This is a genomic window from Streptomyces sp. NPDC088732 (assembly GCF_044751205.1).
In the GTDB taxonomy this organism is placed as follows: Bacteria; Actinomycetota; Actinomycetes; order Streptomycetales; family Streptomycetaceae; genus Actinacidiphila.
In genome coordinates, this window is the sequence record NZ_JBIVLI010000013.1 from 113,097 (window position 1) to 170,767 (window position 57,671).

Consider the following 57,671-nt stretch of genomic DNA (forward strand, 5'->3'; position numbering starts at 1 on the left):
TGGCCGCGAAGGGCAGGTCGTCGCGGGGCTCGACCGGTTCCAGGCCCTGCCCGAGCCGGTACAGGGCGGTGAGCAGGGTCGGCACGGCGGCGCTCGCAATGAGGGCGTCGGCCAGGCGCCGTTCGGCGTCGATGTCGTACAGCGGGCGGAATCCCGCGGCGGCGCCCAGCAGTGAGAGCGCGGTGCGCAGCCCGGCGAGGGGCCCGCTGAGCGCGCCGGAGCGGGCGATGGCGGGCAGCGCGTCCCGGATGTCGCGTGGCAGCCGGCGCAGCGGCGCGACGCGGGCGGTGAAGGCGGCCCGTCCGGCGGCGTCGGGGAGCGTGCCCAGCAGCATCAGGTGCCAGACGTCCTCGAAGGTGCGGCCGCGGGCGAGTTCGACGGCCGAGTACTGCCGGTAGTGGTAGAAGCCCTCGGTGCCGCGGACGTCCCCGAGCGCGGTCTCGGTGACGACGACGCCCTTGAGTCCGCGGGGTACGCGGGGCACGTCGGGGGTGACGGGCATGACGGTCACGGTGGTGTCCTCCTTCGAACGTGACTCGACCATCTGTCATTGATTCAATGCACGTCAATATTGATTGAATCAATATGTGATGGGATGGAGTCATGACGACCGAGGAACGGCTCACCACCCGGCAGGCCGCCGAACGGCTCGGCGTGAAGCCCGAGACGGTGTACGCCTACGTCAGCCGCGGCCTGCTCGGCAGCCGCCGCGCACCGGACGGACGGGGCAGCACCTTCGACGCCCGGGAGGTCGACGCACTGGTCCGCCGCACCCGGCGCCCCGCACAGCAGCCGTCGGGCGACGACGCCGGGAACGGCATCGGCGTGGTGCGCACCGGCATCACGCTCATCGACGGCGACCGCTGCTACTACCGCGGCGTCGACGCCACCGCGCTCGCCGACCGCCACCGCTTCGAGGAGACGGCGGACTGGCTGTGGACGGGGGTGATGACCCCGGGCACGCGCTTCACCGCGCCGGCCGAGGCCTTGGCCGCCGCCCGCGCGGCGGTGGCCGCGCTGCCCGCGCACAGCGGAACGGCGGACCGGCTGCGGGTGGCCGCGATCGCCATGGCGGCCGCCGACCCGCTGCGGTTCGACCTCGCCCCCGAGGCGGTGGTCGGCGTGGGGCGCACGCTGATCCCCGTCCTGATCGACGCGCTTCCCGCGGCCGGGCAGGAGCATCGCGGCGAGGGACGGGCGGCGTGGCGGCTGTGGTCACGGCTGACCGCGCGACCTGCCGACGAGGCGTCACTCCGGGTGCTGGACGCGGCCCTCGTCCTGCTGATCGACCACGACCTGGCCGCCTCGACCCTCGCCGCGCGCGTCGCGGCCTCCGCCCGCGCGCACCCGTACGCCGTGGTCTCCGCCGGCCTCGGCGCGCTCGACGGCCCGCTGCACGGCGCCGCGAGCGGGCTGGCGCACCGCATGCTCGCGGAGGTGCTGGAGCGGGGCAGCGCGGCCGCCGTCGTCGCCGACCACCTGCGCGCCGGGCGGGGCGTCCCGGGGCTGGGCCACCGTCTCTACCCGCGCGAGGACCCGCGCGCGGTCATGCTCTTCCGCCTGCTCCAGGCGGTTCCCCACGCCGCCCCGGCTCTCGGCGCTGCCCGCGAGGTCGTCGCCACCGCGTCCCGCGACACGCCGCTGCACGCCAACGTCGACCTCGCCCTGGCCGTGCTCTCCCTCTCTTGCGGCATGCCGCCCGAGGCCGGCGAGACCGTGTTCTCGGTGGCCCGCACGGCCGGCTGGATCGCCCACGCCCTGGAGGAGTACGAGGAACCCCCCCTGCGCATGCGCCCCAGCGGCCACTACGTGGGCCCCCGGCCGCCGCGGCCGGTGCCGTAGCGGGTGACGTCCCGATGGCGGGAAGGGCCGGGCGCGTCCCTAGAAGCGCACCTCCACCCCCAGCGCGTCGCCGGAGGGCGGGGCGAGCTCCACCGAGCCCGCCCGTCCGGCCGCGCCGACCTCGTCGGCGACGAGCGCGAAGCGGGCCAGGGCGGCGGACGGTCCGGTCACGACGAGCCCCGCGACGTCGGCGCGCATCGACAGCCGGGCCTCGGACTTGGCCCGGCGGACGGCGGTGACAGCCGCACGCGCGGTGTCCAGGACGAGGGGGTCGCCGTCCGCGGCCGCCGCGTCGAGGGCGTCCGCGTCGGGCCAGGGGGCCCGGTGGACGGAGCCCTCCTGCCACCAGGACCAGACCTCCTCGGTGACGAAGGGCAGGAAGGGCGCGAAGAGCCGGAGCTGGACGGAGAGTGCCAGGTCGAGGGTGGCGAGCGCGGAGGCGTCACCCGCGTAGGCGCGGGCCTTGACGAGTTCGACGTAGTCGTCGCAGAAGTCCCAGAAGAAGGTCTCGGCGCATTCCAGGGCCCGGGCGTGGTCGAACTCCTCCATGGCGTCCGTCACCGCGCGGACGGTGTCGGCGAGCGCGGCCAGCAGAGCGCGGTCCAGCGGCGCGGTGACGGCGTCCGTGCCGCCGCCGGTGCTGTCAGCGGTACCGGAGCCGTCCGTCCCCGAAGTGAGCACGAACCGGCCGACGTTGAGGATCTTGATCGCCAGGCGGCGGCCGATCTTCATCTGGCCGGTGTCGAAGGCGGTGTCCGTGCCGGGGCGGGCGCTGGCCGCCCAGTAGCGGACGGCGTCGGAGCCGTACTGCTCCAGCAGGTCTCCCGGGGTGATCGCCTTGCCGCGGGACTTGGACATCTTCTTGCGGTCCGGGTCCAGGATCCATCCGGAGATCGCGGCGTGCCGCCACGGCAGGGTGCCGTGCTCGGTGTGGGCGCGCAGGACCGTGGCGAACAGCCAGGTGCGGATGATCTCGTGGGCCTGGGGGCGCAGGTCCATCGGGAAGACCTTGTTGAACAGCTCGTCGTCCGTCCCCCACCCCGCGGCGATCTGCGGGGTGAGCGAGGAGGTCGCCCAGGTGTCCATGACATCGGGGTCGCCGGCGAAGCCTCCGGGCATGCCGCGCTGTTCCTCGCGGTAGCCGGCGGGGACGTCGGTGCCGGGGTCGACGGGCAGTGCCGACTCGTCGGGGACGAGGGGCTTGTCGTGGACCGGCTCGCCCGCCGCGTCCAGCGGGTACCAGACGGGGACCGGGACGCCGAACCAGCGCTGGCGGCTGATCAGCCAGTCGCCGTTGAGGCCCTCGACCCAGCTCTCGTACCGGACGCGCATGTGCTCCGGGTGCCAGCTCAGTTCACGGCCGCGCTCCAGCAGGGCGGCCCGCACGGCCTCGTCGCGGCCGCCGTTGCGCAGGTACCACTGGCGGGTCGTGACGATCTCCAGCGGGCGGTCGCCCTTCTCGTAGAACTTGACGGCGTGGACGACCGGTTCGGGCTCGCCCTCCAGGTCGCCGCTCTCCCTCAGCAGTTCCAGCAGCCGTTCCCGTGCGGCGAAGGCGCCGGCACCGGCAAGTCCCGCGTACGCCGTGCGGGCCCGGCCCGAGTCCAGGCCGGGCGGGGGGTCCGGCAGGAAGCGCCCGTTGCGGCCGAGGACCGGGCGGGTGGGCAGCCGCAGTTCGCGCCACCAGGTGACGTCCGTGGTGTCGCCGAAGGTGCAGATCATGGCGATGCCGGTGCCCTTGTCCGGGTCGGCGAGCCGGTGGGCGTGGACGGGGACCTCGACGCCGAGGACGGGGGTGCGGACGGTCGTGCCGATCAGCTCGCGGTAGCGCGGGTCGTCGGGGTGGGCGACGAGCGCGACGCAGGCCGGCAGCAGTTCCGGCCGGGTGGTGGCGACGACGACCCGGCCGCCGTCCGGCCGGTGGAAGGCCAGCCGGTGGTAGGCGCCGGGCCGTTCGCGGTCCTCCAGTTCCGCCTGGGCGACCGCGGTGCGGAAGGTGGTGTCCCAGAGCGTGGGCGCCTCCGCGCTGTAGGCCTCGCCGCGGGCGAGGTTGCGCAGGAAGGCGCGCTGGGACGCGGCGCGTGCGCGGTCGCCGACGGTCCGGTAGGTGAGCGTCCAGTCGACGGACAGGCCGAGCCCGCGCCACAGTTCCTCGAAGGTCTGCTCGTCCTCGGCGGTGAGGCGTTCGCACAGTTCGATGAAGTTCCGCCGGGAGACCGGGATCCGGCCCGCGCCGGGCCGTTCCTGCGGGGTGAAGCCGGGGTCGTACGGGAGCGAGGGGTCGCAGGCGACGCCGTAGACGTTCTGGACGCGGCGCTCGGTGGGCAGGCCGTTGTCGTCCCACCCCATGGGGTAGAAGACCGTCTGCCCGCGCATGCGCCGGTAGCGCGCGACGGTGTCGGTGTGGGTGTACGAGAAGACATGACCGATGTGCAGGGTGCCGCTGGCCGTGGGCGGCGGGGTGTCGATGGAGAAGATCTCCTCGCGGGGCCGCGACCGGTCGAAGCGGTGTACGCCCGTCTCGTCCCAGCGCCGCGACCAGGTCGCTTCGAGCCCATCGAGAGAGGGCCGGGCAGGGACGTCGTGATGCCGACGGGGCGAGTGCGTCATGCCCGCTCATCGTAGGGACGTCCCTCCGCCGTGCCGAACGATTATTGGGACCGTGCGAGCGGGTCCCGTCCGTTGACGCGGGCTCAGCGCGCGGCGGAGTTCTGGCGGGTCGGGCCGCGTCGCCGCGCCTGGTCGGGGGACATTTGGCCACGACCAGGGACTCCGTGCGCCCTGTGCGCCGCGCGCGGCGGCCGCGCCAGTAGGCTCGGAACGTGAGCGACAAAGGGCCCTTCGAACGGGGCACCGACGGCCCGAAGGTGATCGTGGCCGGGGTGGACGGGAGCGAGTCGTCGTGGCGGGCGGCCGCGTACGCGGCCGGGCTGGCCCGGCGGCAGGGGTCGCTGCTGGCGATCGTCTACGTCCAGCCGGTCCTGGCCACGGGCGCGGCGTTCGGCGCGCCGGTCGCGGAGGCCACCGCCGGGATCGCCGAGGAGCTCAAGGCGGAGATAGAGAAGGCCGTGCAGAGGCTGCGCGGGGTCTTCGCCGTGCGGTGGGAGTTCCACACCTTCCAGGGGGACGCCTTCAGCGGTCTGTCCAAGGCGGCGGACGACCTCAAGGCCGACGCGGTCGTGGTCGGCGCCTCCGAGAAGGCGGGTCACCGGATCATCGGGTCGGTGGCGGTGCGCCTGGTCAAGGCCGGCCGCTGGCCGGTGACGGTCGTTCCCTGAGCTTCGCCCTTCCCGCTCGCGTCCGCCGCACGCCCCATGGGTTCGCCCGTGGTGACGGATGCCGTACGCACCGCCACCGGCGCGCGCCGGCGCGGGCCGCTGCACCTGCCGGGCCCGTGCGCGCGGCGGGGGCGGGCGCGTCGTACGGAATAGCGGCCTCACCGCTTCGGTTAGGGTCAGTGGGTTCCGACGGACGGTGCCCCGGAAGCAGGTAAGGGAAGCATGGCCACTGTTGAGCTGACCAAGGACAACTTCGACGAGGTCGTCTCCGCCAACGACTTCGTGCTGATCGACTTCTGGGCGTCCTGGTGCGGCCCGTGCCGGATGTTCGCCCCGGTCTACGAGGCCGCGGCGAAGGAGAACACCGACCTGGTCTTCGGCAAGGTCGACACGGAGGCCCAGCAGGAGCTGGCCGCCGCGTTCCAGATCCAGTCGATCCCGACCCTGATGATCATCCGCGACAAGGTGGCGGTCTTCGCCCAGCCGGGCGCACTGCCCGCCCCGGCTCTCGAGGACCTGATCAAGCAGGCCCGCGCGCTGGACATGGACGAGGTCCGCAAGTCCATCGCCGAGGGTGAATCCGCCCCGAAGTCCTGACACCTGACTGAATGTCAGCCATGGTCGCCCCACAGCGGGCGCGCCATGGCCGTGCAGCCGTGATCCCTTGGGCCGGCGACCGCTCCCCGCGGCCGCCGGCCCGGCCACGCTGCCGCGTTGTCCGTGCCCCGTGGGAACGTGGCCGGTTCTCGCCCCCGCCTTCCCGGGGGAAGAGCCCTCCGGCCACGGAAAACCGGGATCGGCCCCGTCAGGCGGGGCCCACCGTACCGATCACCGAGAGTGACCACGCGTGACCGCGCGGGCCGCCCCGGTGACCGGGACCGGTGGGGCCCGCTTCCTGCGGGCCGTCGCCGCGATCCCGAGCACACCGCTGTGACCTGCACGTATACCCGCTCCGGATGCGCGGACCGGGGGTGCGGTCCACCCTTGTTGATGACCGGGACACGGGAACGCCCACTGGCGCGGGCGAACCTTACGTATCTCGGACGTTCGACGGGGCGCTCTTGAGCGGTGTGCGCCGAACGGCTTAGGTGGTACGGACACGCGGTAGACGCGTGGTACACACCACCACCTTCGACGGGAGGTACAGGCCATGCCCGCCACCAGTCACCACCTGGGGACTTCCGAACCGATCACCGAAACGACGGCGGAGGACCACATCCAGGGCATCTGTTTCAAGACCGGCCCGCCTCGCCACATAGGCGTGGAACTGGAATGGTTCCTTCACGACCCCCTCGATCCGGCCCGACCGGTCGACCCCGCTCGGCTCACCGCCGCAGTGGACGGACTGCGGACCCTCTTCCTCCGTTCCCGGCTCACCACCGAGCCAGGCGGACAGCTGGAGCTCAGCTCGCTGCCCGCCACCTCGCTGACCGCGTGCGTGAACGCCGCGGCCGCGGATCTCGACTCCGTACGCCACCGGCTCCGCCAGGACGGCCTGGCCCTGGCCGGGCACGGCCACGACCCGTGGCGGCGGCCGCGCCGGCTGCTCGACGAGCCCCGGTACGCGGCCATGGAGGCCTACTTCGACCGCACCGGGCCCGCCGGCCGGTCCATGATGTGCTCCACCGCCTCGGTGCAGGTCTGCCTGGACTCGGGCACGGCGGAACCCGGGCCCTTCGGGCTCGGCAGACGCTGGCTGCTGTCGCATCTGCTGGGCGCCGTCCTGGTCGCCGCCTTCGCCAATTCGCCGCTCAGCGGCGGCCGTCCCACCGGGTGGAAGTCCACGCGGCAGGCGGTCTGGGGAGCGATCGACCCGGGCCGCACCCTGGCGCCCGCGCCGGGGCCCGACCCGCGGGCGGCGTGGACCGCGTACGCCCTCGACGCGCCGGTGCTGTGCATTCGCGGCGACGAGGGGCCGTGGACGGTGCCGGAGGATCTCACCTTCCGGCAGTGGATCCGCAGCGGCGCATACCGGCCGCCCACGACCGCGGACCTCGACTACCACCTGTCCACGCTGTTCCCGCCGGTGCGGCCGCGCGGCTACCTGGAACTGCGCATGATCGACGCGCAGTCCGGCCGGGACGGCTGGATCGTGCCGCTGGCCGTCGCGACGGCGCTCTTCGACGACGCCGCCGCCTCCGAGATCGCCTATCGCGCGGTCAAGCCGCTCGCCGACGCGGCCGGTCCCGGTCCCGCGCCGCGCAACCCGCTGTGGCAGCGCGCCGCCCGCCACGCGCTGGCCGACCCCGAACTCCACGCCACCGCCGTCACCTGCTTCGCCGCGGCCCGCGAGGCCCTGCCCCGGCTCGGGGCGAGCGACGCCGTGCAGGCCGTGGTGGCCGACTTCACCGAGCGTTTCGTCCTGCGCGGCCGATGTCCCGCCGACGATCTGCTCGACGCCTTCCGACGCAAGGAGTACCAGTCGTGACCGCACCCGCTCTCGACACCGAGGCGCTGCGACGCCGGGCGATCGACGCGCTCGTCACCGCCCGTGAGCGCACCCGCGGGCTGACCACCTGCGTCGACGAGCACGAGCTCACCGCGCAGCACTCCCCTCTGATGTCGCCGCTGGTGTGGGACCTGGCGCACATCGGCAACCAGGAGGAGCAGTGGCTGCTGCGCAACGTCGGCGGCCGTGAGGCGCTGCGCCCCGACATCGACCCCATCTACGACGCCTTCGAGCACCCGCGATCCGAACGGCCCACTCTGCCGCTGCTGCCGCCCGCGGAGGCGCACGCGTACGCCTCGGACGTACGCGGCCGGGTCCTGGAGATCCTGGAGCGCGCGCCGCTGCACGGCAGCCGGCTGACCGACGCGGCGTTCGTTTTCGGCATGATCGCCCAGCACGAGCAGCAGCACGACGAGACGATGCTCATCACCCACCAGCTGCGGCGCGGGCCCGTCGCGCTGACCTCTCCCCCGCCGGCCCCGGCGCCCGCGGACGCGGCGCTGCTGCCCGCGGAAGTCCTCGTCCCCGGCGGCCCCTTCACGATGGGCACCTCCGCCGAGCCCTGGGCGCTGGACAACGAGCGCCCCGCGCACACCCGGGACGTGCCGCCGTTCTTCATCGACACGGTGCCGGTGAGCAACGGCGCCTACACCGCCTTCATCGAGGACGGCGGCTACGACGACGAGCGCTGGTGGACCCCGGCCGGCTGGGCGCACGTACGCGAGCACGGCCTGTCCGCGCCGCTGTTCTGGCGCCGCGAGGGCGGGGTGTGGCTGCGCCGCCGCTTCGGGGCGACCGAGCCGGTGCCGGCCGCGGAGCCCGTGCTGCACGTGTGCTGGTACGAGGCGGACGCCTACGCCCGCTGGGCCGGACGCCGGCTGCCGACGGAGACCGAGTGGGAGAAGGCCGCCCGGCACGACCCCGCGACCGGCCGCTCGCGCCGCTACCCGTGGGGCGACGCGGATCCGTCGCCGGAACACGCCAACCTGGGCCAGCGCCACCTCCAGCCCGCCCCCGTGGGCAGCTACCCGGCCGGTGCCTCGCCGCTCGGCGTGCGGCAGATGATCGGCGACGTGTGGGAGTGGACGGCCAGCGACTTCCTGCCGTACCCGGGCTTCGCGCCGTTCCCGTACAAGGAGTACTCGGAGGTCTTCTTCGGCTCCGACCACAAGGTGCTGCGCGGCGGTTCGTTCGCCGTCGACAAGGTCGCCGTCCGGGGCACGTTCCGCAACTGGGACTACCCGATCCGCCGGCAGATCTTCTCGGGCTTCCGCACGGCCCGCGACGCGCGTCCGGAGACGGCATGACGGCCCCCGTCGAAGGGGCGGCCCGCTGATGTGCCGCCATCTCGCCTACATCGGGCCGCCGGTGGCGCTGCGGGACATCGTGATCGACCCCCCGCACTCGCTGTACCGGCAGTCGTGGGCGCCGCGCCGGCAGAAGTACGGCACCGTCAACGCCGACGGCTTCGGCCTCGGCTGGTACGCGCCGGACGACCCGGTCCCGGCGCGCTACCGGCGGTCCGGGCCGATCTGGGACGACCCGTCCTTCGCCGACGTGTGCCGGGTGACGCGCTCCGGCGCGCTGCTCGGCGCGGTCCGCGACATCACGGAGGGGTCGGCCGCCGACGAGTCCGCCGCCGCCCCGTACACGGCGGGCCCCTGGCTGTTCAGCCACAACGGCGCCCTGCGCGGCTGGCCGCAGTCGGTGGCCGAGGCCGCCCGGTCGCTGCCGGCCGAGGAGTTGCTGACCCTGGAGGCGCGCTGCGACTCGGCGCTGGCCTGGGCCCTCACCCTGCACCAGTTGAAGGCCGGCGCGCCCCCCGACGAGGCCCTGGCCGGAACCGTCGGCCGGCTCGCCGCCCTGACCCCCGAATCCCGGCTGAATTTCCTTCTCAGCGACGGCCGTTCCATCGCCGCCACCGCCTGGGGCGACACCCTCTGGTATCTGGCGGAACCCGGCCGCAGCGTCGTCGTGGCCTCAGAACCGTACGACGACAGTCCCCGCTGGACCGAGGTCCCCGACCGCCATCTGCTGTACGGCGATCCCACCGAGGTCCTGCTGATCCCGCTCAAGGAGCCGCACCTGTGAGCCCCTTCACTCTCACCCGCACCCTGCCCGCGGACGCCACGGCCGCAGCCCTGCGCTCCGACGTGGCCTACGGACTGAACCGCAGCCCCAAGCAGCTCCCGCCCAAGTGGTTCTACGACGCCCACGGCAGCGAGCTGTTCGAGCAGATCACCCAGCTGCCGGAGTACTACCCGACCCGTGCCGAACGGGAGATCCTGACCGCCAGAGCGGCCGAGATCGCCCGGGCGACCGGGGCCCGCACCCTGGTCGAGCTGGGTTCCGGCTCGTCGGAGAAGACCCGCCTGCTCATCGGCGCCCTGGGCACACCCCTGACCTACGTGCCCGTCGACGTCAGCGAGTCGGCGCTCCGCGGCGCCGGGGAGGCCCTGCTCGCCGACCATCCCGGCCTGAGCGTGCACGCCCTGGTCGCCGACTTCCAGCACGGCCTCGCGTTGCCGGAGTCCCCCGGGCCGCGCCTGGTGGCGTTCCTCGGCGGCACCATCGGCAACCTCCTGCCCGACGAGCGCGGCCGCTTCCTCGGCTCCGTCCGTGCCCTGCTCTCGCGCGGCGACGCGCTGCTGCTCGGCACGGACCTGGTCAAGGACGAGGCGACCCTCGTGGCCGCCTACGACGACGCCCAGGGCGTCACGGCGGCGTTCAACAAGAACGTGCTGTCGGTCGTCGACCGGGAGCTCGGCGCCGACTTCGACGTGGCCGACTTCGAGCACGTGGCGCTCTGGGACCGCGAGAACGAGTGGATCGAGATGCGGTTGCGGGCCCGCGGGAACGTCACCGTCAAGGTCCCGGCGCTCGACCTGACGGTCGACTTCGCGCGCGGCGAGGAGATGCGCACCGAGGTCTCCGCCAAGTTCCGCGAGGAAGGCGTACGCGCCGAACTCGCCGCCGCGGGTCTCGCCCTCCAGCACTGGTGGACCGACCCCGAGTCGCGCTTCGCCCTCTCCCTGGCCTTCCCGGCCTGATCCCCGCGACCCAAGGCGGCGGTCCGATGCCCCGAGCACCGGGCCGCCGCCTCGCGCATGCCCGCCCTCCGGGCAAGCGCAGCACTCAACAACCATGCGGCGAGGGGGAAGCGCGCTCGCCTGACCCACGCGTCGACACCGGAGTTTGGAGCGCGGTGACACAAAGCCGGTGGGGTGAGTTATTCCCGGACGCAGCCTTCTTCAAGGCTGCCGTCGCGGAGGGGCTACTGCATCGGGAGTACCGCGACCTCAAGGGACCAGCGTCCGCTGCAGATGGAGGCAACAGGCCGAACTCCCGGCCCGTGCGGTTGGGTCAGCAGCGACGGGTACATCTCGCCCTGGAACGATCGCGAACTGGTCCTCGGCCTCGCATACCTGACCCACCACTCGTCGCCACGTCCGGTCCTCACGGCCAAGGGCGCCACTCCACACCAGAAGTGGCGGTTCACCCCGTAGGACACACCCGGACCTCGCGTACAGCCCTTCGCCGTGCGGGGAGGGTCAGTCGTCCGGCGACTGCAGCCGACTCGTCGAGCGGTCGGAGGCGGCTGCGGCATGATCGAGGCCAGCCGATTACCTGGGGGCCGACGTGGCATGGTCTGAACACCTGGTGGTTCGAGACGGCGTCCGGCTTGCCTGCCGGGACTGGGGCGGGCCGGGACAGCCCATCGTGCTGCTGCACGGCCTGGCCGGCCACGCGGGTGAATGGGACGTGCTGGCCGAGAATTTGAGCTCCCGGTATCGAGTCGTCGCGGTGGACCAGCGCGGGCACGGCGCCAGCGAGCGCCACCCCCGGGACGTCTCCCGCGCCGCCTACGTCGCCGACGTCATCGCCGTCGTCGATCAGCTGGTGCTGCATCAGCCTGTCCTGGTCGGCCAGTCGCTGGGCGGGCACACGGCCATGCTCACCGCCGCCGCTCATCCCGGGCTCGTCCGCGCACTCGTGCTCGTCGAGGCCGGCTCCGGCGGCCCGAACCCGGACGGCCCTGCGGACATCGGTGGATGGCTCGACTCATGGCCGACACCGTTCCCCTCACGCGAAGCGGCAGCCGCGTTCCTCGGCGGCGGACCGGTCGGCGCAGGCTGGGCCGCCGGGCTGGAAGAACGCGAGGGCGGATGGTGGCCTCGCTTCGACCGGGACGTGATGGTCCGCTCGCTCGCGGAGAACGCCCGGCGTTCCTTCCGGCACGAGTGGGGGCAAGTCGCGTGCCCCACCCTGGCCGTCCTGGCCCAATCCAGCTTCATCCCCGTGCAAGAAGCCGACGAGATGTTCCGGCAGCGACCCGCCACCATGGCCATGAGCATCCCCGGCACCGGCCACGACCTGCACCTGGAACAGCCCGAGATCCTGCTCACCGCGCTCTCGGACTTCATCAAGGGCCTCGCCTGAAACTCCTGCGCGGTCACAAGACAACCCACAGTTGGGTTTGTTCATGAGAACGGGTTCTGGCTCAGCTTCCGTGCAGCGACCACTCTGAGTGACGTCCGGGCGTCTCTGGGACGGCTTCGGAAGTCGCCCGAAAATCGGCCGCCACGAGGGTGGTTGGGCTGAAAGTCCCGGCCGTGGAAGAGGTCGTGCTCCGGCTGAAGGAGCTGTTGTTCCCGGCGGTCGCGGACATCGAGGTGCTGTCGGTAGACGTGGATATCGACATAGTGCGCGTTGACGTGCAGTGCACTACGGTCGGTGCCGCCTGCCCAGGGTGCGGAGCCTGGTCGACCGGGTGCACAGCTCCTACCTGCGGTTTCCCGCTGACGCACCGAGCGCAGGACGAAGGGTCGTGCTCCGGTTACGGGTTCGGCGGTTCCGCTGCCGCGACACCGTGTGCGCTCGGCGGACCTTCGTGGAACAGGTACCCGGCCTCACCCGCAGGTACGGCCAGCGCACCGAGCGGCTGCGCTCCGCTCTGACCGCTGTCGGTCTTGCCCTGGCCGGACGGGCCGGCGCCCGGCTGGCCGCCGTCCTCGGCATGTCCGTCAGCCGGAGCACGGTCCTGCGCCTGGTCGACGCACTGCCCGAGCCGGAGGTGCCTGCGCCGCGGGTGGTCGGCGTCCATGAGTACGCCACCCGCAAGGGACGCCACTACGGCACCGTGCTGGTGGACGTCGAAACCCGCCGGCCGATCGATCTGCTCCCGGGCCGAGAGGCATCGAGTCCGGCCGCCTGGCTCGCCCAGCGACCCGGTGTCGAGGTCGTCTGCCGGGACCGCGCGCCGTTCTTCGCCGAAGGCACCGCTGCCGGAGCGCCGCAGGCGGTGCAGGTCGCCGACAGGTGGCATCTCTGGCACAACCTGAGCGAGGCCGCCGAGCGGAGTGTCGCCCAGCACCGCCGCTGCCTGCGTGTCCTGACACCCGCACCTACTCAGCCCGAACCCGAGACCGCCGCGGCCCCGGACCCGTCCGCGTCGCCATGGCCGACAGGCCACCGCTTCGCCGACCGGACCCGCGCCCGGCACGTAGCCGTCCACGCCTTGTTGGAGGCAGGCCACAGCCTGCGCTCGGTCCAGCGACAGCTCGGCATGGCCTGGCACACCGTCAGGCGGTTCGCCGATGCTGCGAAGCCGGAGGACCTGTTCACCGGCCAGTGGCAAAACCGGTCCTCGGTCCTCGACGACTACAAGCCGTACTTGGACGACCTCTGGAACGAGGGCTCCACCAATGCGTGGAAGCTGTGGGAGGAGATCGTGCCGCTCGGCTACAAAGGCAGCTACCAGCGCGTTCGCGCTTACCTGCGCGAGAAGCGGACCTCACCACGACCGGTGACCGCCCGGCCACCCTCACCCCGTGCCGTCGCCGGATGGATCCTCCGACACCCGGACACCCGGACACCCTCGCCGAGTCCGAGCAGCTCCAGCTCAAGGCCGTCCGGACGCACTGCCCCGAACTCGACGCTCTCACCCGCCACGTCCGCTTCTTCGCGGTCATGCTCACCGAGCGGCAGGGTGAGCGTCGCCCGGACTGGCTCGATGCTGTCCGGCAGGACGACCTGTCCAGCCTCCACACCCTCGCCGCCGGCATCGACCGAGACCGGGACGCCGTCATCGCCGTCCTCACCCTGCCCTGGAACTCAGGTGTCGTCGAAGGCCATGTCAACCGGATCAAGATGCTCAAGCGCCAGATGTTCGGCCGTGCAGGGTTCCAACTCCTCCACAAACGAGTCCTCCTGGTGTGACGGAGAGAAACAGCATCCAGAAACTGAACCGGAACCACCACCCAGGTTCTGAAACAACCTGTGCTTGCTGGGCGACCGTTGCTGAAATCAGAAGGCTGAGTCGGGGGGCGTGCACCTCGCTGCCTACAGGTTCCAGCGGTCAGCGCGATGCGTACTCGACATAGAGAGGGGTCGCCAGAATGCTGCCGAAGTCGTTGACTGCGAGGATCCGTGCAACTCCGGCGAGTCGTACTGGTGGTTTCCACCCTTCGAGATGCGGCGCGTCGACCTCGCACAAAAGTGTTACGGCAGATAGGGCATGGTCAGTGGAGCCGAGCGTTGAGAGGTCTCCGATCGCCGCGCGGTCGGGAAGTTCCTGCACAGCCTGGGCGTAGGCACGGATAGCTTCGATGTAAAGGTGACCGACTTGTTGGCTGTCCGAGTCCCCATCGCTCGTCGGTCGCCGACGGTCCAGAAGATGGGCCAACGATCCGACCAGCGCAAACGGTGGGTGCTGCGGGTATTGAGCGGCGGCGAAATAGACAAGCCCGTCGACCACTGGACGGTCACGGCCATCACCACTGCCAGGCCATGCGCTACCGAACCTGAATTCCTCCTCGAACTCAATCCAGCTGCCGACCGCTAATCCTTGGTCGGTTCTTTGCCGATGACCGTGCTTCCGCTCGATCATCTTCACCACCGCGTTCAACGCTCCGACGAGTGACGTCCGGCTATCACTGGACAATGATGCCTTCAGCGACAACACACCCGCATTGAGACCCGCTTCGAGACCGAGTCGCTCACGGACCCGCCCCGGGAGCTGAGGCACCAAGACCTCCATCTTCGACTCGGACAGATACAACAGGTCCCGCATTGCAGGGCGTGGACGGCGGAGCGGCATCGGTACTACCTCCTCGAACATGTATGACCAACGATTCCGGGCGGTGCCAGCAGCTTCTTCAGCCGGCGCACGACCCCTTCCACGTGCCCGAACTGTTGGCCCAACAACCCTGGCCACAGTTCGTGTTCGGGCAACCCCCCAAAGCACCCAGGAAACCACAGCTGTCACTCAGCATGCACGCGTCACGGAAGTTGAGCCAGAGCCCGAGAACGTACAGTGAATGCTCACCGCTTCGGGAGGCGGCGGAGTGCACTCGTGTTCGACCTTCTACAACTGCCGCCGATAGCGGTGAAATGAGTACTGATGCCTCACCCACCGGCCAATACCAAGGGGCAGAACCGCTGACGACCTCCGCCAGTTCATCTGCAGCCTCGGGCGTCAGGCTGTAGAACCCCTGAAGGCTCGCTCGGCAACGGCCGGTTCGAGGTGACCTTCGCAGACGGCCGGGTCCAGGAGGTGGACGGTACGGCAGCGACGGTCGCGATGATCCTGGACGGCCTGCCTGACGATGCCGTCCCGCGACCTCGGGGATCATGACACGCCGACCTCACGAGTTCCTGGCTGCCTCCTCGCGTCCCGGAGGCGATTCACGCGAGGCAGAACTCGTTTCCCTCGATGTCCTGCATCGTGATGCACGACTCGTTGACGCCGTCGGCGCGCTGCGTCAGCACGTGCTTCGCGCCGAGCGCCATCAGCCGTGCGCATTCGGCCTCGAGTGCGGCCAGTCGCTCATCCCCCACGAGCCCGGCGCCGACCCGCACATCAAGATGCACCCGGTTCTTGACGACCTTGCCCTCGGGAACTCGCTGGAAGAGCACCCGCGGGCCCACACCTGAGGGATCAGTGCACCCCAAATAGATCTCATCCTCAGGAGGCAGCGAGTGGTGGTACTCCTCCCACGTGGCAAAGCCCTCCGGGACTGTCGGCACGACGTACCCCAGCACCTCGCACCAAAAGGCAGCGAGGCGCGCAGGTTCCGCGCAGTCGAAGGTCACTTGGAACTGCTTGATCGTTGACATTGGCGCACGATAACAAGGGCCCCGCCCGTCTCCCCGGCTGGGTAGATCCACGCTGCCGCACAGGACAGCCCTCAGGTGCGGCGGATGACGAGGACGGCGACGTCGTCGAGGTGGTCCACGGCGACGACGGCGTCGAGGAGGAGATCCGCTGTCGCCTGGACGTCGAGCCCGTCGTGGAGGGCCTGGCCGGCGAGCGTTCCCGCTCGCTCCAGTCCGGCCTCCAGCGTCAGGCCCGGCCCCTCGACCAGGCCGTCGGTGACCATGACCAGCGCGGTGCCCTGTTCCAGGGTGAAGGTCTCCTCCCGGTAGTCGATGTCGGGCAGGACGCCCAGGACGGGCCCACCGGGTAGGGTGCGGATGCGGTGGCTGCCGTCGTCGCGGGCGTGGAGCAGGGGGACGTGGCCGGCGCTGGTGCCGATGACCCGACCGTCGCGCGGATCGACATGCAGCATGGTGCAACTGGCGAAGCGTGGTGCGTCCATCGCGGTGAGCAACTCGTTGGTGCGTGTCAGCACCGTTGCCGGCTCGGGCTCGTGGGCGGCGATCGCGCGCATGGACGAGCGCACCTGACCCATGAAGACCGCGGCGTCCACGTCGTGCCCCTGGGCGTCGCCGATCTCCAGCGCCACCGCACCGTCGGGCAGGAAGAACGCGTCGTACCAGTCGCCGCCGATGTCCAGCCCGTCGCGGCTGGGCTGGTAGCGGACGGCGACCTCGAGGCCCGGGAGGTGCTCGGGCAGCATGGGGAGCAAGCTCTGCTGGACCGCCGTGGACAGATCGACGTGGGCCTGCTGCAGACGAATGCGCCTCAGGGCCTGGCCCGCCAGGTCGGCCAGCGTGGTCATGAAGGCGAGCTTCTCCGGGGACGGGGGGTCCTCGCAGTCGTGCGTCACCGCCCAGGCGCCCAGGGGCCGGTCGCCCGGCGGGCCGAGAGGAGTGATCGACATCGCGACATCGGGGCCGGGCGGTGCCTGCGACCCAGCGGCGTCGCTCGGCCAGCACCGAGCGAATTCCTCCTGGTTGGCGATGAACTGCGGCTCACCGGTACGGATGGCACAAGGCAGCGGCCGGTCCTCCCCCAGCGACAGACCGAGCAGGGCGTCGGCCTGCCAGGTGGGAATCCCGGCGTCCGAGGAGACCCGCAGACGTCCGCCGTCGACGAGCGCGAAGAGGGCGCCGAAACCGCCGAACGCCGCGGCGAGCCGGGTCAGGACGACCTGCTGGAGATCCTGCTCGTCGGCGGCGGTGAACAGGGCTGAGGAGAACGCGGCGATCTCGTCGGCGCGCTGCCGCTCCGCACTCACCGCGGCCAGCATGGCCTCGCGGGGCGTGTCCGTCGCGGACTCGTCGCGGATCACCCCGAAGACCCGTTCGGGACCGCCGTACCCCAGCCTGACGCGGCGGGACTGGCCGGCCAGCGTGCGCCATCCGTCGTGCTCGGTGTGGAACCGCGCCCTGAACCACGGGGACTGGGCCACGGACGAGCGCACAAGCCGCTGCACGTCCTTCCGGTCCTCGGGGTGCACGCGCCGCATCACCATGGGCAGGGACATCGACGCCTGCGGGAAGAGCGTGGCCAGGGCGGGCTCGCCCCCCAGCCACTCGATCCGGTGCTCATCGGGTGAACACATGCAGAGGCCGAGGCCGGCGGCCTTGGCCGCCAGGTCGAACGGGATCAGCAGGGCGCCCAGGTCATGGCGGGCGTCCAAGGAATGCACCCACACAAGCCGCTCGCCACCCGCGGGGTCCGTCACCGGCCGCGCCTCGACCAGGCAGACCACGGACGCCTCGCCCGACCCGGGGAATTCCAGCACCCGCATGGCGAGCCGCTTCGTCGTGGCGCCGTGCGCCAGCAGGCTCCTCGCCGACCTGCGCTGGTCCTCGGACAGCAGATCACTGAAGCCGCGGCCCACGCACTGGTCCGCGGGCCTGCCCAGCGCCGTGGCCATGGCGGCGTTGAGACGGCGGACAACACCGTCCAGGGTCAGAAGAGCCGACGGTGTGTCCCGCTGCAGGAGTTCGTCCGAGGCGTCCATCTGCCGCTCCCTGACCGTCATCGAGCGCTATGACCCCGATAGACCTGACAATCCTATCCGCCGCGGAGCAGGTCGCGCCTTCCCCGTGAGGCTCCGGAACGGTGCACCCTCGACCCGGACTGGACCTTTTAGTCCTCTTAATCTAGGCTGCGACGCGCCGCGCACGAAGAACTGGAGGACCGGGATGTCCGACGTGCTGTATTCAGACACGGAATCGGCTGTGACAGTGAGCAACAATGAGAAAGAGCATCGCTACGAGATATCCGTAGCCGGTGAAACGGCCGGCCACATGGGGTACCGGGCAATCGGCACCCGACGCGTACTGATGCACACGGTCATCTACGACGCATACCGGGGGCGCGGTCTCTCCAATGTCCTCATCAAGGGCATCCTGGACTTTCTGTGCGTCCACGGAAACACCATTTCGAACTACTGCCCGGTGGTCGAGCGGTTCATGCGCAGGAATCCCGAGTACATCGGCCTGGTCGACGCCAAGCATTCGGGCACCTGGGTCTCGACTTCGAGCTGAGAATCCGGCTCAGTCCACGACGTAGGAGCGTACGTGGGCCAGCGCCATCTGCATGGAGACGCGCATCGGCTCGACGTCCTGGGCGGTCTGGGCCAGCAGATAGCCGCCCTGCAGGGCAGCCATGACGGCGGTGGCGAGCTGTTCCGGGTCCGCCTCCTCACGCAGCGAGCCGTTGGCCTGCATGCGCTTCAAGCCTGCCGAGATGAGTTGCTGCCACTCCGCGAACGTGTCGGCGAGCTTGTTCCTCGACGTGGGGTCCTGCGCCGCCCGCGCGCTGACGAGCGAGCCCAGTGCGCACCCGTAGGCACCGTTCTGCAAGGAGTTGAGCTGGATGAGCTTGTCGCTCCACCGTTCGAGCGCGCGGAGGGAATTCATCCGCTCCAGCATTTGCCGATCACGGTTCAGGACCTGACCGGTCCGCAACTCGATGACACTGTGGACCAGCTCGTCCTTGTCCGCGAAGTGGCGGTAGAGCTGGGATTTACTCGTCCCGCTCGTCGCTCGTACGTCGTCGAGTGAGACCGCGTTGACGCCCCTGACATGGAAAAGCTCGGCAGCGGCCTGAACAATTCGGTCGCGGGTGACAGCCCCGCGTGAGGTCAGGCGCCGCTCCTGCCTGGGAGCATCGTCGACGGACATGTGCCCGATATTACTACGGGCGATCACCGGTCCACGGAAGAGCCCGAGAGCGGTGCCGAGTGCCCGTCCGCCCTCCGGACTGGGGCGAGCCGCACGAGGTGCGACTCCTCGCGGGTGCGCGTGACATGCCTGCCGCGCGGACCACCTCCGCACATCGCTGGACGCGCAGCGGGGAACCCTCAAGCCTGGACGCGACTTCGCTGCGCGACGGCCGGTCCTTGCGGGCGCGGTGCGGACGCTGGACGACACCGTCCCTTCGGCGGCGCCAGGGGCGGAGCGCAGGAGCCTCAAGGTGCCCATCAAGGCCTGAGCCCGGAGACTGGTGCGTGTGGCGCGCTCGCGCCCCATCTGCGGCAAGTCGACCCCTGCAGGGTTCCCAGGAGGGTACCGGCCCCGGTGACCGGTCGCCCGCCCGCCGCGGGGTCCCGAGACGGATCGCAGCCCATCTGGAAACAGGACCATCTCGACCAGTCGTCGACTAAAGCGACCTGTTAGAGTGCAGGTCGGATCATAGTTGTGGACCTTTTAGTTCACTTCGGAGGACTTGCAGCCGACCGTGCGCGGCGCGCGGACGGCGACGGTTCCAGGGAGGTACCCGATGAAGGCGATAGTGGTGACCGATCAGGCCGCGGGGACGGCCGGAATGAGGTTGGCGGAGCGCCCCACGCCTGAGGCTGCGGGGAACGATGTGCTTGTTGAGGTTCACGCGTCCGGATTCACTCCGGGGGAGCTGACGTGGCCCTCGAACTGGACGGACCGCCTCGGCCGCGACCGCACGCCGTCGATCCCCGGCCATGAGCTCGCCGGAGTGGTCAGCGCCCTCGGCTACGGCACGACAGGCCTGTCCGTGGGACAGCGCGTCTTCGGCCTCACGGACTGGACGCGCGACGGCACGCTGGCGGAGTACGCGGCCGTCGAAGCACGCAACCTCGCGCCGCTGCCCGGCGATGTCGACTTCACGGTCGGCGCGAGCCTTCCGATCTCGGGCCTGACGGCGTGGCAGGGGCTGTTCCAGCACGGTCGGCTTCAGCCGGGGCAGAGCGTCCTCGTGCACGGCGCCGCCGGCGGGGTCGGATCGATGGTGACGCAGCTCGCACGCGAGGCGGGTGCCTACGTCATCGGCACCGGACGTGCCGCCGATCGCCGGACGGCGCTCGACTTCGGCGCGGCGGAGTTCGTCGACCTGGACAACGACACGCTGGAGGACGCCGGCGGAGTTGACCTGGTGTTCGACGTGATCGGCGGCGACATCGGGAAGCGGTCCACGGGCCTGATTCGCGCCGGAGGAACCCTGGTGACCATCGCCGGCCCGCCGGAGGCGCGACCCGCGGACGGTCTGGCCGTCGACTTCGTCGTCGAGTCCGATCGCGCCCAACTGCGCGAGGTGGTCCAGCGGGTGCGGGACGGACGGCTCCGCACGGCCATCGGCAATGTCGCGACGCTCGATGACGCCGTCGCGGCCTTCAATCCGGCCGAGCGGGTCAAGGGAAAGACCATCATCCGCGTCCGCTGAGGGCTCATCCACGTTCCCGGCCGAGCGATCCGCTCCGCCCGGTGATCGACAGGGGTGCCCCGTCATCCAGGCGGGGCCGGCACAGATACAGGAACGGCCATGACCAAGGTGCTGTGGACTGACACGAGCGGCTCGATCAGGGTCCTCAAGGACGAGGACAACAGGTTCTACGAGGTTCAAGAGGACGGCAACTACGCGGGCCTGCTCGCCTACGAGCGCAAGGGCACCCAGTACAGCCTGACGCACACCTACGTCCAGGACGGTTTCCGCGGCCGCGGTCTGGGGACCGCGTTGATCCGCGAAGCGCTGTTCGATCTGGTGCAGGAACAGGCGGCGGTCACCAACCGGTGCCCCGTCATCGACCGCTTCATCGAGAGGTACCCCCGGTTCCGCGAGGACCTCGACCTCGGCCCGCAGGCCGTCGACGACGCCCGCAACTGAGGCGAATCGTTCAGAAGGGCAGAGAATGGCGATCGCCGGCGAAGCCATGGCGCGTGCTCGCCTGGTCCAGGCCGCCGCAGACCTCTTTTACGTCAAGGGTGTCAACTCGGTGACCTTGGAGGACGTGCGGGCAGCGAGCGGGCTGACCGAGTCCCAGTTCAACCGCTTTTTCGCGGACAAGGACGAGCTTGTGCACAGTGTCATCGAGTTGCGTGCCCAGCAGATCCTCGAACGCGACCAGCAGCACCTGGAGCGGATGAGTTCCTTTGGCGCCCTGGAACACTGGAACGAGTCGATCATCCGCCTCAACTCGCTGCGGGACGGGGCCTACGGGTGCGCTCTGGGTGCACTCGTCGCATCCCGCGCGCCTCACGATCCCGCGGCCCGGAACCTGCTCGCCGAGAAGTTCGGCGAATGGCAGGAGTTGATCGCGGCCGGCCTGCGCCGGATGCAGGAGAACGGCTCGCTCAAGAAGCACGTCGATCCCGCGAAGCTCGCTGTGTCCGTGATGGCCGCGCTGCAAGGAAGTTACGTGCTGGCCCAGGTGGCACGTGACGTCGAACCGATGCGCGTCGCCATGGACATGGCCCTGGCACACGTGAAGACCTACACCGTGGACTGATACGCGGCGCACGAGGCCCGTGCGCGCCGCATCTCACGACCCCTACGGACAGCACACGCGCCGAACGGAAAACCGCGCGGCAGACCCCAAAGGAACAAGGACATGAGCGACAACGAAGAGCCCTACGACATGGTCGTTTTCGGGGCCGGCAGCGCCGGGTACGCGGCCGCATTGCGCGGGGCCCAACTCGGGCTCAGCGTCGCCCTGGTCGAACGCCACAAGCTCGGCGGCACATGCCTCCACAACGGCTGCATCCCCACCAAAGCCATGCTGCACGCGGCGGAACTGGCCGATCAGGCGCGCCATGGCCGTGACGTGGGAGTGCACTCGTCCTTTCGAGGCATCGACATGGAGGCCCTGCACGCCTACAAGGACGGCGTGGTCTCGAGCCTCTGCAAGGGGCTCACCGGCCTCGTCGACGCACGCGGCATCACCTACGTGGAGGGGGAGGGCCGGCTGTCGTCGGCGACCTCCGTCGATGTCGGCGGCCGACGGCTCACGGGCCGCCACGTCGTGCTCGCCACCGGGTCCGTTCCGAGGACCCTGCCCGGACTCGAGATCGACGGACGGCGCGTGATCTCGTCGGACCACGCTCTCGCCCTCGACTATGTCCCCGCGTCCGTGATCGTGCTCGGCGGCGGCGTCATCGGCGTCGAGTTCGCGTCCGCGTGGTCGTCGTTCGGAGCCCGGGTCGCGGTTGTCGAAGCCCTGCCGCACCTTGTCCCGGCGGAGGACGAGACCGTCTCCGGCCGCCTGGAGGCCGAGTTCCTCAAGCGCGGCATCACCCTTCACCTCGGTGTCCCCTTCGCCGGGAGCGAGTACACGGAGGACGGTATCCGCGTCCGGCTGGCCGACGGCAGGACGCTGGAAGCGGACCTCCTGCTCGTGGCCGTCGGACGAGGCCCGGTCTCCCAGGGCCTGGGATTCGAGGAGGCGGGCGTCGCCATGCACAGGGGACACGTGCTGGTGGACGAGTACATGCGCACCAGCGTCCCCACCATCTCGGCCATCGGAGACCTGGTCCCCACGCCGCAGCTCGCACACGTCGGCTTCGCCGAGGGCATCCTCGTCGCCGACCGCGTGGCCGGGCAGCGTGCCGTACCGATCGACTACGACGGCGTCCCGCGCGTCACGTTCTCCCGCCCCGAGATCGCGTCGGTCGGCCTGACGGAAGCCAAGGCCGAGCAGGTGCACGGGGCCGAGAACATCGACTCCGTCGTCTACGATCTCGCGACCAACGCCCGCAGCCGAACGCTGAGAACGGAAGGCCACGTCAAGGTCGTCCGGAGGAAGGACGGGGCAGTCGTCGGGGTGCACATGATCGGCGACCGGATCAGTGAGCAGATCGGCGAAGCGCAGCTCATCTACAACTGGGAAGCGCGTCCTCAGGACGTCGCCGGCCTCATCCACGCGTACCCGACGCAGGGCGAGGCGCTCGGTGAGGCAACTCTCGCGCTGACCGGCAAACCGCTGCATTTGCAGGTCTGATACGGCGACCACTGGCACGCCGCCACAAAGAGTTACGCAGTCCATACGCCATGGCGTCAATCTGAGGCATTAAGCCATTGACCTGCACGTTTCCGGGACATTGATCAGCAATACCAAATACAAGAGGACTTGACAGTCCCGTTTTGTCTTTGAGACGCTGAAGAGAGTTCGTCGCAAGCAGTGGCTTTTGTCCGGAGCCCTCCATAGCGCGACGGCCGCATTCCACAGCGAACGTGAGGCATCCCCCATTGCGGGCCTCCCCCCTTACGGCCACATTCGCCGCGTCGATCCGACCTGCAGTGAACGCCACACCACGCAGAGAAGGAACAGACACATGAACCACACCAAGCAGACCACCGAAGACCTGGCGATCCTCGACCAGCTCAACAACGACTATGTCCACTCCGACCAGTTCAACGACGTGCAGCGCTTCAGCGAGTTCCTCGCCGAGGACTTCGTCGTTCAGACTCCAGGCGTCACACGCAACCGTGCCGAGTTCCTCGAATACATCGCCGAGCCGCGACCCTTCAAGGATCTCGCTGTGCACAACGTCAAAATCCGCATCCTCAGTGACGTCGCCCTGATCCACGCCCGTGCCACCTACACCCTGCTCGCCGACGGCGCGCATCAGGAAGCCCTCTACACGGACACCTACCAGAAGCGTGACGGCAATTGGGTCTGCGTCTCGGCCTGCGCGATCGCCCCTGGCACCTGACCCGGCCGAATCGGCGCCGGTACGGCCGCCGGCACGGTCGGCCGCACAGGTGCCGGCCACATGCAGACAGACCACAGCCCCGCATCGGGACCTGACGTACCGACTCATGGAAAGGCACTGCTCGATGCAGGACCTGGCACCAGTGATCAACCTGACCCGCCGGGGCAGAACGCTCCAGTTGGCCTTCTCCGCCGCGGTGGTCGCCCTGGTGGCCTCGTTCGCCGCGTCGGCCGCACCGATCCCCTTGTTCAACACCTACCGGGCCGAGGACGGGTTCACCAACGCCGGCATCTCGCTGGCCATCGTCAGCAATGCCGTCGGCACCATCGCCGGACTGCTCGTGCTGGGACGACTCTCCCATCACCTGGGCCGACGGCCCACCGCGATCGTCAGTCTCAGCCTGCTCCTGCTGGGCTGCCTGCTCCTGCTGAACGTGCACGACATCGGGACCCTGCTGTCGGGCCGGCTCCTGATGGGTGTCGGTACGGGGGTGGCCGGCAGCAGCCTCACCTCCTACATCGTCGACACCGCACCCAGCAGACCGGAATGGCTGGCATCCGTCGCCTCCAGCCAGGGACCCATGCTCGGCCTCACCCTCGGTGCCATCGCCTCCGGTGCCCTGGTCCAGTTCGGCCCCTGGCCACGCCACCTCATCTACCTGGCGTGCGCCGGTTTCCTCGCGCTGTCCGCCGTGCTCGTCGTCATCAGCCCGGAAACCGCGAAGCCGACGCCGGGTGCCTGGCAGTCCCTGCTGCCCCGGGTCCGCGTACCGGCGCGGGTCAGGAACCTGCTCCCGGTGGCCGCGGCAGTGTTCCTCGCGACGTGGGCGACCGGGGCTTTCTACCAGGCCTTCATGCCGGCGCTGGTCGCGGACCGATTCCACACCCGCAGCGCCCTCACGCTCGGACTGGTCTTCGCCCTCTACATGGCCCCCAGCGTTCTCGGTGCTCCCATCGGGGGTCGCTTCACCTCGGCCGCGGCCCAGCGAATCGGCATGGTCGTCTTCCTGGCCGGATGGATCGGCATCATCACCGCGATCGCCATCGGCACGCTGGCACTGTTCGTCGCCGCGACCGTCATCGCCGGCACCGGTCAAGGGATCGCCATCAGCTCCGCCACCCGCGGTCTGCTCCACGGCAGCACCCTCGCCGACCGGGCGCCGATCTTCAGCGCCGTCTACCTGCTCTGCTACAGCGGCGCCGCCTTCCCCAGCCTTGTCTCCGGCCAGCTCTCGAACGCCCTCTCGCTGCCGCGGATCACCCTCGGATACGCCGTGTTCGCTCTTGTCGCAACCCTCTTCAGCGTCCTCGCCGCTCGCGATCCGCACACCGACACGAGTAATCACGACGAACCGCGCCGGCTCCCGGCCACGCCCGTTTGACCGAACCCACTGATCCGGTCCCTCGACAGAAAGTACGACAATGACGTTCGATTTCGGGGCGGAGGCGTCCGCCCGTCAAGAGAACAATGCCGCGCTCATCGCCGCCTTGGACGAGGTAATTCCCGGCGAGGCGGAGTCCAGGTGGGTGCTCGATGTCGTCCACGACGCGGAGCACGGTCGCTGGATCGCCGCTCTCGGTGACGATGGGATCGCCGAACTCTCGTACCGGTTCGTAGGCGGCCGCGTCGTACTTCTGACGACCTGGGTCGACCCCGCCTACCGCAAGAACCGGGTGGCCTCCGAGCTCATCTCCCGCGTGCTGGACGAAGTCCGCGCGAGCGGGAAGAAGATCACCGTCATGTGCCCGGTGGTGGGTGAGTTCATCGACCGCAACCCCGAGTACGCCGACCTCATCGACACGGTCCATCCCGGTGCCGGCGCCTTCGTCAAGCACGAGCCCGTGGCAGGCCGCCACGACGACGAGCTCACCGCAATCGAGCACGACTTGGCGTAGCTCTCCGGTCACGACACGGCTCACGGAGCACCTGACCGCTGAAGGACGTTTTAGTCCATCCATTTATGGGCCCCCCTCGCTGCAGAGCGGGAATTTACCTGCACAGATGTCGGACACAAGGTCTGAAATTCGAGGACCATTTAGTCCTATACAGTGGCCGATCTGCGGTACGTTGGGGGAAGGCGTCCCCTGTGTCGGGAATCCCCTCACCACCCAAAAACGATCACCAGGGAAAGGTTCGATATGCCGGGCTCCGAGCTCTATGAAAAATTCATGGCGCTGCACACCCGCGACGGCGGCCTCGTCATGCCGAACGCGTGGGACGGCCTCTCGGCTCTGATGCTGGCCGATGCCGGCTTCGAGGCGATCGCGACGTCGTCGGCGGCACTCGCCACCACACTCGGCCGGCCCGACGGACGTCACGAAGTCACGCGTGATGAGCACCTTGAGCATGCGCGGCTGCTCGGCCGTCTCACCGGGCTGCCTGTCAACGGGGACTTCGAGGACGGCTACGGCGACACGCCTGAGGACGTCGCCGCGACCGTGGAGGCCGCCGTCGAGTCCGGCCTGGCCGGTATCGGGATCGAGGACACCTCGGGCCGTCCCGATCAGCCGATCCGCGACTTCGACGAGGCGGTCGACCGCATCCGCAGCGCCGTGAAGGCGGCCAAGGGGCGCATCGTCGTCACCGGCCGCACCGACAACTTCCTCCAGGGGCGGCCCGACCTCGACGACACCATCCGGCGTCTGACGGCCTTCGCGGAGGCCGGCGCGGATGTGCTCTACGCCCCTTTCCCGCCCGACCTCGACGCACTCGTCGCGATCGTCGCCGCCGTGGCGCCGACACCGGTGAACGTCCTCATCTCGCCGGCGGACAAGGTGCTGACCGTCGCCGAACTGCAGAAGGCCGGCGTCAAGCGCATCAGCGTGGGTCCGGCGCTCTACACCCACGCGATGCAGGCACTCGACCAGGCCATCAAGGCTCTCGTCGCGGGTGACCTGCGCAGCGCGACGACAGGAACCGGCTTCGAACGCATCAACGAGCTGATCGCCCGCCGAACGACATAACCCCAACCCATTCGTCGCACGAGAGAGGCAGATTCACGTGAATCTTGAAAAGCTCATGAACAAGCATCTCACCAGGTATTTCGATCCCAGCAGGACCATTCCGGGGGAAACCCTCCAGCAGCTGCTGCGGTTCCTGCGTTCCACGCCGACATCGGTGAACGTACAGCCCAACCACTTCTACGTCCTCGCCACGACGGAGGGCAAGGAACGGCTCGCCGACAACCTGGGCGAACGGTTCCGGGACAACGCCGAGAAGGTCCTCAACGCGTCGCACACGATCATTCTCACCACCCGGGCGGATCTGCCCGACGCCCATCTGGAGGCGGTGTTCGCCAAGGAGAGGGCCGATGGCCGGTTCCCCGATCTGTCAAAGCAGGAGCTGTGGGAATCCATGACCCGGAACTTCCTCGACCTTCGCACCTACGGGTACAAGGACCTGAACCACTGGATGGAGAAGCAGACCTACATGGCGGTGGGCCTGACCATGATGGCGGCCGCCGAGCTCGGCGTGGAGGCCACTCCGCTGGAGGGCTTCGACCCGACCAGTGTCGACAAGGCCTTCAAGATCCGGGAAGGCGGTCACACCACGACGGTGCTGCTGGCCCTCGGCTACCCCGACCCGGAGCGGGTGTACCCCACCCCGATCTCGCGCTTCGACGCGGACGAGCTGTTCACCTTCGTCTGAGCACCCACCCGGAGACAAAACCCTCCACCCCTACCAGGAAGAGCCATACCAATGAAAGCCATTGTGGTCACCGACCAGGCCGCGGGAACAGCCGGAATGACGCTGACGGAGCGGCCTGAGCCGCTCGCGGCGATCAACGACGTCATTGTTCGGATCCATGCAGCAGGCTTCGTCCCCACGGAGATGGAGTGGCCGTCCACCTGGGCCGACCGCGCCGGCCGCGACAAAACTCCGTCGATCCCCGGCCACGAGCTGGCCGGCGTGGTCACCGCTCTCGGCTACGGCACGGCGGGGCTCTCGGTCGGGCAGCGCGTGTTCGGCCTCGCCGACTGGCACCGCGACGGCACCCTCGCGGAGTACGTGGCGATCGAGGCACGCAACCTCGCACCGCTGCCGGGCGACGTCGACTTCACGACAGCCGCGTCCCTGCCGATCTCAGGCCTGACCGCGTGGCAGGGCCTGTTCCAGCACGGCCGCCTCCAGGCCGGCCAGACCGTCCTCGCCCACGGCGCAGCCGGGGCCGTCGGGACGATGGTGACCCAGCTCGCCCGTGAGGCGGGCGCCTACGTCATCGGCACCGGACGAGCCGCCGACCGCGAGAAGGCGCTCGACTTCGGGGCGCACGAGTTCGTCGACCTCGGCAGCGACGCGCTGAAGGACGTCGGCGGCGTCGACCTGGTCTTCGATGTCATCGGTGGCGACGTTCAGAAGCAGTCCGCCGCCCTGATCAGGGCCGGAGGAGCGCTGGTGTCCGTCGTCGGCCCGGTCGAGGCACGGCCCGCCGACGGCCTGGCCATGGACTTCGTCGTCGAGGCCGATCGCGCCGGCCTCGGTGAGATCGTGCAGCGGGTGCGGGACGGACGGCTGCGGACCAACATTGGTGACGTCGCGAGTCTCGACGATGCTGTCGGAGCCCTCAACCCGACCACGCGACGCCGCGGGAAGACAGTCATCCGCGTCCTCCCGTAGGCGGTGGACGGCCCGGCATACGCCAGGGACTCGAACGACAGAGGAGCTGATCATCTTGGACGGAGAGGAACTGCAGAAGATCGCGCGCGATGTCACCGCGGAACTGCCCGGCACCGACCAGGAGCATCGCTTGGACCCCGACTGGGAGCTCCACAAGGTGGCCGGCAAGGTCTTCATGCTCATGACCGACATGCCGGGCCGTCCCGTCCTGATCCTGAAAGCCGATCCGGACGACGCCACAGCCCTGCGTAAGCGGTACCCGGACATCACCCCCGGCTACCACATGAACAAAACACACTGGATCACGGTCCAGGGCGGGGACACCATCGACGACAAGCTGGTGGAGGAACTCGTCACCGACTCCTACCGTCTCGTGGTCGCCGGGCTTCCCAAGTCCAGGCGACCCGCCGATCCGCACACCTGCAACCACCCGGCCTGACCCCCGACATGCCCGTCCTGCGACGCAACGTCGCAGCAGTCATCTGGAGCCTCCCATGCGTGTATTCGTCACCGGCGCCAGCGGCAGCATCGGTTCAGTTGTCGTTCCCGACCTCATCGCCGCTGGACACGAAGTCATCGGCCTCGTCCGATCCGATGCCGCGGCCAAGACCGTCACCGCCGCCGGCGGGACGCCGCTCCGCGGCGGCCTCACCGACCTCGACAGCCTCCGCACCGGCGCCGCACAAGCCGACGGTGTCGTCAACCTGGCCTTCAGCAACGACTGGAACAACATGGACCAGGGCATCGAGGAGGAAGCGCGCGCCGTGAAGACCCTCGCGGCCGCCCTCGCCGGCAGCGGCAAGCCGTTCGTGCACGCCGGCCTCACACCGATGATGCCCGGCCACACCTCCACCGAGGAGGACCCCGACACCACCGACGGCCCGACCGGCGGCCGCGGCCGCACCTCACAGGAGATCCTGGCCCTGGCCGCCCAGGACATCCGCTCCTCCGTCGTCCGGCTGCCCCGCTCCGTGCACCGGCGCGCCTCGGCATACGGCTTCTGCTCGGTGCTGATCGCCACCGCCCAGAAAACTGGTGTGTCCGCGTACGTCGGCGACGGCACGCAGCGATGGCCCGCGGTCAACCTGCTCGACGCCGCCCCGCTGTTCCGCATCGCGCTCGAGGACGCCGCACCCGGCACGGCCCTGCACGCGGTGGCGGACGAGGGCGACACCATGAAGTCGCTTGCCGAGACCATCGGCGGCGTCCTGTCAGTGCCCGTCGAGTCCGTGCCGGCCGAGCGCTTCGGCGTCATCGGGCGCATGTTCGCCCTCGACATGGCATCGTCGGGCGCACTGACCCAGGAAAGGTTCGGCTGGAAGCCCACCCACCCGAGCCTGATCGACGACCTCGCCGCGGGCGACTATCCGTCCCTGGGGTGAAGGCCCGTGCGGTGAACTGCACGACGACCATTGGCATCCCCGCGCCCTGAGGCGGCGGCCCGCTGCGCCGAGCACCGGGCCGCCGCCTCACGCGTGTCCGCCTCCGGCGGGTTGCCGGTGCCGAAACCGGTGCCCAGGAAACCGGCAAGCGCCCGAGGGGCGAGTCGTGAGAGGGTGCGGTTCGATCCGGGGCAGGGGGAGAAGTGGGCCTGATCTATGGCTACGACATCTATCTGCGTCCTGGGAATGTCGCCAGGGTGTTGACCCGTCTCGCCGCGCTGGCGGCACCACGGGCACCTGCCGCGCCGCCGCTCGATGTCACCTTGCCCGGCGGTGAGCGGCTCCTTCTCCCGTTCACGTCGCATTTGGCAAGCGAGCCGGTCGACTGCTCCACGAGCAGCACGCTCGAACTCGACATGTCCCTCCTGTTCGACGTCGATGACGCACTGCGTCAGTACGCGCAGGCGAGAGGCTCCGAACCCGAGGCGGACGGGCGCATGCGGATCGGGTACATCTACGCGACGATCCGGTTCGCGTCCGTACTGCACCCTGGCTACACGTCGGTGGAGTGCTGGGCCGCGTCGTCGGGGATGAGCCGCTTGTTCGCGCAATCGGCCAACGTCAGACAGGCGTTCACCGACCTCACCGCGGCCTGCGGAGGAGTGTGCTGCCTGTTCGACACCGGCGACGGCGCCCCCGAGCAGGTGTGCTGGCTCAACGGTGAACCCGTGCGGGAGACGGTCTCCGGCCCGCGCTTTCCGGATTGGCAGGCACTCGTGGCGACTTGGTCCGACTCCGAGCAGTGTCCGTCGAAGCGCCTCCTGACCGGCAGCGGCGTCTGCCGCACGTCGCACGCCCGGCCCTCACGGCGCCCGGGATCCGCACACAAAAGCAATAAACCTGCCCCACCCGGGCAATCAAGGGAATCCGACGCGACCCCACTGCCACCGCAAGATCATGCGGGTGCCAGCCGGAGGTAACTCCGTGTTTGCTTGCGATGAATAGGTTCCGTTTGCGTAAAGTTGGTAAAGCACGAGTAATTTGAACGAATATCAGAAGGCGCCGGACATGACGAACCCGTTTGAGGACCAGGAAGCCAGCTATCTGGTGCTGGTCAACGCAGAGAAGCAGCATTCCCTGTGGCCGACTTTTGTCGATGTCCCCGAGGGCTGGGAGATCGCATTCGGCGAGGCTTCGCGCCAGGACTGCCTTGACTACGTTGAACGTACATGGACCGACATGCGGCCCCAGAGCCTGGTCGATGCCATGGGCGGCAACTGAAAGCACCTGGGCCTGCGGTCCGTTGCGTCGCAGCGGACCGTACTCGGGGCCCGGCAGGCGAGCAGCGGCCGTCGCACGCGCCGCGCGTCCCCGCCGCCCCCTGACGCCGAGGCCGCTCCCCCGGCACGCCACCCCGGGGGCCGGAAATGAAGCACACACGACCTGACAGGCGCCGAAATGTTCGCCCCGGCCGCATTCACGTCGGCCACTTCGTTCTTCTGATATCGGCGAGAACACACCGGACCTTCAAAAAAGATTAAAGGGCTTCGCCGGTCGCCACCCCGGGGAGTCCTGCATTGCACCGCGCTCGCGGCCGGACTTCGACAGGCAGGAAATCTGTCGCCGGCAGATGACGAGTCCGCGTGGCACAGGATTTTGCGCTGACTTCTCGCCGGATATCAAGTACACGGGGTATTCAATATGCCTAACCATGCCAAAAAGGCCCTGACCGCGGCTCAGAAGGGCATTTGGTACGCCCAGGCACTGGATCCGGAGAGCCCGGCCCAGAACATGGTGGAGTACCTGGACATCGCCGGCCCCCTGCAACTCGGCCTGCTGGAGGCGGCGTTCGGCCAGGCGCTGGCCGAGGCCGAGGTGTCGCACCGGCGGTTCGGGCAAAACGAAGACGGCCCGTGGCAGGTGGTCGAACCCCTGCCCGACTACCGGTTGCCCGTGGTCGACCTGCGCGCGGAGCCCGGACCGGTGGCGGCCGCGGAGGCATGGATGCGGGCCGACGCGGCGCGTCCCGCCGATCTCGAACACGGCCGGATCATCACCTTCACCGCGCTCATGGTGGGCGAGGACAGGACCGTGGTGTATCTGCGGGCCCATCACATCGCGGTGGACGCCGTCGGCTACGCGGTGTGGCTGAACCGGGTGACGGAGATCTACACCGCCCTCGAAGAGGGGCGCGACTGCCCGTTCACGCCATTCGCGACGCTCGAGGAGATCCTGGCCGACGACGAGTCGTACCGCGGGAGCGAGCAGTTCACGCGGGACCGCGCCTACTGGGCCGAGCGGATGGAGGACGCGCCCGAGGCCGTGAGCCTGGCCTCGGCGTCGGCGTCGGCGTCGGCGTCGGCGTCCCACCGTGCTCACCGCCGCACCGCCGAGGTCTCGGCCGAGGTCGCGCAGTCGCTTCGGCAGGTGGCCCGCGCGTCCGGCGTCGCCCTGCCCGCCCTGCTGATCGGGGCCGCCGGGCTGTACGCGCATCGGGTGGCGCAGGCGCAGGACGTCGTGATGGGGCTGACCGTCACGGCGCGCAAGGGGTCGCGGGTGCAGGGGTCGGTGGCGAGCATGGCCCAGGTGCTGCCGCTGCGCATGCGCATCGCGGCGGACATGAGCGTGCGTGACCTGGCCAGGGAGGCGTCCGCGCGGAGCCGGGGGGTTCTGCAGCACCAGCGCTACCGGTACGAGGATCTGTACCGCGACCTCAAACTCGCCCGTACGGGCGGCCGCATGTTCGGTCCCGCGATCAACTTCCTCCCCGACGACCGGACGATGCCCCGGTTCGGGCAGTGCGAGACCACCGCGCGCACCTACCTCGCGAACGGCGCGGTGGACGACCTGACGATCCTCATCTACGAGCGGGACACGGGTCTGCGGCTGGACTTCCTGGCCAACCCCGCGCTCTACACCGAGGAGGAGAACGCCGCCCACCAGGCGCGGTTCCTGTATCTGCTCACCGCACTGGCCGGCCTGGAGCCCGGTGCGCCGCTCGCCCGGCTGGACCTGGCCACCCCCGTCGAACAGCACCGCGTGCTGGTGGAGTGGAACCACACCGAGCGGGAGGTCCCCCTCACAACGCTTCCCGAACTGTTCCAGTCGCAGGTCGCGCGCACACCGGACGCGACCGCGGTGGTGTCCGGGGACACCCAGCTGACGTACGCGGAGCTGAACGCCCGGGCGAACCGTCTGGCGCGGCTGCTGGTCATCAGGGGTGCGGGGCCGGAGGACCGGGTGGCGGTGCTGATGGACCGCTCGGCCGACCTGGTGGTCGCCCTGCTGGCGGTGGTGAAGGCGGGGGCGGCGTACGTACCCGTGGACCCCGCCTACCCCGCCGACCGGATCGCTTACATGCTCCGGGACGCCCGGCCCGGCCTCGTGCTCACCACCGAGGCGGCACAGGAGGGGCTGCCGGACGAGGTGACGGCTCTGGCGATCGATGCCCCGGGCACCGTCGCGGCGCTTGAGGACCTGGGTGACGCCGACCTGGCCGACGCCGAGCGGTGCGCGGTGCTGCGGTCCGCGCATCCGGCGTACGTGATCTACACCTCCGGGTCCACCGGCCGGCCCAAGGGTGTCGCGGTGCCGCACGCGGGGCTCGTGAACCAGTTGCTGTGCCTGCGCGAGGCAAGCGGCACGAAAGCCGGCGACGTGGTGCTGGCCCGTACGTCCGCCAGCTTCGACGCGGCCGGCTGCGAGGTGTGGCTGCCGCTGGTCAGCGGTGCCGCGATGTCCCTGGTGTCCAGCGAGGAGGCCCGGGACCCGCAGAGGCTGATGGCGCACATCGTGCGCCACGGCGTCACGGTGGCGCAGCTCGTTCCCTCGGTGCTGGACACCCTTCCGCTGGAGGACGCGGGTCGCCTCCGGCTCGTCCTGTCCGGTGGCGAGGCGCTTCCCGCGCCCTTGGCGGCGCGGGTCGCCGGGGCGTGGGGCGTTCCGTTGATCAATCTGTACGGGCCGACCGAGACGACCATCCAGGTCACGTACGGACGGTGGAGCGCGGCGGACCGCGGGCACTCGACCGTGCCCATCGGCCGCCCGGTGTGGAACACCCGGGCGTACGTGCTCGACGGTGCGCTGCGGCCGGTGCCCCCAGGTGTCGCGGGTGAGCTGTACGTCGCCGGCGTGCAGTTGGCGCGGGGATACCTTGACCGCCCCGCCCTGAGCGCGCAGCGGTTCGTGGCCAGCCCGTTCACGGCGGGCGAGCGGATGTACCGGACCGGTGACCTGGTGCGATGGGGCGCCGACGGTCATCTGGAGTACCTGGGCCGGGCGGACGACCAGGTGAAGATCCGCGGTTTCCGGATCGAGCCCGGTGAGGTCGAGGCCGCGCTGACGGCGCATCCGTCCGTGGGCCAAGCCGCGGTGGTCGTACGTGAGGACCAGCCCGGCGACCGGCGCCTCGTCGGCTACGTCGTCCCCGCGAGTGGTGCGGACGGCGTCGACATCGCCGACGTCCGTGCCGCTCTCTCAGCCGTGCTGCCCGGCTACATGCTGCCGACGGCGATCGTCGCACTGGACGCACTGCCGCTCACGGTCAACGGCAAGCTGGACCGCAAGTCGCTGCCGGCTCCGCGTCACGACGCGGACAGCGGCGCCCGGCGTCCGGCGACGGCACAGGAGGAGATCCTGTGCGCGCTGGCCGCCGACGTGCTCAACCTGCCCTCCGTGGGGGTGGACGACAACTTCTTCGAGGTGGGCGGGCACTCCCTGCTCGCGACCCGGCTGGTCAGCCGCATCCGGTCGGTGTTCGGGGTGGAGGTGCCCATCCGGACGCTGTTCGAGGCACCCACGCTCCGTGAACTGGCGGGCCGGCTGACCGCCTCCGGCGCGTCCCGGCCCCCGTTGGCGCCCGCGCGGCGACCGGAGCGGGTGCCGCTGTCGTTCGCCCAGCAGCGGCTGTGGTTCCTCAGCGAGCTGGAAGGCCCCTCGGCCACCTACAACATCCCCATGGCGCTGCGGCTGACCGGCAGGCTGGACACCGACGCCCTGCGCGCCGCGCTGCACGACGTCGTGGGCCGGCACGAAGTCCTGCGCACGGTCTTCACCACCGTGGACGGTCTGCCCTACCAGCGGATCCTTCCGTCCGAGGAAGCCCGTGCCGTGCTGCCGGTCAGCCCGGTGGCGGAAGGCGCCCTGCCGTCCTGGCTGAGCGAGGCCGCGGGGCACCGCTTCGACCTGGCCACCGACATCCCCGTCCGCACGTCGCTGGCCGAGGTGGGGCCGGACGACCACGTGCTGGTCGTGGTGGTGCACCACATCGCGGGCGACGGCTGGTCGCTGGGCCCGCTGGCACGTGACCTGTCGGCCGCCTACGCCGCCCGCGCCACCGGTGGACTCCCCGCATGGGGCGCGTTGCCGGTGCAGTACGCCGACTACGGCCTGTGGCAGCGGGAGCTGCTGGGTGACGCGACCGACCCCGCCAGCCTGCTGTCGGAGCAACTCGCCTACTGGCGCGACGCGCTGGACGGGGCGCCCGAGGAACTGGCACTGCCCACCGACCGGCCCCGGCCCCCGGTGGCCACCCATCGCGGCGCTGCCGTCGACCTCCACATCGGCGCCGAGGACCACCAGGCACTGGCCGAGCTGGCCCGCGCACACGGTGTCACCCTGTTCATGGTGACGCAGGCGGCACTGGCCGTCCTCCTGCACCGCCTCGGCGCCGGGGACGACATCCCCATCGGCACCCCCATCGCCGGACGCACCGACGAGGCGGTGGAGGACCTCGTCGGATTCTTCGTCAACACCCTCGTCCTGCGCACCGACGTGTCCGGCGATCCGACGTTCCTGGACATGCTGGGTCAGGCGCGTGAGACGGCTCTGGGCGCATACGCGCATCAGGACGTGCCGTTCGAACGGCTGGTGGAACAGCTCACCCCGGCCCGGTCGATGGCCCGCCACCCCCTGTTCCAGGTCATGCTCACCCTCCAGAACAACACCACCCCGGATCTCGAACTGCCCGGTCTGGACGTCGAGATCCTGCCCACCGGCGACGTGCCCGCCAAGTTCGACCTCGACGTCCAGCTCGGCGAACGCCTCACCGACGCGGGCGAGCCCGCGGGCCTGCACGGCGCGATCACCTACGCCACCGACCTGTTCGACCACGACACCGCCGCCGGCATCGGCGAACGTCTCGTCCGGGTGCTCGAAACGGTGGCCGCCGAACCGTCGGTCCGCGTGAGCCGGATCGACGTCCTCGGCCCGGCCGAGCACCACCGCATCCTGGAGGAGTGGAACGACACCGTCAGAGAGGCGCCGCCGGCGACGGTGGTGGAGTCGTTCCAGGCACAGGCCGCACGCACCCCGGACGCCACCGCCGTGGTGTTCGAGGGCATCGCCGTGTCCTACGCGGAACTCGACGCCCGCGCCAACCGGCTCGCCCGGCTGCTGGCCGAGCACGGGGCACGGCCCGAACAACTGGTCGCGCTGGCCCTTCCCCGGTCCGTCGACCTCGTCGTCGCCATCCTGGCCACGCTCAAGACAGGCGCCGCCTACCTCCCCATCGATCCCGGCCACCCGGTCGATCGCATCGCCTATGTGATGGCGGACGCCCGGCCCGCGCTGGTGGTGACGACCCGTGCGGTGGAGTCGGTGCTGCCGGAGGGCACGGCGCGGCTGGTCGTGGACGCCCCGGAGACCGCCGAAGCGATCTCACGTCGTGAGGGCGAGGACCTGACCGGCGCCGAACGCGGCGTGGCACTGCTGCCCGCCCACCCCGCGTACGTGATCTACACCTCGGGCTCCACGGGCCGGCCGAAGGGGACCGTGGTCTCCCACCACGCGCTCGGCAACTTCGTGGCCGCCATGCGCGAGTACCTGGCCCTGGACACCGACGACGCCCTCGTCGCCGTGACCACGGTGGCCTTCGACATCCACACACTGGAGGTCTTCGTACCCCTGGTGTCCGGCGCCCGCGTGGTGCTCGCCGACCGCGACACCGCCCGGGACCCGCAGGCCCTGGCCGAACTGATCCGCCGGTCGGGCGCCACGGTGCTGCAGGCGACGCCCGCGGTGTGGCAGGCCCTGGCCGTGGAGGCACCGGACGCGATCAGCGGGCTCCGGGCGCTGGTCGGCGGCGAGGCACTGCCCCCGGCGCTCGCTGAGCAGTTGACGGCAGCAGCAGCGTCGGTGACCAACCTCTACGGCCCGACGGAGACCACCGTGTGGTCGACACTGGCACCCCTGCATCCCGGACACGGCACCCGTGTACCCATCGGGCGGCCCATCTGGAACACCCGGGTGTTCGTGCTGGACGCGGCTCTTCGGCCGGTGCCGGCCGGCGTGGCCGGGGAGCTGTACATCTCCGGAGCCGGCCTGGCCCGCGGATACCTCGCCCGGCCCGCGCTGACCGCGGAACGGTTCGTCGCCAACCCCTACGGCGGTGCGGGCGAGCGCATGTACCGCACCGGGGACCTGGTCCGATGGACCGCCGACGGGCAACTCGAATACCTGGGCCGCACCGACGACCAGGTCAAGATCCGCGGGTTCCGCATCGAACTCGGCGAGGTCGAAGCCGCCTTGGCCACCCACCCGTCCGTCGCCCAGGCGGCAGTGGTGGTGCGTGAGGACCAGCCCAGCGACAAGCGCCTCGTCGGCTACATCGTCACGGGAGCAACCGTGGACGGCGCCGAACTGCGCGCCCACGTCACCGGCCTGCTGCCCGACTACATGGTGCCTGCGGCGATCGTCGCACTCGACGCCCTCCCGCTCACCGCGAACCGCAAACTCGACCGCAAAGCCCTCCCCGCCCCCGACTACACCACCACGGCCACCAGCCGAGGCCCGGCCAACGCCCAGGAAGAAATCCTGTGCGCCCTGGCCGCCGAGACACTCGGCCTGCCGTCCGTCGGCATCGACGACAACTTCTTCGAACTCGGCGGCCATTCCCTCCTCGCGACGCGCCTGATCAGCCGCATCCGATCAGCATTCGGGGTAGAGGTCCCGATTCGTACGCTGTTCGAGGCACCCACGCTCCGCGAACTCGCGGACCGGCTGACCACCACCAGCGCCTCGCGGCCTGCCTTGGTCCCGGCGCAGCGGCCGGAACTGGTGCCGTTGTCGTTCGCCCAGCAGCGCCTGTGGTTCCTCAGCGAACTCGAAGGACCGTCCCCCACCTACAACATCCCCATGGCGCTGCGGCTGACCGGCACCCTCGACACCGACGCCCTCAACGCCGCACTCCGCGACGTCGTCGCCCGCCACGAAGTCCTCCGCACCGTCATCACCACCGTCGACGGCCGGCCCCACCAGCGCATCATCGACGCCGACGACATCGGTGACCTCTTCACCGTCATCGACGCCGAACAGGCACCGCAGGCCGGGGCCGAGGCGGCGGCACAACCCTTCGATCTGGCGAGCGAGATCCCGCTGCGGGCCCGCCTGATCCGGACCGGTCCCGATGAGCATGTGCTGGTCGTCGTCCTCCACCACATCGCCGGTGACGGATGGTCCCTCGGCCCCCTGGCCCACGACGTCTCCACCGCCTACACCGCCCGCACCACCGGCACCGCCCCCACCTGGGCACCCCTGCCCGTCCAGTACGCCGACTACAGCATCTGGCAACAGGAGTTGCTCGGTGACGCCTCCGACCCCGGCAGCCTCCTGGCCGAGCAACTCGCCTACTGGCAGCACGCACTCGATGACGCCCCCGAAGAACTGGCGCTGCCGACCGACCGACCCCGTCCCCCGGTGGCCTCCCACCGCGGCGCCACCGTCGACCTCCGCATCGACGCCGACGTCCACCAGGCCGTCGTGGATCTGGCACGGGCCCAGGGTGTGACCGTGTTCATGGTGGCGGAAGCCGCACTCGCCGTACTGCTGAACCGCCTCGGCGCCGGCGACGACATCCCCATCGGCACCCCCATCGCCGGACGCACCGACCAAGCAGTCGACGACCTCGTCGGATTCTTCGTCAACACCCTCGTCCTGCGCACCGACCTGTCAGGCGACCCCGACTTCATCCAGCTCCTCGAACGCGTCCGCGAGCACGCACTCAACGCCTACGCCCACCAGGACATCCCGTTCGAGCGCCTGGTGGAAGAGCTCTCGCCGACCCGGTCGATGGCCCGCCACCCGCTGTTCCAGGTCATGCTCACCCTCCAGAACAACACGCAGGCCGTTCTCGAACTGCCCGGCCTGTCCGCCGAGGCTCTGCCCACGGGCAACGGTCCCGCCAAGTTCGACCTCGACCTCCAGCTCAACGAACACCTCACCGACAACGGCAAGCCCGCCGGCCTCCACGGCGCGATCACCTACGCCACCGACCTGTTCGACCACCACACCGCCGCCGCCCTCGCCGAACGCTTCACCCGGGTCCTGCACACCGTCACCGCGCATCCGTCCGTCCCCGTGGACCGGATCGACGTGCTCAGCCCGGCCGAGCACCACCGCGTCCTGGTGGAGTGGAACAACACCACCCGGCAGCTGCCGCAGACCACGGTCACCGAGCTGTTCGAGGCCCAGGTCGCACGTACTCCCTCGGCGCCTGCCCTGGTGTTCGAAGGCATGGACGTGTCCTACGCCGAACTCAACACCCGTGCCAACCAGCTCGCCCGGCTGCTGATCGAACACGGCGCGAAACCAGAGCAGTTGGTCGCCCTGGCCCTTCCCCGGTCCGTCGATCTCGTCGTCGCCATCCTGGCCACTCTCAAAACCGGGGCCGCCTACCTCCCCGTCGATCCCGGGCACCCGGTCGAGCGCATCGCGTATCTGCTCGCCGAGGCACGGCCCTCGGTCCTCATCGGAGGCGACGCGACGTGGGAGGGCCTGCCGGGCGTCGACGTCACTCGTCCGTCCCTCGACGACCTGTCGGGCCGCGCCGCGCATGACCTGTCCGACGCGGACCGGCGCGGCCCGCTGCTGCCCGACCACCGCGCGTACGTCATCTACACCTCGGGCTCCACGGGGCGTCCCAAGGGCGTCGCGGTCACGCATCGCTCGCTCGCCAACAACATCGCCGCCGCCGCAGCCGAGTACGGGATCGGCGAGGGTGCACGGATGCTGGGGGCGACGGCGTTCAGCTTCGACGTGTCGGTGCAGGACCTCTTCGTCACCCTGGTCTCCGGTGCGGCCTTCGTGCTGGCCGCCGATGAGGACCGGGTCGACCTCGAACGCCTGCAGGACTTGATGCGCGCGCAGAACGTGTCCGTGGCGCACGTGACACCGGGGGTCGCGCGGCAGCTGGACCCGGCGCGCCTGCCGGAGCTGCGGACGCTCATCGTGGGCGGTGAGGCGCCGGACGCGGGTCTCGTCAACCGGTGGGTCACTACCGACCGGGAGTTCTACAACAGCTACGGGCCGACGGAGACGACCATCGGGGCCACGCTGATGCGGTGCGGCGCGCGGTCGTGGGACCGGACTCCGCCCATCGGCCGTCCGCTGCCGAATGTCCGGGCCTTTGTGCTGGACGCGGCGTTGCGGCCGGTGGCTCCAGGGGTGGCAGGGGAGTTGTACCTGGCGGGCGTGCAGGTGGCCCGGGGATACGTCAACCGGCCCGGCCTGACGGCGGAGCGGTTCGTCGCCGACCCCTACGGCGCACCCGGCGAGCGGATGTACCGGACCGGCGACTTGGTCCGGTGGAACTCCGACGGGCTGCTGGAGTACCTCGGCCGCACCGACGACCAGGTCAAGGTCCGCAGCTTCCGCATCGAACTCGGCGAGATCCAGGCCGCTCTGCTCGCCCAGCCGTCCGTCGCCCAGGCGGCGGTGGTGGTGCGCGAGGACCAGCCCGGCGACAAGCGCCTCGTCGGATACATCGTCCCGGCGAGCGGCATGGACGTCGTGGACGTCCGTGCCGGCCTGTCGGCCGTACTGCCGGACTACATGCTGCCGTCGGCGATCGTCGAGCTCGACGCCCTCCCGCTCACGGTGAACCGCAAGCTGGACCGCAAGGCCCTGCCCGCCCCCGACTACGGCACCACGGGCCCGGGGCGGGAACCGCGGACCCTCCAGGAGCAGCTCCTCGGCCAGGCGTTCGCCGACGTCCTCGGTCTCCCGCACGTCGGGGTGGACGACAACTTCTTCGACCTCGGCGGACACTCCCTCCTGGCCACCCGTCTGGTCAGCCGTATCCGCACCGCCCTTGGGGCCGAGGTCCCGGTCCGGGCCCTGTTCGAGACGCCCACGGTCGCCGGGCTCGCCCTCCGCCTCGCCCAGACCGGCGCCGACACCGCGCGTCTGCCGCTGACCGCCCGGCCGCGGCCCGCGACGGTGCCGCTGTCGTACGCCCAGCAGCGCCTGTGGTTCCTGGAGCAGTTGGAAGGGCCGTCCGCGCTCTACAACATCCCCATCGCCCTCCGCCTCACCGGCGACGTCGATCCCGACGTCCTCCGGGCCGCGCTCGCCGACGTCGTCGCCCGCCACGAAGTGCTCCGCACCGTCTTCGCGCATGTCGACGGCGCACCCGAGCAGCGCGTCCTCGCTCCTCAGGCGATCGATCTGCCGTTCCTCCAGGAGGAGATGCCGGAGGGCGAGGTGGCGCGGGCCATGGCCGAGGAGGCGCGTCGCCCCTTCCACCTCTCCGACGAACTCCCCCTGCGGGCACGGCTGTTCGCCATCGCCCCGCAGGAACACGTGCTGGTCCTGGTGCTGCACCACATCGCCGGTGACGGCTGGTCGCTCGCGCCTCTCGCCCGCGACCTCTCCACCGCCTGCGCCGCCCGCGCGGGCGGCCGGGCTCCGGCGTGGGAACCGCTCCCGGTCCAGTACACGGACTACGCCCTCTGGCAGCGCGAGCTCCTGGGCGAGGACCACGACGCGGCGAGCGTCCTCAACCGCCAACTGCACTACTGGCGCGAGGCCCTCACCGGTCTGCCGGAGGAACTCGCCCTGCCCACCGACCGGCCCCGGCCGCCGGTGGCCTCACACCGCGGCGGGACCGTCGGCCTGCGCATCGACGGCGAACTCCACGAGCGGATCACGGGCTTGGCCCGTGCCGAGGGCGTCACCGTGTTCATGGTGCTGCAAGCCGCCCTCGCCACGCTGCTCTTCCGCCTCGGCGCGGGTGCCGACATCCCCATCGGGACCTCGCTGGCGGGCCGCACCGACGAGAACCTGGACGAGTTGGTCGGCTTCTTCGTCAACACCCTGGTCATCCGCACCGACGTCTCGGGGGAACCGTCCTTCCGGGAACTGCTGCACCGCGTGCGCGAACGGGGTCTGGACGCCTTCGCCCACCAGGACGTGCCGTTCGAACGGCTGGTGGAGGACCTGGCCCCCGCCCGGTCCATGGCCCGCCATCCGCTCTTCCAGGTCATGCTGGCGCTGCAGAACGCCGCTCCGGCCGACCTCGCCCTCCCCGGCGTCGAGACCCACGTCCTGAACACGGGTGACCTGCCCGCCAAGTTCGACCTCGACGTCCAGCTCCGCGAGACCGAAACCGGCGGCCTGAGCGGCTCCCTCACCTATGCCGCCGACCTGTTCGACCACGGCACGGCTGAGTCGCTGGCCGAGCGGTTCGTCCGTGTCCTCGACATCGCGACCGCCGACCCCGCACGCCCCGTCACCGACATCGACCTGCTCGGCCCGGACGAGCGTCATACCGTGCTGACGACGTGGAACGACACCGCGCACGAGGTTCCGGCGGCGACGCTGCCGGACCTCTTCCAGGCACAGGCCGCGCGCACCCCCGACGCCACCGCCGTGGTCTTCGAGGACGAGCGGCTGTCCTACGCCGATCTCAACGCGCGTGCCAACCGGCTCGCCCGGCTCATGGCCGGACGCGGCGCCGGACCCGAAACTCTTGTCGCGGTCGACCTGGAGCGCTCCGCCGATCTCGTCGTCACCCTGCTGGCCGTCCTCAAGACGGGCGCCGCCTACCTCCCGGTCGACCCCGACCACCCGGCGGACCGCATCGCCGGTCTCCTCGCCGACGCCGGTCCCGTACTCCTGGTCACCACCGCTGCCCTGAACCCGGCGGACAGCGGGCAGCTCCCCCGCCTCGTCCTCGACGAACCGGAAACGGCGCTTGTCCTCGACGGCCTGTCCCCGGCCGACCTCGACGACGGCGACCGCACCCGTGGCCTTCTGGTCGATCACCCCGCGTACGTCATCTACACCTCCGGGTCCACCGGGCGTCCCAAGGGCGTGACGATCACCCACCGGGGCCTGGTCAACCGGTTGGCGTGGATGCAGGACGCCTACCGGCTGACCCCCGATGACCGCGTCGTGCAGAAGACCCCGTTCGGGTTCGACGTGTCGGTGTGGGAGTTCTTCTGGCCGCTGATCGAGGGCGCGACGCTGGTGGCGGCCCGTCCGGGCGGTCACCGCGACCCGGGGTACCTGGCCGGACTGATCCGGCGCGAGCAGGTCACCGTCGCCCACTTCGTCCCGTCGATGCTCCAGGTGTTCGTCGCTGAAGCCGCCGCCCGCGAGTGCGTCTCCCTGCGGGCCGTGGTCTGCAGCGGCGAGGCGCTGCCGGCCTCGTTGCGCGACCAGTTCCACGCCGTGCTGCCGATCCCGCTGCACAACCTGTACGGCCCGACCGAGGCGGCCATCGACGTCACCGCCTTCACCTGTGAGCCGGGGGCGGACGCCGGCGGTGGGGTGCCGATCGGGCGCCCCGTCTGGAACACCCGGGTGTTCGTGCTGGACACGGCGTTGCGGCCGGTGCCTGCCGGGGTGGCCGGCGAACTCTATCTGGCCGGTGTGCAGCTGGCCCGCGGCTACCTGGACCGGCCGGGGCTCACCGCCGAGCGGTTCGTCGCCAACCCGTACGGCGCACCCGGCGAACGGATGTACCGCACGGGCGACCTGGCCCGCTGGAACACCGACGGGCAGCTGGAGTACCTGGGCCGCACCGACGACCAGGTGAAGATCCGCGGGTTCCGCATCGAACTCGGCGAGATCGAGGCCGCGCTGCTCGCCCACCCGTCCGTCACGCAGGCGGCCGTGGTGGTCCGCGAGGACCGCCCGGGAGACAAGCGCCTGACCGGGTACGTGGTGGCGGCCGGTGACGCGGACGTCGTGCAGATGCGCGCGCGCCTGGCGCAGGTGCTGCCCGAGTACATGGTCCCGGCCGCGATCCTGGTGCTGGACGCACTGCCGTTGACGGTCAACGGCAAGCTCGACCGCAGGGCGCTGCCGGCTCCGGACCACGCCGCCGCGGTCACCGGGCGCGGGCCGTCGACGGTGCAGGAGGAGATCCTGTGCGCGCTGTTCGCCGAGGTGCTCGGCCTGCCCTCCGTCGGTGTCGACGACGACTTCTTCGAGCTGGGTGGGCACTCCCTGCTGGCTGTGACGCTGGTGGAGCGGGCCCGGGCGGCGGGTGTCGCGGTGGATGTGCGGACGCTGTTCACCAGCCCGACCGTGGCCGGTCTCGCGGCGCTGGAGGGCGCTCCGAAGGTGGTGCTGCCCGACAACGGCATCCCCGCGGGTGCCACGGCGATCACGCCGGAGATGGTGACGCTGGCCGACCTCACGGCGGAGGAGATCGCCGTCGTCACCGCGGAGGTGCCAGGCGGCGCGGCCGACATCGCCGACATCTACCCGCTGGCTCCGCTGCAGGAGGGCATCCTCTTCCACCACCTGCTGGAGGGCGAGAACGGCAGCGACCTGTACACACTGCCGTACGTCCTCCGCTTCGACTCCCGGGAGCGGGTGGACGCCGTTCTCGCCGCCGTGCAGCAGGTGGTCGACCGGCACGACATCCTGCGTACGGCCTTCCTGTGGGAAGGGCTCCGGGAGCCCGTCCAGGTCGTCCTGCGCACGGCCCCCGTCGCGGTCAGGACGCTCCGGCTGGAGGGCGCGGACGTCGTCGGCGGCCTGCTGGCCACGCGCACGGAGCCGATGGACGTCCGGCGCGCGCCCCTGCTGCAGGCCGCGGTCGCGCAGGACCCCGGCGACGGGCGGTGGGTCGTGCTGCTGGAGGTGCACCACCTGGTGCAGGACCGTACGTCCCTCGCCCTGGTCTTCGACGAGATCCGCGCGATTCTCTCCGGAGGCGCGGAAACACTGCCCGCGCCGCTGCCGTTCCGCGAGTTCGTCGCGCGGGCACGGCTCACGATCCCGGCGGAGGAGCACGAGCGGTTCTTCGCGGGGCTTGTGGGTGACGTGAGCGAGCCGACCGCTCCGTACGGCCTGCTGGACGTGCACGGTGACGGCCGCGGCGTGTCCGAGGTGCGCATGCCCCTCGGTCCCGATGTGGCGCAGCGGCTCAGGGAGCAGGCGCGGAGCCTGGGTGTCAGCCCGGCGACGCTGTTCCACGTCGCCTGGGCGCGGGTGGTGTCGGCCACCTCGGGCCGGGACGACGTGGTGTTCGGCACGGTGCTGTTCGGCCGGATGAACGCGGGCGCCGGAGCCGACCGGGTACCCGGCCTGTTCGTCAACACGCTGCCCGCCCGCCTCGACATCGGCTCCGTGAGCGTGCGTGAGGCCGTGTACGCGATGCGGCGGCAGCTCGCGGACCTGCTGGTGCACGAGCACGCGCCGCTCATCCTGGCCCAGCGGGCCAGCGCCCTTCCCGCCCGGACACCGCTGTTCACGTCGCTGTTCAACTACCGGCACGCCGAGGACACGGCGGCACCGGGCCCCGACGGGATGGAACTGCTGCACGGGCACGAGCGCACCAACTACCCGCTGGAATTCGCCGTCAACGACCAGGACCCCCACTTCACCTTCACCATCCAGGCGGTGGCCCCGGTCGAGCCGCGGTCGCTGGGCGCCTTCATGCACACCGCGGTCGCGGACCTCGTCACGGCGCTGGAGGAGGAGCCCGAGCGGCCGCTGCGTGCGATCCACGTCCTGGACGACAAGGAACGCCGGCTGCTGGTGGAATGGAACGACACCGCGCGTGCTGTCCCTCCGGCCACGCTCCCCGAGCTGTTCCAGGCCCGGGTGGCCCGCACGCCGGACGCGACCGCGGTGGTCTTCGAGGACACCACGCTGTCCTACGCGGACCTCAACGCCCGGGCGAACCGGCTGGCACGACTGCTGACGGCGCGTGGCGCAGGCCCGGAGCAGCGGGTCGCGGTCATGATGGACCGCTCCCCGGACCTCGTCGTCACACTGCTCGCCGTCCTCAAGTCCGGCGCGGCATACGTACCGATCGACCCCGAATACCCGGCCGAGCGTGTGGCCTACGTGCTGCGCGACGCCACGCCGGCGCTGGTGGTGACCACCCGCCAGTTCGAGAACGTGCTGCCCGAGGGCGTGACGCGGCTGGTGCTGGACGACCCCGCGACCGAACTGCACAGTCAGGCCGACACCGACCCCGACCAGCTGCCGCTCCTGGCCCACCCCGCCTACGTCATCTACACCTCAGGCTCCACCGGACGCCCCAAGGGCGTCACCGTCCCGCACACCGGTGTGGTCAACCGACTCGCCTGGATGCAGCACGCCTACCAACTCACCCCGGGCGACCGCGTCGTGCAGAAAACCCCGTTCGGATTCGACGTATCCGTGTGGGAGTTCTTCTGGCCCCTCCTCGAAGGCGCCACCCTCGTCGTCGCCCGCCCCGGCGGCCACCGGGACCCCGGCTACCTCGCCGAACTCATCCAGCGTCAGCGCGTCACCATCGCGCACTTCGTCCCCTCCATGCTCCAGGTGTTCACGGCGGCGGCTGAGACGGCGCAGTGGACGATGCCGTCCCTGCGCGCCGTCATGGCCAGCGGCGAGGCCCTCCCCGCAGAACTGCGCGACCGCTTCGCCGCATCCTTCGGCATTCCCCTGCACAACCTGTACGGCCCGACCGAGGCGTCCATCGACGTCACCGCCCACACCTGCGAACCCCACACCACCAGCGTCGTCCCCATCGGCCGCCCCATCTGGAACACCCAGACCTACGTCCTGGACGCCGCACTCCAACCCGTACCCCCCGGCGTCACAGGAGAGCTCTACCTCGCCGGCAGCCAACTCGCCCGCGGCTACCTCCACCGACCCGCACTCACCGCCGAACGCTTCGTCGCCAACCCGTACGGTCAGCCGGGCGAGCGGATGTACCGCACCGGCGACCTCGCCCGCTGGAACACCAACGGAGAGCTCGAATACCTCGGCCGCACCGACCACCAAGTCAAAATCCGTGGCTTCCGCATCGAACTCGGCGAAATCGAGACCGCGCTCCTCACCCACCCCGCCATCGCCCACGCCACCGTCATCGTCCGCGAGGACCAACCCGGCGACCAACGCCTCACCGCCTACCTCGTACCGTCCCCCGAGGTGTCCGCCGAGGACGTCAGCGCCTTCCGGGCGGCGGCAAGCGGCGTGCTGCGGACCCATGTCGCCACCCTCCTGCCGGACTACATGGTCCCCTCCGCGATCGTCGTCCTGGACGAGCTGCCGGTCACGGTGAACGGCAAGCTGAACCGTTCCGCCCTCCCGGCGCCCGATTACGCAGGTCAGGGCGGGAGCAGGGAACCCGCCACACCCGAAGAGGCCGCTCTCTGCGGCATCTTCGCCAAGGTGCTGGGCCTCCCCGACTTCGGAGTGGACGACAACTTCTTCGATCTCGGCGGGCATTCCCTCCTCGCCACCCAGCTCGCCGGCCACATCCGCGCCGCCCTCAACAGGGACGTCCCGATCCGCGCGATCTTCGAAACGCCCACCCCCGCCGGACTGGCCAAGCGGCTGGGACCGGAGAAGCACAACCGGCCCGCGCTGCGTCCCCGGCAGCGCTAGGGCCCCACCCCTCGCGTCCCCACGCGGTTCCACCTGTTCAGTCCGTCATCTGTCGTAGAGAGCCCCCGATGATTCCTCTGTCCTTTGCTCAGCAGCGGTTGTGGTTCCTCGGCGAACTGCAAGGACCCAACGGGATGTACAACATCCCGATCACCCTGCGGCTTGCCGGTGACCTGAACCACGATGCCCTGCACGCGGCACTGGTGGACCTGATCGAGCGGCACGAGGCGCTGCGCACGCTGATCGCGACGGACGACGGCGTCCCCCAGCAGCGGATCCTCACGCCGGAGGACGCCGGGCTGCGCCTGCCGGTGATCGAGGTGACGGAGGACGAGATCGCCCGGGTGGTGGCAGAGGAGTCCGTGCGTCCCTTCGACCTCTCCCGCGAGATCCCCTTGCGGGCGTGCCTTCTCGCGGTGGCCCCGCGGGACCATGTGCTGGTCCTGGTGGCCCATCACATCGCCAACGACGGATGGTCCCTGGCGCCTTTGGCTCGGGACGTCTCCACGGCGTACACCGCCCGGGTCGGCGACCGGGCCCCCGACTGGGAGCCCCTGCCGGTCCAGTACGCCGACTACGCGCTCTGGCAGCGCGACCTCCTCGGCGGCGAGGACGACCCGGCTAGCTTCCTGAACGGGGAACTGGCGTACTGGCGGGAGGCCTTGGCCGATCTGCCGGAGGAACTGCCCCTGCCGTTCGACCGCCCGCGCCCGTCCGTGCCGAGCCACCGCGACGGCAGCGCGGCCCTCGACATCACGGCCGATCTGCACCGGCGGATCGCCGCCCTGGCCCGGGCCGAGGGCGTCACCCTGTTCGCGGTGCTCCATGCCGCGCTCGCCACGACGCTCTCCCGTCTCGGCGCCGGCACCGACATCCCCATCGGCACTCCGGTGGCCGGGCGTACCGAAGTCGATCTGAACGAGCTCATCGGCTTCTTCGTGAACACCCTGGTGATCCGGGGCGACCTGTCGGGACGCCCGTCGTTCCGTGACGTTCTGGCCCGGGTGCACGAGCGGAACCTGGACGCGCTCACCCATCAGGAACTGCCCTTCGAGCGGCTGGTGGAGGACCTCGCGCCCGCCCGGTCGCTGGCCCGCCAGCCGTTGTTCCAGGTCATGCTGGCGTTGCAGGACAACGTCGAACCGGCCCTCGCGCTGCCCGGCCTCGACGTCACCGTGCTCGCGAGCAGGGAGGCGCCGGCCAGGGCCGACCTCGCCGTCTCCATCAGGGAGACCTTCGGCCCGGGCGGTGTCCCGACCGGTCTCAGGGGCGGGATCGGCTACGCGGCGGACCTGTTCGACCACGGCACCGTGGAGTCGCTGGCCGAGCGGCTCGTCCGGGTGCTCGACGCGGTGACCGCCGACCCGGCGCGGCCCGTCGACGCCATCGACCTGCTCGGCAAGGACGAACGCCGGCAGGTCCTGGCCGACTGGAACGACACCGCGCACGAGGTCCCGGCGGCGACGCTGCCGGAACTGTTCGAGGCGCAGGTGGTCCGCACCCCCGACGCGACGGCGGTGGTGTTCGAGGACGTCGAGGTGTCGTACGCCGACCTCAACGCCCGCGCCAACCGGCTCGCCCGGCACCTGGCGGGCCACGGCGTCGGCCCGGAAAGCCTCGTCGGGGTGCATCTCGAACGCTCCGCCGATCTGGCCGCCACCCTCCTCGCGGTGGTGAAGGCCGGCGGCGCCTACCTCCCGATCGACCCCGACCACCCCGCCGACCGGGTCGCCCACCTGCTCTCCGACGCCCGGCCCGCCGTCGTCGTCACCACCGGCGCCCTCCACCCGCGTCTTCCCGACGGCGGGGAGGTGCGGCACCTCGTCCTGGACGACCCGGACACGGCGCTCGCCCTCGACGGCCTGTCCCCGGCCGACCTCGGCGACGGTGACCGCGGCGGTGTGCTGCTGCCCGCGCACCCGGCGTACGTGATCTACACCTCCGGCTCCACCGGACGGCCCAAGGGGGTCGCCGTACCGCACCAGGGCGTGGTCAACCGGCTGGAGTGGATGCAGCACCAGTACCCGATCGGGGCCTCGGACCGGGTGCTGCAGAAGACCCCGTTCGGATTCGACGTGTCCGTCTGGGAGTTCTTCTGGCCCCTCCTCCAGGGCGCCGTCCTGGTCGTGGCCCGCCCCGGCGGACACCGCGACCCCGGCTACCTGGCCGGCCTCGTCCGGGCGCGGCAGGTCACCGTGAGCCACTTCGTGCCCTCCATGCTGAAGGCCTTCCTCACCGAACCGTCGGCGGCCGACTGCACCACCCTGCGCGCGGTCCTGTGCAGCGGCGAGGCACTCACCCCCGAGCTGCGCGACCAGTTCCTCCGCACGCTCGACGCTCCGCTGCACAACCTCTACGGCCCCACCGAGGCGTCCATCGACGTCACGCACGCCTCGCACCTCACCGTCGACGACCCGACCGTCCCGATCGGCCGACCGGTGTGGAACACCCGCACCTACGTCCTCGACGCCTCCTTGCGGCCCGTTCCGCCCGGTGTCCCCGGCGAGCTCTACCTCGTCGGCGCCCAGCTCGCCCGCGGCTACCTCCGGCGCCCCGGCCTCACCGCGGAGCGCTTCGTCGCCAACCCGTACGGTCGGCCCGGCGAGCGGATGTACCGCACCGGCGACCTCGTGCGCTGGACCGCGGACGGACAGCTGGAGTACCTGGGCCGCACCGACGACCAGGTCAAGATCCGCGGCTTCCGCATCGAACTCGGCGAGGTCGAGGCCGCCTTGGCCGCCCACCCGGCCGTCGCCCAGGCCGCCGTCGTCGTCCGCGAGGACCAGCCCGGCGACAAGCGCCTCGTCGGCTACGTCGTCCCGAAGGCGGACGTCGACGGCGCCGGCGTCCGCGCCCACGTCGGCGGCTTGCTGCCCGACTACATGGTGCCCTCGGCCGTGGTCGTCCTGGACGCCCTCCCCGTCACGGTCAACGGCAAGTTGGACCGCAAGGCCCTGCCCACGCCCGAGTACACCTCCGGGCAGGCCGGCCGAGGGCCGCGCACCGCCCGCGAGGAGATCCTGTGCGACGCCTTCGCCGAGATCCTCGGCCGGCCGCACGTCGGGGTCGACGACAACTTCTTCGACCTCGGCGGCCACTCGCTGCTGGCGGTGACGCTGGTCGAGCGGCTGCGCGCCCGTGGCCTGTCGATCGACGTACGGTCCCTGTTCACCACGCCCACCGTGGCCGGTCTGGCGGCGACCACCGGCCGGACCGAGGTGGAGGTGCCCGCGAACCGCATCCCGGCCGGGGCGCAGGTGATCACGCCGGACATGCTTCCGCTGGTCGACCTGGACGCCGGGCACATCGCGGAGATCACCGCCCGCGTCCCCGGCGGCGCCGCGAATGTGGCGGACGTCTACCCGCTCGCCCCGCTGCAGGAGGGCATCCTCTTCCACCACCTCATGGGCGGCGGGACCGCGGACGAGGACGTGTACGTCCTGCCCACCGTTCTCCGCTTCGACTCCCGCGGCAGACTCGACGCGTTCGTGGCCGCCCTGCGGAAGGTGGTGGACCGGCACGAGAACTTGAGAACGGCCTTCCTGTGGGAAGGGCTGCCCGAACCGGTGCAGGTGGTGCTCCGGCGCGCCGAACTGCCGGTGGACGAAGTCGTGCTGACCGGCGACGCCGGTGCCGCGGCCGACGACCACGACCTGGTCGCCCGGCTGCTGGCCGCGTGCCCCGCGTCCATGACCGTCAGCAGCGCCCCCCTCATCCGTGTGCACGTGGCCGCGCAGCCGGGCGGCGAGCAGTGGCTCGCGCTGGTGCAGGTGCACCACCTGATCCAGGACCACACCGCGCTCGACGTCATTCTGGGCGAGGTGCACGCGTTCATCGAGGGGCGCGACGACGAACTGCCCGCGCCCGCGCCGTACCGCGACGTCGTCGCCCAGGCACGGGGCCAGGTGTCCCGGCAGGAGCACGAGGCGTACTTCGGCCGCCTGCTCGGCGACGTCACCGAGCCGACCGCCTCGTTCGGGCTGGTGGACGTCCACGGGGACGGCACGGGGGCCACCGAGTCCACCGCCCGGATGGACCCGCGGCTCGCAGGGCGGCTCCGTGAGCAGGCGCGGCGCCTCGGCGTGAGCCCGGCGACGTTGTTCCACGTCATCTGGGCCCGTGTGCTGGCCGCGACCTCGGGCCGCGACGACGTGGTCTTCGGGACCATCCTGTTCGGCCGGATGGGCACGGGCGCCGAACGGGTCGTGGGCCTGTTCATCAACACCCTCCCGGTCCGTGTCCGCACCGGCGGCGCGGGCGCTCGTGACGTCGTACGCGCCGTTCAGGCCCAGCTGGCCGAGTTGCTGCTGCACGAACACGCGCCGCTGGCGATGGCCCAGCGGACAAGCGGCATACGCGGGGACGCCCCGCTCTTCACCTCGCTCCTGAACTACCGCCACAGCAGGGCCGATTCCGAGCAGGCGCGTGCCGGGCTCCCGGGCGTGGACGTGCTGTTCATGCAGGAGCGGACGAACTACCCCGTCGGCATGATCGTCGACGACACGGGGGACGAGTTCGTGCTCACCGCCCAGGTCGTCGCGCCCGGGTCGCCCGATGTCCTGTGCGCCATGATGGAGACCGTCGGCGAAGGGGTGGTCGCAGCGCTGGAGGCGGCGCCGGACGCGCCGCTCGGCGACATCGATGTGCTGGGTACGGATGAGCGCCGGCGTGTCCTGGTGGAGTGGAACGGCACGGCGCGGGACGTGCGGGCGGTGACGCTGCCCGAGCTGTTCGAGGGGCAGGCCGCCCGTACGCCGGACGCGACCGCGGTCGTGTTCGAGGACGTCGAGGTGACCTACGCCGAACTCAACGCCCGCGCCAACCGGCTCGCCCGCCACCTCGCCGGACACGGCGTCGGACCCGAACGACTCGTCGCCGTCGCACTGCCCCGATCCGTCGACCTCGTCGTCGCCCTCCTGGCCGTGGCCAAGGCCGGGGGCGCCTACCTGCCCATCGACCCGGCCTACCCCGCCGACCGCATCGCCTACCTGCTCGCCGATGCCCGGCCCGCACTCGTCATCACCGACGAAGCAACGCACGGCAAGCTGCCCGCAGCCGACTCCGTACAACTGATGTTGGATGACGTCCAGTTGGGTCAGGCCCTGGCGGCCTTGCCCGACCACGACCTCACGGACGCCGAACGGCACAGTCCCCTGCTGACCGCGCACCCCGCCTACGTCATCTACACCTCCGGCTCCACCGGCCACCCCAAGGGCGTCACCGTCACCCACCACGGCCTGGCAAGCCTGATCACCGCCCAAACGGAAACCTTCGCCATCACACCCGCCAGCCGCATCCTCCAATTCGCCTCACCCAGCTTCGACGCCGCCATCGCCGAACTCACCGTCACCCTCGGCAACGGAGCCTGCCTCGTCCTCGCAGCCCAGGACGACCTCGTCCCCGGCCCGGCACTGACCCGTCTGGTCAACGGCCGGAACGTCACCCACGCCACCCTCCCGCCGGCCGTCCTCCCCCACCTCGATCCCCGCGAACTCCCCGACCTCACCACCCTCATCACCGCGGGCGAGGCCCTCCCCGCCCACCAGGTCGTCCCCTGGGCGTCCGGCCGCACCCTCATCAACGCCTATGGACCCACCGAAACCACGGTCTGCGCCACCATCGCCCGGCTGACCCCTCCGGCTGACGTCCACATCGGCGCTCCCATCACCAACACCCAAGTGTTCGTGCTGGACGCGTCGCTCCGCCCGGCACCGATCGGCGTGCCCGGAGAGCTCTATGTCTCCGGCGCCGGACTGGCCCGGGGATACGTCAACCGGCCCGAGCTGACCGCCGAACGCTTCGTCGCCAACCCGTACGGCACGCCCGGCGAGCGCATGTACCGCACAGGCGACCTCGCCCGCTGGAACACCGACGGGCAACTCGAATACCTCGGCCGCACCGACGACCAGGTCAAGATCCGCGGCTTCCGCATCGAACCCGGCGAGATCGAAGCCGCCTTGGCCTCGCACCCGTCCGTCACCCAGGCCGCCGTCATCATTCGTGAGGACCAGCCCGGCGACAAGCGCCTCGTCGGCTACGTCGTCACGCACACCGACGCGGACGGCACCGAGCTGCGCACCCACGTCGCCGCCAAGCTGCCCGACTACATGGTGCCCTCAGCCGTGGTCGTCCTCGACGCCCTCCCGCTGAGCGTGAACGGCAAGCTCGACCGCAAGGCCCTGCCCGCACCCGCGTACGCGACGGCCGAAGAGGGCCGGGAACCGCGAACCCCGCAGGAACAGCTCTTGTGCGAGATGTTCGCCGACGTCCTCGGCCTGCCGAAGGTCGGGGTGGACGACAACTTCTTCGCACTCGGCGGGCACTCGCTGCTGGCGACACGACTGGTCGGCCGGGTCCGCTCCGCCCTGGGGACGGAACTCCCGATCCGGGCCCTGTTCGAGACACCCACCGTCGCCGGGCTCGCCGGCCGTCTGGCCGATGTCGGGACGGCCCGCCGCAGGCTGACCGCCGGGGCGCGCCCCGAGGTCGTCCCGCTGTCGTTCGCCCAGCAGCGGCTGTGGTTCCTCAGCGAACTCGACGGCCCCTCCGGGCTGTACAACATCCCCGTCGCCCTCCGGCTCACCGGCGACCTCGACCGTGCGGCCCTTCGTGCCGCCGTGCACGACGTCGTCGCCCGGCACGAAGTCCTGCGCACCGTCTTCCCGAGCGTCGACGGCTCGCCCAGCCAGCGCGTCCTCGGCCACGATGCGATCGACCTCCAACTGCCCGTTATCGACCTGTCCGAGGGCGGGATCGCCCAGACCGTCAGCGCGGAAGCCGCCCGCGCCTTCGACCTCGCGCGCGACATCCCGTTGCGAGCGCGGCTGTTCGCGGTGACGCCGCGGGACCACGTCCTGGTGGTGGTCGTCCACCACATCGCCGGTGACGGGTGGTCACTGGCACCGCTGGCGCGGGACATCTCCACCGCGTACGCCGCCCGGGTCGAGAACCGGATCCCCGCCTGGGAGCCCCTGCCGGTCCAGTACGCCAACTACACGCTCTGGCAGCGCGACCTCCTCGGGGGCGAGGACGACCCCGCGAGCCCGCACAGCACGCAACTGGCCCACTGGCGTGAGGCCCTCGCCGGCCTGCCGGAGGAGCTGACCCTGCCCGTCGACCGCCCCCGGCCGCCGGTGGCGTCCCACCGCGGCGCCACGGCCGCCGTCCGCATCAACGCGGACCTGCACGGACGGCTGACCGCGCTGGCCCGCGCCGAGGGAGTCACCACGTTCATGGTGCTCAACGCCGCGCTGGCCACCCTCCTGAGCCGCCTCGGCGCGGGCACCGACATCCCGATCGGCACCCCCGTCGCCGGACGGACGGACGAGAGCCTGCACGACCTCGTCGGGTTCTTCGTCAACACCCTGGTGATCCGCACCGACCTGTCGCGCGACCCGTCCTTCCGAGAGCTGCTGCGGCGCGTCCGCGAGCAGAGTGTGGGCGCGCTCGCCCACCAGGACGTGCCGTTCGAACGGCTGGTGGAGGACCTCGCGCCCGCCCGGTCCATGGCCCGGCACCCCCTGTTCCAGGTCATGCTCGCCCTGCAGAACACCGCCGACCCGGCACTCGACCTGCCCGGCCTGGACAGCCGTCTGCTGGGCAACGGGGACCTGCCCGCCAAGTTCGACCTCGACCTCCAGCTCCGCGAGACCCACGCCGACGGCCGGCCCGCGGGCCTGTCCGGCACCCTCACCTACGCGGCCGACCTGTACGACCACGCCACCGTGGAGACGCTCGTCCGGCGGTTCGTCCGGGTGCTCGACGCCGTGACCACGGACCCGGCACTTCCGGTCACCCGCATCGACCTCCTCGGCGAAGCCGAACGCAAGCGGCTGCTCACCGAGTGGAACGACACCGGCCGCGAGACGCCGCACGCCACACTGGCGGAGTTGTTCGAGGCCCAGGTGGCCCGCCGGCAGGACGCCACGGCGGTCGAGTTCGACGGCGTCACGCTGTCCTACGCGGAGCTGAACGCGCGGGCGAACCGTCTGGCGCGGCTCCTGGTCTCCCGCGGCGTGCGGCCGCAGGACCGGGTGGCGGTGATGATGGACCGCTCGGCCGATCTGGTGGTCGCCCTGCTGGCGGCGGTCAAGGCGGGGGCGGCGTACGTGCCGGTCGACCCGGCCTATCCGGCGGACCGGATCGCCTTCATGCTGGCGGACGCCGAGCCGTCCCTGCTGGTCACTCAGCAGGCCCAGGTCCGTGCGGACATCCCCGGCGAGCACGTGGTGGTGGACGATCCCCCCACGGCCTCCGCGCTGGAGGAGCTCGGCGGGGAGGACCTGTCGGACGCGGAGCGCGGCGGGCGCCTGCTGTCCGCCCACCCGGCGTACGTGATCTACACCTCCGGTTCGACGGGGCGTCCCAAGGGGGTGCTCGTCGCGCAGCAGGCGGTCGTCCGTCTCGTCCGGCACGCGAACTACGTGGCGTTGGGCGCGGACGACGTCGTCGCCCAGGCGTCGTCGGTGTCGTTCGACGCGGCCACGTTCGAGATCTGGGGTGCGCTGGTCAACGGCGCGACGCTGGTGGGCGTCGACCGGGAGGTGCTGCTGGCGCCCGAACGGCTCACCGCGCAGATCGAACGCGACGGGATCACCGCGATGTTCGTCACCACCGCGCTCTTCAACCGCCTGGTGGCGGAGTCCCCGGAGGGGCTCGGCCGCCTGCGGCACCTGCTGTTCGGCGGCGAGGCGGTCGACCCCGCGAGCGTGCGGCGGCTGCTGGAACTCGGCGCCCCGAAGCGCCTGCTGCACGTGTACGGGCCGACGGAGACGACGACGTTCGCGACCTGGCAGCCGGTGGAGCGGGTCGAGGGCGGTTCCGTGCCGATCGGCGGACCGGTCTCCGGCAGCCGGCTGTACGTCCTGGACGGCGCCCTGCGGCCGGTACCGCCGGGCGTGGCCGGCGAGTTGTACGTGTCCGGGGCCGGCCTGGCCCAGGGATACGTCAACCGGCCGGAGCTGACCGCGGAGCGGTTCGTCGCCAACCCCTACGACGGGCCGGGCGAGCGGATGTACCGCACCGGCGACCTGGTCCGCTGGACCGCCGGCGGACAGCTCGAATACCTCGCCCGCACCGACCACCAGATCAAGATCCGCGGCTTCCGCATCGAACCCGCCGAGATCGAGACCGTCCTCACCTCCCACCCCGCCGTCGCCCACGCCGCCGTCGCCGTCCGCGAGGACCAGCCCGGCGACAAGCGCCTCGTCGGCTACGTCGTCCCTAAGACCGCTGTCGACGGCGGGGAGGTCCGGGAGTACATGTCCCGGCTGCTGCCCGACTACATGGTGCCCTCGGCCGTGGTGGTCCTGGACGCGCTCCCCCTCACGGTGAACGGCAAGCTGGACCGCAAGGCCCTGCCCGCCCCCGACCACACCGCCACGAGCCCGGGCCGGGAAGCCCGCACCCTCCAGGAACAGCTGCTCAGCCAGGCGTTCGCGGACGTCCTCGGCCTCCCGCACGTCGGAATCGACGACAACTTCTTCGACCTCGGCGGCCACTCCCTGCTGGCCACCCGGCTGGTCAGCCGCGTCCGCGCCGCCCTCGGTGCCGAGATCCCGATCCGGGCCCTGTTCGAGACCCCTACCGTGGCCGGACTCGCGCAGCGCGTGACGGACACCGGGACGGCGTGCCAGAGGCTGACCGCCGGGCCGCGCCCCGCGACGGTGCCGCTGTCCTTCGCCCAGCAGCGCCTGTGGTTCCTCGGCGAACTCGAAGGACCCTCCGGGCTCTACAACATCCCCATCGCCCTCCGCCTCACCGGCGGCCTCGACCGCGCCGCGCTCCGGGCCGCCCTCACCGACGTCGTCGCCCGGCACGAGGCGCTCCGTACCGTCTTCCGGAGCGTCGACGGCACGCCGGAGCAGCACATCCTCGGCCCGGACGGGATCGAACTCCCGCTGACCACGGCCGAGGTACCGGAAGGCGAGTTGGAGCGGGCGGTGGCCGAGGAGTCCCACCGCGCCTTCGACCTCGCCCGTGACATCCCGGTGCGGGCACGGCTGTTCGCGGTGGCGCCGCGGGACCACGTCCTGCTCCTGGTCCTGCACCACGTCGCCGGCGACGGCTGGTCGCTCGCCCCGCTGGCGCGCGACATCTCCACCGCGTACACGGCCCGCTCGGGCGGCCACGCCCCCACCTGGGAACCGCTCCCGGTCCAGTACGCCGACTACACCCTCTGGCAGCGCCGGCTCCTCGGTGACCCCGACGATCCCGAGAGCCTGCACAGCGCCCAACTCGCCTACTGGCGCGATGCACTGGCCGGTCTGCCGGAGGAGCTGGCCCTGCCCGGCGACCGCCCCCGGCCCCCCGTGGCCACCCACCGCGGCGGCACCGCGCACCTGCGCGTCGAGGCCGACCTGCACCGGCGGCTCGCCGCCCTGGCCC

At 70.8% G+C, this 57,671-nt stretch carries 32 protein-coding genes and 1 pseudogene (2 of these 33 cut by a window edge); 27 read left to right on the plus strand and 6 right to left on the minus strand.

The window, feature by feature from the left end:
* Window positions 1-502 carry the 5' end (the start) of a citrate synthase gene (locus ACIP9H_RS22570; RefSeq protein ID WP_401590625.1) on the minus strand. Its footprint begins 653 nt before the window's first position, so only the first 502 of its 1,155 coding nucleotides appear in the window; it begins with the start codon at window positions 500-502; the stop codon falls past the left edge of the window.
* A 101-nt stretch (window positions 503-603) separates the two neighbouring features.
* Between ACIP9H_RS22570 and ACIP9H_RS22575 the strand changes: the two genes are divergently transcribed.
* Window positions 604-1,842, plus strand: a complete 1,239-nt coding sequence (locus ACIP9H_RS22575) for a citrate synthase (protein WP_401590386.1) — start codon at window positions 604-606, stop codon at window positions 1,840-1,842.
* A 39-nt stretch (window positions 1,843-1,881) separates the two neighbouring features.
* Here the strand turns inward: ACIP9H_RS22575 and valS are convergent, their stop codons facing one another.
* Window positions 1,882-4,452, minus strand: a complete 2,571-nt coding sequence (gene valS, locus ACIP9H_RS22580; RefSeq protein WP_401590388.1) for a valine--tRNA ligase — start codon at window positions 4,450-4,452, stop codon at window positions 1,882-1,884.
* A gap of 212 nt (window positions 4,453-4,664) precedes the next feature.
* Between valS and ACIP9H_RS22585 the strand changes: the two genes are divergently transcribed.
* From ACIP9H_RS22585 to ACIP9H_RS22625, 9 genes and pseudogenes are all read left to right on the plus strand, one after another.
* Window positions 4,665-5,120: a universal stress protein gene (locus ACIP9H_RS22585; RefSeq protein ID WP_401590391.1), complete on the plus strand. Its 456-nt coding sequence runs from the start codon at window positions 4,665-4,667 to the stop codon at window positions 5,118-5,120.
* 222 nt (window positions 5,121-5,342) lie between these two features.
* A complete protein-coding gene (gene trxA / locus ACIP9H_RS22590) occupies window positions 5,343-5,717 on the plus strand; it encodes a thioredoxin (RefSeq protein WP_319658086.1) in 375 nt (124 codons plus the stop codon).
* A gap of 553 nt (window positions 5,718-6,270) precedes the next feature.
* Window positions 6,271-7,548 carry an ergothioneine biosynthesis glutamate--cysteine ligase EgtA gene (egtA, locus tag ACIP9H_RS22595; protein WP_401960384.1) on the plus strand — a complete coding sequence of 426 codons (1,278 nt, stop codon included), beginning with the start codon at window positions 6,271-6,273 and terminating at the stop codon, window positions 7,546-7,548.
* On the plus strand, window positions 7,545-8,876 hold the full coding sequence (gene egtB, locus ACIP9H_RS22600) for an ergothioneine biosynthesis protein EgtB (protein WP_401590397.1): 1,332 nt from the start codon (window positions 7,545-7,547) through the stop codon (window positions 8,874-8,876). Before egtA ends, egtB begins: the two co-directional genes overlap by 4 nt.
* A 28-nt stretch (window positions 8,877-8,904) precedes the next feature.
* The gene (egtC, locus tag ACIP9H_RS22605) at window positions 8,905-9,660 is read left to right on the plus strand and encodes an ergothioneine biosynthesis protein EgtC (protein WP_401590400.1); all 756 of its coding nucleotides are present in this window, start codon (window positions 8,905-8,907) and stop codon (window positions 9,658-9,660) included.
* Window positions 9,657-10,619, plus strand: a complete 963-nt coding sequence (gene egtD, locus ACIP9H_RS22610) for an L-histidine N(alpha)-methyltransferase (protein ID WP_401590402.1) — start codon at window positions 9,657-9,659, stop codon at window positions 10,617-10,619. The genes egtC and egtD overlap by 4 nt, the downstream gene beginning before the upstream one ends.
* A gap of 589 nt (window positions 10,620-11,208) precedes the next feature.
* Window positions 11,209-12,009: an alpha/beta fold hydrolase gene (locus ACIP9H_RS22615; protein ID WP_401590405.1), complete on the plus strand. Its 801-nt coding sequence runs from the start codon at window positions 11,209-11,211 to the stop codon at window positions 12,007-12,009.
* Window positions 12,010-12,340: 331 nt separating this feature from the next.
* Window positions 12,341-12,895: pseudogene (locus ACIP9H_RS22620) on the plus strand (ISL3 family transposase); the annotation flags it as partial.
* Window positions 12,896-13,413: 518 nt separating this feature from the next.
* Window positions 13,414-13,788, plus strand: a complete 375-nt coding sequence (locus tag ACIP9H_RS22625; RefSeq protein ID WP_401590408.1) for a transposase — start codon at window positions 13,414-13,416, stop codon at window positions 13,786-13,788.
* A gap of 139 nt (window positions 13,789-13,927) precedes the next feature.
* Here ACIP9H_RS22625 and ACIP9H_RS22630 read toward each other — a convergent pair whose 3' ends face one another.
* From ACIP9H_RS22630 to ACIP9H_RS22640, 3 genes are all read right to left on the minus strand, one after another.
* Window positions 13,928-14,689 (minus strand): SAVMC3_10250 family protein, encoded by a 762-nt coding sequence (locus tag ACIP9H_RS22630; protein ID WP_401590411.1) that lies wholly within the window; start codon window positions 14,687-14,689, stop codon window positions 13,928-13,930.
* Between the two features lie 566 nt (window positions 14,690-15,255).
* Window positions 15,256-15,687, minus strand: a complete 432-nt coding sequence (locus ACIP9H_RS22635) for a VOC family protein (RefSeq protein ID WP_401590412.1) — start codon at window positions 15,685-15,687, stop codon at window positions 15,256-15,258.
* A 71-nt stretch (window positions 15,688-15,758) separates the two neighbouring features.
* On the minus strand, window positions 15,759-17,723 hold the full coding sequence (locus ACIP9H_RS22640; protein WP_401590415.1) for a SpoIIE family protein phosphatase: 1,965 nt from the start codon (window positions 17,721-17,723) through the stop codon (window positions 15,759-15,761).
* A gap of 184 nt (window positions 17,724-17,907) precedes the next feature.
* On the opposite strand from ACIP9H_RS22640, the gene ACIP9H_RS22645 reads away from it, so the two are divergent.
* A complete protein-coding gene (locus tag ACIP9H_RS22645; protein WP_401590418.1) occupies window positions 17,908-18,252 on the plus strand; it encodes a GNAT family N-acetyltransferase in 345 nt (114 codons plus the stop codon).
* A gap of 9 nt (window positions 18,253-18,261) precedes the next feature.
* On the opposite strand, the gene ACIP9H_RS22650 is transcribed toward ACIP9H_RS22645, so the two are convergent.
* Window positions 18,262-18,891, minus strand: a complete 630-nt coding sequence (locus ACIP9H_RS22650; protein ID WP_319660767.1) for a TetR/AcrR family transcriptional regulator — start codon at window positions 18,889-18,891, stop codon at window positions 18,262-18,264.
* A gap of 598 nt (window positions 18,892-19,489) precedes the next feature.
* On the opposite strand from ACIP9H_RS22650, the gene ACIP9H_RS22655 reads away from it, so the two are divergent.
* From ACIP9H_RS22655 to ACIP9H_RS22730, 16 genes are all read left to right on the plus strand, one after another.
* Window positions 19,490-20,404, plus strand: coding sequence for an NADP-dependent oxidoreductase (locus ACIP9H_RS22655; RefSeq protein WP_401590422.1), 915 nt, complete (start codon window positions 19,490-19,492; stop codon window positions 20,402-20,404).
* 99 nt (window positions 20,405-20,503) lie between these two features.
* Window positions 20,504-20,845, plus strand: a complete 342-nt coding sequence (locus ACIP9H_RS22660; RefSeq protein ID WP_401590425.1) for a GNAT family N-acetyltransferase — start codon at window positions 20,504-20,506, stop codon at window positions 20,843-20,845.
* Window positions 20,846-20,870: 25 nt separating this feature from the next.
* The gene (locus tag ACIP9H_RS22665) at window positions 20,871-21,467 is read left to right on the plus strand and encodes a TetR/AcrR family transcriptional regulator (RefSeq protein ID WP_401960389.1); all 597 of its coding nucleotides are present in this window, start codon (window positions 20,871-20,873) and stop codon (window positions 21,465-21,467) included.
* A gap of 102 nt (window positions 21,468-21,569) precedes the next feature.
* Window positions 21,570-22,955, plus strand: a complete 1,386-nt coding sequence (lpdA, locus tag ACIP9H_RS22670) for a dihydrolipoyl dehydrogenase (protein WP_401590430.1) — start codon at window positions 21,570-21,572, stop codon at window positions 22,953-22,955.
* Between the two features lie 334 nt (window positions 22,956-23,289).
* Window positions 23,290-23,670 carry a nuclear transport factor 2 family protein gene (locus ACIP9H_RS22675; RefSeq protein WP_401960392.1) on the plus strand — a complete coding sequence of 127 codons (381 nt, stop codon included), beginning with the start codon at window positions 23,290-23,292 and terminating at the stop codon, window positions 23,668-23,670.
* Window positions 23,671-23,776: 106 nt separating this feature from the next.
* Window positions 23,777-25,051: an MFS transporter gene (locus ACIP9H_RS22680; RefSeq protein ID WP_401590435.1), complete on the plus strand. Its 1,275-nt coding sequence runs from the start codon at window positions 23,777-23,779 to the stop codon at window positions 25,049-25,051.
* Between the two features lie 40 nt (window positions 25,052-25,091).
* Entirely contained in the window at window positions 25,092-25,565 is a 474-nt protein-coding gene (locus ACIP9H_RS22685) for a GNAT family N-acetyltransferase (RefSeq protein WP_401590437.1), read from the plus strand.
* A gap of 153 nt (window positions 25,566-25,718) precedes the next feature.
* A complete protein-coding gene (locus tag ACIP9H_RS22690; RefSeq protein WP_401590440.1) occupies window positions 25,719-26,633 on the plus strand; it encodes an isocitrate lyase/phosphoenolpyruvate mutase family protein in 915 nt (304 codons plus the stop codon).
* Window positions 26,634-26,688: 55 nt separating this feature from the next.
* Entirely contained in the window at window positions 26,689-27,318 is a 630-nt protein-coding gene (locus ACIP9H_RS22695; RefSeq protein ID WP_401590442.1) for a nitroreductase family protein, read from the plus strand.
* A gap of 51 nt (window positions 27,319-27,369) precedes the next feature.
* Window positions 27,370-28,287, plus strand: a complete 918-nt coding sequence (locus ACIP9H_RS22700; protein ID WP_401590445.1) for an NADP-dependent oxidoreductase — start codon at window positions 27,370-27,372, stop codon at window positions 28,285-28,287.
* A gap of 55 nt (window positions 28,288-28,342) precedes the next feature.
* Window positions 28,343-28,726 carry an MmcQ/YjbR family DNA-binding protein gene (locus tag ACIP9H_RS22705; protein WP_401960397.1) on the plus strand — a complete coding sequence of 128 codons (384 nt, stop codon included), beginning with the start codon at window positions 28,343-28,345 and terminating at the stop codon, window positions 28,724-28,726.
* A 55-nt stretch (window positions 28,727-28,781) separates the two neighbouring features.
* Entirely contained in the window at window positions 28,782-29,669 is an 888-nt protein-coding gene (locus tag ACIP9H_RS22710) for an SDR family oxidoreductase (protein ID WP_401960398.1), read from the plus strand.
* A 203-nt stretch (window positions 29,670-29,872) separates the two neighbouring features.
* Window positions 29,873-30,649 carry a hypothetical protein gene (locus ACIP9H_RS22715; protein WP_401960401.1) on the plus strand — a complete coding sequence of 259 codons (777 nt, stop codon included), beginning with the start codon at window positions 29,873-29,875 and terminating at the stop codon, window positions 30,647-30,649.
* Between the two features lie 88 nt (window positions 30,650-30,737).
* Window positions 30,738-30,950 carry an MbtH family protein gene (locus ACIP9H_RS22720; protein ID WP_401590627.1) on the plus strand — a complete coding sequence of 71 codons (213 nt, stop codon included), beginning with the start codon at window positions 30,738-30,740 and terminating at the stop codon, window positions 30,948-30,950.
* A gap of 420 nt (window positions 30,951-31,370) precedes the next feature.
* Window positions 31,371-47,285, plus strand: a complete 15,915-nt coding sequence (locus ACIP9H_RS22725) for a non-ribosomal peptide synthase/polyketide synthase (protein WP_401960403.1) — start codon at window positions 31,371-31,373, stop codon at window positions 47,283-47,285.
* 68 nt (window positions 47,286-47,353) lie between these two features.
* Window positions 47,354-57,671, plus strand: partial view of a non-ribosomal peptide synthase/polyketide synthase gene (locus ACIP9H_RS22730; RefSeq protein ID WP_401960405.1) — the 5' end (the start) only. The gene runs 12,776 nt beyond the window's last position; the window shows 10,318 of its 23,094 coding nt (coding positions 1-10,318); it begins with the start codon at window positions 47,354-47,356; its stop codon lies off the right edge, out of view.

Excerpts from the sequence above, each read along its gene's own strand:
- ACIP9H_RS22675 (WP_401960392.1), top strand. The coding sequence starts at position 23,290 with ATGAACCACACCAAGCAGACCACCGAAGACCTGGCGATCCTCGACCAG.
- trxA (WP_319658086.1), top strand. The coding sequence starts at position 5,343 with ATGGCCACTGTTGAGCTGACCAAGGACAACTTCGACGAGGTCGTCTCC.
- ACIP9H_RS22630 (WP_401590411.1), bottom strand. The coding sequence starts at position 14,689 with ATGTTCGAGGAGGTAGTACCGATGCCGCTCCGCCGTCCACGCCCTGCA.
- egtA (WP_401960384.1), top strand. The coding sequence starts at position 6,271 with ATGCCCGCCACCAGTCACCACCTGGGGACTTCCGAACCGATCACCGAA.
- ACIP9H_RS22655 (WP_401590422.1), top strand. The coding sequence starts at position 19,490 with ATGAAGGCGATAGTGGTGACCGATCAGGCCGCGGGGACGGCCGGAATG.
- ACIP9H_RS22625 (WP_401590408.1), top strand. The coding sequence starts at position 13,414 with ATGGATCCTCCGACACCCGGACACCCGGACACCCTCGCCGAGTCCGAG.
- ACIP9H_RS22685 (WP_401590437.1), top strand. The coding sequence starts at position 25,092 with ATGACGTTCGATTTCGGGGCGGAGGCGTCCGCCCGTCAAGAGAACAAT.
- valS (WP_401590388.1), bottom strand. The coding sequence starts at position 4,452 with ATGACGCACTCGCCCCGTCGGCATCACGACGTCCCTGCCCGGCCCTCT.
- ACIP9H_RS22710 (WP_401960398.1), top strand. The coding sequence starts at position 28,782 with ATGCGTGTATTCGTCACCGGCGCCAGCGGCAGCATCGGTTCAGTTGTC.
- ACIP9H_RS22700 (WP_401590445.1), top strand. The coding sequence starts at position 27,370 with ATGAAAGCCATTGTGGTCACCGACCAGGCCGCGGGAACAGCCGGAATG.
- ACIP9H_RS22665 (WP_401960389.1), top strand. The coding sequence starts at position 20,871 with ATGGCGATCGCCGGCGAAGCCATGGCGCGTGCTCGCCTGGTCCAGGCC.
- ACIP9H_RS22695 (WP_401590442.1), top strand. The coding sequence starts at position 26,689 with ATGAACAAGCATCTCACCAGGTATTTCGATCCCAGCAGGACCATTCCG.
- egtC (WP_401590400.1), top strand. The coding sequence starts at position 8,905 with ATGTGCCGCCATCTCGCCTACATCGGGCCGCCGGTGGCGCTGCGGGAC.
- ACIP9H_RS22725 (WP_401960403.1), top strand. The coding sequence starts at position 31,371 with ATGCCTAACCATGCCAAAAAGGCCCTGACCGCGGCTCAGAAGGGCATT.
- ACIP9H_RS22575 (WP_401590386.1), top strand. The coding sequence starts at position 604 with ATGACGACCGAGGAACGGCTCACCACCCGGCAGGCCGCCGAACGGCTC.
- ACIP9H_RS22635 (WP_401590412.1), bottom strand. The coding sequence starts at position 15,687 with ATGTCAACGATCAAGCAGTTCCAAGTGACCTTCGACTGCGCGGAACCT.
- ACIP9H_RS22720 (WP_401590627.1), top strand. The coding sequence starts at position 30,738 with ATGACGAACCCGTTTGAGGACCAGGAAGCCAGCTATCTGGTGCTGGTC.
- lpdA (WP_401590430.1), top strand. The coding sequence starts at position 21,570 with ATGAGCGACAACGAAGAGCCCTACGACATGGTCGTTTTCGGGGCCGGC.
- ACIP9H_RS22650 (WP_319660767.1), bottom strand. The coding sequence starts at position 18,891 with ATGTCCGTCGACGATGCTCCCAGGCAGGAGCGGCGCCTGACCTCACGC.
- ACIP9H_RS22640 (WP_401590415.1), bottom strand. The coding sequence starts at position 17,723 with ATGGACGCCTCGGACGAACTCCTGCAGCGGGACACACCGTCGGCTCTT.
- ACIP9H_RS22660 (WP_401590425.1), top strand. The coding sequence starts at position 20,504 with ATGACCAAGGTGCTGTGGACTGACACGAGCGGCTCGATCAGGGTCCTC.
- ACIP9H_RS22680 (WP_401590435.1), top strand. The coding sequence starts at position 23,777 with ATGGAAAGGCACTGCTCGATGCAGGACCTGGCACCAGTGATCAACCTG.
- ACIP9H_RS22645 (WP_401590418.1), top strand. The coding sequence starts at position 17,908 with ATGTCCGACGTGCTGTATTCAGACACGGAATCGGCTGTGACAGTGAGC.